The following is a 57,671-nucleotide window of genomic DNA, read 5'->3' as shown; positions in this document are numbered from 1 at the left end:
ATAATACCACCGCGGAATATCTTTTTCCCGGCGTGGTAAAGCATACCCTTGATTTGATCGGTGGGGACATGAACGCCAACGCATTTGTAAATTATGCCCATTATTCCGGTGGAATGATGGGAGATTTTCCAACCTTTTTCTTTGTCAGTACCACCACCGACAACTGGTGGTCAAGATGGTATGTGAATGTCCTGAAGAATATTGATGAGATCAAAAAGATTCACAAAGACGACCCAACGCACGTCAACCGTGTGGCGATTGCCAATGTGTGGGAGGCCTATGTGTACTCAATCATGGTTTCGACTTATGGCCACCTTCCTTATTCTGATGCGCTTAATGTGCCGGACGATGTGAAGGACGGCATCTATAATACCTTCGACTCTGAGGAAAAGGTGTATACCAATATTTTGTCTTCACTGGATCATAATATTAGAGTAATGGAGGAGAATATCGGAGGGGATAAATTAAACAATGATCCGATGTATGGTGGTGATAACACCAAATGGATCAAGTTTGCGCAAAGCCTGCGGTTGAAGATTGCCATGAGGATTGTTGAGGCATTTCCTGAATTGGCAAGGGAGCATATTGAGGCCAGCTTGATGAATGAGCAGCTACTGATCGGCGACAACTCAGAGAATGCCGTGCTTCATTTTGGGGTGATAGAGGAAAACTGGTCGCCGATGTACAAGAAGGCGGTTTTTGAGAATAATATTTTCCAACAGCCTCGCATCAATCATCACTTCATGTTGTTCATGAAATCGTATAACGACCCACGATTGCAGGCATTCGCCAAACCAGCAGAAGTAGGTTTTGAATTTGTTGATACCCTTTATTCTCAAGCATTGGGTGAGGACGTTCCTGTAAAATACACCCTTGATTATGTAGGGGAGCCTTTGGCACGTCAGTATGTATTGCCGGAGTGGGATTTGAATCCTAACCTCAATCCACTTCAAGGTATGGATCGTGACAATTATGCTGAATTCAATGACGAATTCATGAAAATGGACATGGCTTTTCCTTTGGTTACAGCGGCTCAGGTAGCCTTCTTAAAAGCAGAGGCTGTCGTTCGAGGATTTAATGCTACGCTCTCTGCACGTGAGTATTACACTCAGGGAATTGAGTTTTCTTTCAGTCAACACAATGTTGGTGGTGTAGAAGCGTATTTGCTGCAAGACGGAATTGCTTGGAATACAGATGGCACAGGAGATCATCACTTCTCTGGCATTGTCAATAGTGATATTTCGAAAGATCCTTTGGAAAAAATCATTACCCAGCGATGGATTGCTGACTTCAACCAAGGGCATGATGCTTGGTGTCTGCAAAAAAGGACACGCGTAATGACGCTCTCACCACACCTTCAACCTCATAAGAATTTGGGTGTTTTTCACCTGGATTACCCTGATCGATTGGTGTATGGTTCAAGCGAGCGTCAATTGAACGGGCGAGCATATCAAGAAATGATTGCTGCGCAGGGTGAAGATGGAATGCTTACACCATTGAAGATTAACAAAAGCAAGGAGAATGTACCCGACTGGTCTGCATTCCCGGCATCTTGGAGTTGGGAGTTTGCCCATGCTTTCTATGGTTCAGATGTGGAGGACCTTGAGGCTGCAGGGGTTGAATATGAGATTTTAAATTGATCTGATTATGAAATATATCAATAGTATTTTTATAGCTTTTTTGTCATTCCTGTTGTTTTCTTGTGTGCAGGATGTACCGACAGCGGATGACCATTTTTTGAATTACGAAATCCCGAATACCCCACCGGAATTTGATTATGTGGTAGGGGCGCATTATCAACAGTTTTCATGGGCCTCGGGTGTGAAGGAAGTGCCTTCCTTAGGTTACTATAATTCAGTAGATCCGGCCGTATTTAAGCAGCATGTCAGTTGGGCGAATGATGGTGGGATTGATTATTTCTTACTGAATCTCCGTTCGGCGGCCATTCCATCCGCCTTTAAGGCCGACAGTACCACTATCGAACGATTGATGGAAGCTGAAAATTCGATGGAGATTAATTTTGCACTCAACTATAATTTCAGTGGATTGGGGCTTTCTGATGCCAACCGCATTGAGGATGTGGACATGGCAGTGGAAACCTTTATCAAAGATTTTGAAAAGATGACCTACTTTTTTGATAAGGAAAATTATCAGAAATTGGATGGTAAAGTGGTAGTATATGTCAGTGGTGCACATGAGCTTTTTGCCCACGATAATATTACCCTGATCCAGCAACTTCGTGAAACACTGGCCAATTTTGGTGAAGGGTATGAATTGTATCTGATTGGTGAGCAATGGCAATGGACACCGCCTTTGCGTTATCATTTCCGTTTCCAAGATGCTTTTGATGCAGTAACGCATACTTCTTATGTGTTGGTGGACCAGGCTTCTTATGATCGCTATGTGATGTTTCATCAATACACCGATCAGGCTTTGATTTATTCACAGCAGGCTTTGAATGAGATTAACCTGGATTATATCCCGCAGTTCTCTCCTTCTTTTACGGGTAAAATATTAAACCCTACCTCTAAGACTTATGATTTCCCAAAAGATGAGCAATGGTTCATTACCAATTGTAACATCGCCAAAAGAAGTGCACCAGGCAATCGAATGGTTATTTTGGATAGCTTCAACAACTGGAACTCCGATAAGCAGATCGAGCCTGCACAAAGTTATGGGGATAAATATCTTAAGATTCTTAGAGAACAGTTTAAAGTAAACTAATATGAAAAAGTTAATCATTGCATTAGGTTTATTTTCAATGTTCTCATGCCAGGAACAGTTTGATAATAACCGTTTAATATATAATAATAGCTCAACATCTACATCAGCGAGTGTAGCGGAGCTGAAAGCAATGCTTGATATGTCATTCTATATAGATGCGGTAGGACCGAGAAATACACTGAATGACAGAGCAATGACTTTGTATAATAATTCAATTACGCCCGAAGGGGAAAGCATTGGCGAGGACATCAGCAAGGTGGTTACCCATGCTGGTATGTTGGTTGAATACCTTCGCGTACCAGATAATGTGGAATTAATGTATAATGCGGATAGCTCTGAAGTAAATTTTTCTTATTCACTTTCCAATTTTAATTTGGAGGATGCTTCCTTAAAGGATACTTACCTCGCAAGAAAAATCATGTTGGGAGACAGTGTGCATACACATTATATCAGCATGAAGGAAAGCGAAAATGGTAGTGGAAAGGATATCATACGTTTGGTGCAAACAGCCGATGGAAATCAAGGGACAATGGATTATTTGGATCAGTCCATAGATTTCGAAACACCTGATATGACCGTTACTTTTGACAAAACCGCTGATTTGAAAATTGGCGTGCAAAACACCAAGTTTGATCTTGAGCACACTTTCAAAGATAAAGGCGAAGGTATTATTTTGAATAGGAGAGAGGACAACATGCTCGGAGCCTCCTATTCTGCTTCCTACGATGAGAATTTAAGTGGAGGGGCTTTGCTGTTGGGCGAGGCTGAAAATCCAATGGATTGGAATGCGAATTTATTACCCTTCAGGGTGTTGGAGGCCTATGGTCAGATGAAGTCGGTCAAACTAACGATTGATCAAACCTCAGCAGGAAAGACCTTTGCTCCAGAGATCGTTCCTATGATCGGAATTTATAACAACTATCAGCCTTATTTCACACCAACGGATAAGAATGTGGTTACTTTCAAAAAGGTAGATGGAAACAAAGCGGCCTCTAACGCTTATGAAGTAAAAGGCAAGAAAGTAATTTACGACGTGATTGTTCAATCTGATAAAGTGCTGCATAAGGTTTATGTTGAAAAAGATGGTGATTTTGAGTTGTACTTGGATGGTTATCAGGAGAAAGGCGATACGGGCTATGCTGAGTTGATGGAGCCTAAAGCAAATCATCATCGACATGATTATGTCAATAAGCTGATGTTGAACTTTTCACCATCAGAGGATAAAATGACGGTATATCAGCCTAAACCAATTAATGTCAATCAGGATGGTGATGAAGATATTCGCCGACAAGAATATTTCTTCAACTTAAGTGGCGATAGCGGTGATGTTCACAAGGCATTCAAAGTAACGGCTTTCCCTATTGCGGAAGAAGATGAAATTCATGGTGGCGGCATTAACCACGTGAAGTTCGTGGCTTCTTGGAACGGTGGAGGAACCAATGGAGAGTATAGCCAATACAAGGCTTGGTGGAACGATCCAGATGGCTTTGAGCAAGGGGTAACTTGGTAGATTAATCAATAGGAAAGAGTGTTATTTTAACACTCTTTCTTTAATTTAAGGATATGCAGAAAGCAATATATTTTTTACTATTTTTTATCATATATTTTCAAGCCCACGCCAATCCCTTCGACCAATTCATCAGTAGTGGGGACGCAGAGCTTGATTCGTTGCGTTTGGAGGTCATTCATCAACCGACCGATCGGGAAAACTTCAAGTTCAGGGCAATCAAAATGAAACTGTGGGCGGCAATGTTGCAACAGCAGGGCGTTCCCTTACCGGAATATGTGGCCGTGGACAATGCGCTGAATAAGGTTACCCGATGGAATAATTTAAGGTTTGGCGGGGAGCCGCAGCAGTTCAGTGCTTCACAGGTTGTAGAGCTAAGTGATATCATTGGCCGTGGGTATCAGGTGTTGGAAAAATACCAAAAGCAGGCATCGACTCAACCGTCCTTGGCATTCACTTCAGCTCAGCAGCCGATTGATGCTGCCACCCAAAAAGAGATCCCTTGGACTTCCTATAAAGGTAACAAAAACCTAAGCGGATACACCGGCGCTATGGGACCAACAAAGGGCGAGATGGCGTGGAAATTCCCTGTCGGGTTGGCTTGGGAAGTACAGCCACAAATCGAAGGAGACAGAGTTTATTTGTCATCTCCAGGCGTGCGAACCAATATGTTTTGTGTGGATCTGAAGACAGGTAAAGAACATTGGAAAACACAGCAAATTATTGAGATCATGGGCGATCAGCTCTACCATGCTCCTAATAATCAGAGTACGCCGGTAGTGTTGAAGGATAAAGTATTGTTTAGAGAGTTGGGCGCTAGAGGCAACTCCGGCCCAACGAAGGAAATCGTTGTTGTGGATAAAAATACAGGTAAAATTAAGCGTGAAATCTTGGCCGGACATGTGGATTACCGTGCAGGAAATGCACCTTTTGATGCCGATGAAGATATGGTGGTTTACACCTTCGGGATTCAGGATATTCATGATACGCCACCCAAAACTCAGGCAGCCAATCGGGTGATTGGGAAAAATATCAAAACCGGCAAAGTGATGTGGGATTATATGGTCGGGTATACCTTCGCTGAACCTGTTTTGCACCAAAAAAGAGTGTATATCGGTACGCAAGAAGGATATATGTATTCTTGGGATGCAACCAAACGGCAGTTTTACAGACCAAAACCACAGTGGCAGTTCCGTGCTGGCGGAGCGATCAACAAACAACCTTTGGTATTGAATGACCGACTGATTTTCGGTGCCAATGATGGTAAGGTTTACTGTTTGAATAATATGACAGGTGAGTTGATCTGGTCCTTCGAAGTAAAAGACAAAGAAGCACATGCCTTCAGTCATTTCACGACAGCATTTGTAGCGAATGATAAGGTATTTATTGGTGGTGCGAATGGACGTTTGTACGGTTTGGACTTGGAAAGCGGGAAAGAAATTATGGATTTCAAAGCGGATGATTGGATCAAGTCTGCGCCCGTAGCCAAAGGAAATCAAGTGTTCTTTGCCACGCTTAAAGGAACGCTTTATGGCTTGGAAATCAAGAAAGGAAAAGTAAAAACCCTTTTCGAAAAGCATATCGCTCACCATCCGATTTTGGCGGATTTAGCAATTAAGGATGATATTATTTTGGTCAATGATACCGACTTGTATGCGCATGCTATTTCTACCAAGGGAAAAACGATTTGGAAGAAGAGTTTGATTGAATCTTTTGAGAAAGACGGTAACCGTATTTTGACCGATCAGATTGCCGGTGGTGCCTATTATCAGTCTAAACCAACGGCTTCGAATAATACCATTTATTTCGGTACGCCGATGCGCTTTGTTTATGCTGTTGATAGCGAAACAGGTAAAGAAAAATGGAAGTTTGAACTCGGGGCATCCATCTCCGGTGCGCCGACCATCTATAAGGGTAAAATTTATGTTGGTCAGCAAGGAGGAGAGGATGAATTTTATTGCCTCGATGCCAAAACGGGTGATTTGATTTGGTCGCAAAAAGTGGACTGGGTTTGGGGATCGGCAACGGTTTCCGATGGGATGGTTTACGTGCCGGGCATCGATGGTTACGCCTGGGCTTTGGATGCTGAAACGGGTCACATTGTTTGGCGTCAGCCATTCAGCAAGTCAGTTTGTAGTGAGCCTGCCGTAGATGATGAACGTGTATATTTCGGTTGTTGGGATGATTACCTCAAGGCTTTCGACAAAAAGACGGGTGAGATCATTTGGCAGTTCAATGGAGCAGGAACAGATTCGGGAGTGGCGATTGTCAAGGATGGAAAAATCTTTGTTAAGAATAAATGCATTGATGCCAAAACCGGCGAATTGCTTTGGGAATTCAAGGACGGCAATAACATATTTAACATAACGCCTGCGGTGCATGATGGCAAGGTATATATGTCTTGCTGGCACGGTTTGGGACTTGGCGGCGTTTGTGTGGAGGCCGTGGTTTATTGCATAGATATTGACAGTGGCAATTTACTCTGGACGCAGAATGGCGCAGGCTTGAGCAGCCCGGTTATCGGAGGGGAGGGGGACGTCTATTTCCCAAGCATTGCCGATCCATATTTTTATTGTGTTGAAGCCAATGGCAATGGAGACGGAACGACCAAAGTCAAGTGGATGTATCAGATGGGTAACAAAGTGGAGGAATCAACCCCAGCACTATACAAAGGGAAAGCCTATATAATGTCATCTGATGGCTATATTCATGCAATTCAGTAATTAAAATAATGTACTGGTTGTAGGCTCCAGTCTACGACAATTTCCAAATATTCATACCTATGAAACTATTTTTTTATTTTACCCTTTTAGTCGCCTTTTTTAATACCTCTTGCCGTCGGGTGGAGGTTAAAGAAGCCACCACCGACGAGACCAAGAATTTCACCCAATGGGTCAATCCATTCGTCGGGACTGGCGGACATGGACACACCTTCCCGGGTGCCACCCTCCCTCACGGAATGGTACAATTAAGTCCAGATACCAAAACCGACGGATGGGATGCTTGTGGTGGTTACCATTATGACGATAATTCTATTATCGGATTCAGTCATACCCACTTGAGTGGTACAGGAATTGCCGACTATGGTGATGTCCTTTTTATGCCGATTGTTGGTGGAAAACCATTGGTTCGAGGCGAAGAGAATGATCCGGACAAGGGTTACCGTTCCCGTTTCAGTCATGATCAGGAGTCGTCAAAACCTGGCTATTACAGTGTTCAGCTGTTGGATGATCAGATTCATGCTGAATTGACCGCTACTTTAAGAACAGGTTTTCATCGTTATACTTATCCTAAAGGATCTACTCCAAAATTGATCATTGACCTTGCGCATGTATTGCAAGAAAGACACAATAAAAATCAGGTGAATGAATTTAAGGTGGTCAATAAACATACTTTACAGGGAAAGAAAAACACCAAAGGTTGGGCAAAAGATCAGACGATCTATTTCTATGCTGAGTTCAATCAAGATTTCGATATTCAATTTTTCAAAGATACCGTAGCAGTTGAAGCTAAAGAAGAATTAACCGCCAAGCGTGCTAAAGCGATCCTTACTTTCAAAAATGCGGATCAACCATTGTTGGCAAAAGTAGGTATCTCAGCGGTTGATGTTGAAGGAGCGAAGAACAACTTGATGACTGAAAATGCGCAGTGGGAATTTGACCAAGTTGTGGCTTCGGCAGAAAAAACTTGGAACGATGCCTTGGCTGTGATCGAGGTAGAAGATGAGCAAGTGGATCAAAAGAAAATTCTTTATACCTCTTTGTATCACACCCTTATTCAACCAAATATTTTCTCTGATGTGGATGGTCGATATTTGAAAATGGACAAGACGATTGGTCAGTTGGAAGAAGGCGAAAAGATGCACACGGTTTTCTCTCTTTGGGACACTTTCCGTGCTTATCACCCATTACAGACCATTATTGCTCCGGAAGAAAATGAACAGTACATCCGTAACCTTTTGAGCAAATACCAAGAAGGAGGCATCTTGCCTAAATGGGAATTGGCTGCCAACTACACCGGAACGATGATTGGTGCACATGCCATTTCAGTGATCACTGATGCTTACGCCAAGGGCCATCGCAACTTCGACGTGGAATTGGCAATGGAGGCGATGAAGCGCTCGTCGATGTACGATTCTTCAAATATTTTGGCACATAATAAAAAGGTGCTCAACAAAATGATGGCTCCTGGGAAATATTATAACGAAACTTTGGGCTATATTCCTGGCGATAAAGATATTGAATCTGTTGCCAAGGCGATGGAGTTTGCTTATAACGATTGGGCTTTGGGTGAATTCGCCAACAGCATTGGACAAAAAGAAGATGCGCAGTATTTTGCTGACCGTTCAAAGCACTACAAAAAATACTTCGATGCTTCGACTGGTTTTATGCGTGGAAAGATGAGTGATGGCAGTTGGAGAACACCTTTTGATCCACAGGCTTCCAAGCACCGAAAAGACGATTATTGCGAAGGAAATGCCTGGCAGTGGACGTGGTTTGTGCCGCATGATGTAGCAGGTTTGACAGCCCTAATGGGCGGTCAGGAGAAAACGATCGCTAAGTTGGATCAATTCTTCACGATGAGTTCAGAGATCACTGGTGGTCACCGTTCCAATGATATTTCCGGAATGATCGGTCAGTATGCCCACGGTAATGAGCCAGGGCACCATACGACTTTCTTCTATAACTACTTGGGTCAACCTTACAAAACTCAGGCTTTGGTGGATTCAGTGATGTACCATTATTATTTCAATGATCCGAATGGCGTTGCCGGTAATGAGGACTGTGGTCAGATGTCAGCTTGGTTTATTTTGAACGCTTCGGGTATTTACCAATTCTGTCCGGGCGAAACCACTTACACCATCGGACGCCCGATTTTCAAAAACTTCAAGTACAATTTGCCTAATGGTAAAACCTTCGAAGTGAAGACGGTAAACAATAGCCAAGCCAACAAATATGTTCAGAAAGTAAGCCTGAACGGTAAGGAATTGCCGACACCATTTATCGATTACCAGGACATTGCCAAAGGTGGTTTATTGGAATTTGAAATGGGTGATCAGCCGAATACAAATTGGGGGAAGAGTCCACAGATTTAATTTTATTATGGTAGGGTCAGGCCTGTGTGCCTGACCTTATTTCCAATTTTTTGTATTGGGCGGACGTTGCATGCAACGTCCTTACGATAAGATGCACAAACAAACATCAACCAAAACCAACATGAAAGCGAAAGTATTCCTATTTTTTCTACTTCTGCTGACAGTCAATTTACAGGCGCAGGATATAAAATTTCCATCTGGTGATCAAGAGCTTGATCGTATGCGTCAAGAAGTTCGTCAGCAGCCTACAGAATGGGAAGACTTCCGCTTGCGTTGCTTCAAAATGAAATTGTGGATGGTGCTTTTGCAACAGCAAGGCGCTGACCTAACGGGTTATTTGGATATTGATAAACGCCTCCGAAAGATCGTTTGGTGGAATACTATTTTCTGGAATGAAGGTAAACCTCAGCAGTTTACCGATGAGCAAAAAGTCAAGCTTTGCCAAATCGTGGATGATGGTTTTGTGGCTTTGGAACAGTCCCAAGAACGATTGGCAGAACACCCGCCAGTAGTGAAAAAATCCGATCGTCCTGCTTATGTTTCTAATGAAAAATCACCCAATTGGACACACTACAAAGGAGACAACGGCCTAAGTGGTTTTACCGGAGCCATGGGGCCTCAGCAAGGGGAAATGGCATTTAAGTTTCCAGTGGGACTGCCGTGGGAATCTGCGCCTGTAGTGGAAGGTGAAGTAGTTTATCTTTCTTCCCCTGGTATGCGTGAAACGTTGTATGCGGTTGATATTCATACAGGAGATAAGATTTGGACTAACCGTCAGACGGCCGAAATCATGATGGATCAGATCTACAATACACCAAGCAATATGTCCACGCCGGTGGTATTGGAAGATGTGGTGATGTATCGTGAATGTGGTAGCCGTGGCAACAAAGGACCAAGCCGTGATTTGGTTTATGTAGATAAGAAAACGGGTGAAACCATTAAGCAGGTTGAAGCCGGTCATGTGGATTACCGCGTAGGATTGCCTGCTTTTGATGCCAATGAAAAGTATGCTATTTTCCCGCATGGCGTTCAGGATATTGAAGCTGTTCCTGCTATTGCTCAGTCATTTAATCGCATCATTTGCCGTGACCAAAAAACTGGTAATAAATTGTGGGATTTTAATATCGGTCATACCTTCTGCCCACCTGTTTTGGATGGTAATCAGGTCTATGTTGCCAATCAGATCGGGTACGTTTATGGTATGCGTGCGGACTTGAAATTATTCCCCGCTTCGAGTAAGCGATTGGCTTGGCAGTTTCGGTCAAAAGGATCTGTGAATGAAGAAATTGCCTATGATGAGCATAATGTTTACTTCGGTGATAATGCGGGTTTTGTTTATGCTTTGGATAAAAATACAGGCGTTGAACGTTGGTCGTTTCAGGTAAAAAATCCTAATCCAAGAGCTTTCCGACATTTCTCCAAACCACTTGTCCATCAAGGAAAATTAATCATAGGTGGGGCAAATCAAGAATTATATATTTTTAATAAAAAAAACGGAGAGCTTGAAGGGCAATTATGCATGGATGATTGGGTAAGGGCACAGCCCACAGCTCAAAATAACGACCTTTTTGTCGCTACCATGAAAGGCTCTCTTTACCACATAAGCCTAAAAAATAAAGCCAAGATTAAGGATAAAATTAAGATGGGAGATCATGCCGTTTTAGCAGATTTGGTTAGTACCGATCAGTATGTTTTGGTCAATGATACGGATTTGAAAACCCGCTGTTATGATTTGAAAGGTAAATTCAAGTGGGAGCTAAGTCAGATTGCCTGTTTTGAAAAAAATGGCAACAGAATTCTGATCGATCAGATTGCCGGTGGCGCAAGGTTCATGTCCAAGCCTACCGTGGTAGATGGTGTCCTTTACTTCGGAACACCGATGCGATTTGTCTATGCCGTCGATGCCAAAACGGGTGAGGAACTATGGAAATTCGAAGCAGGTGCTTCACAATGTGGTGCGCCGGTTTACGATCAAGGTAAATTGTACTTTGGCGTGCACAGTGGGGAGGATGAATTCTACTGCGTGGATGCCAAAACAGGCAAGCCCGAATGGACACAGGACATTGGTTGGGTCTTCGGCTCACCTAATGTTTCGGATGGAATGGTCTATGTCCCAAGTATCGATGGCAATGTCAATGCAATGGATGCCGAGACAGGCGTCTTGATTTGGCGACACCGATTGGATCGTTCGATTTGCAGTGAGCCGATGTTGGAAAAGGATCAGGTTTTCTGGGGAAGCTGGGATCATTATCTGTATGCCATGAACAAAAAGACCGGACACATCAACTGGAAATTCCCTTTGGATGGCGGAACGGATTCCGGCGTGCCGATTGTCAAGGATGATCGCATTTATCTACCAATCGGCGGACCAAAATTCCGCTGTTTGAATGCCTTGTCGGGTGAGGTACTTTGGGAATATTTCGAGCAGGGAGCGACCTTCAATGTAACGCCCGCTTATCACAATGGAAAAGTATTCGCCTCCACTTGGCGAGGTGTCGGGCTCGGCGGTATCTGTGTGCAATCGATCCTTTATGGAATGGATGCTGATACGGGCGATATCTTATGGGAGCACCCTGGTGGTGGATTGAGTGGGCCGGTAGTGGGAGCTGACGGAACGGTGTATTGCGCATCGGTTTCAGATCCTTTCTTCTATGCGATCAAACCCGAACCCACCGAGGACGGCAGTCCACAAACCCTTTGGATGTATGACTTGGGGAACAAAGTGGAAGAATCCACGCCGGCACTTTATGACGGCATGGCCTACGTGATGTCTTCGGATGGATATTTACATGCGATTAAATAATTCTTATACCTTCAACTGGTCGTAGTGTCCCGCTACGACCCCAAACTTAAAAGCATCCGCTTTTGATAGATTAAAAACAATTTTCAGATATCAACATAATCAATCCATATGAAACGCCTATCTATTTTTTTATGTATTATTCTTTTTCATAGCTTCAGCTATGCACAAGAATTCACCTCCAAATATGCCTCTGGAGATGAAGAATTGGATCAAGTAAGAAGTGAAATTCAAGTCCTTCCTACTGATAGAAGCAACTATGCTTCCCGTGCTATTTTGATGAAACTTTGGGCAGTTTCCCTTCAGCAGCAAGGCGTTCATATTTTCCCAAAATATGCAAGCATTGATACCCGACTTCGAGCGATTTCAAAATGGAACCCGATGTTTCATGGTGGCGATGCACAGGCATATACCGATAAAGATATTGCAGGAATAGGGGAGGTTTTGAAAGAAGGCTATCAGGTGCTTGAAAATTATCAGCATGCTTTGGTGGATGATCCGCAAGCGGTTTTATTTCCTTCGGGAAACCAACATGAAGATCCTGTAAAACCATCAAACTATTCGAATATCGACTGGGCGCAGTATCGTGGCAATTTGGGTAGAACAGGCTATACGGGAGCCAAAGGCCCAACCAAAGGAGCGACGAAGTGGCGTTTTCCGGTCGGTTTGGCCTGGGAAGCTGCTCCGGTAGTCAAAGAAGGCGTGGTCTATTTGACTTCACCGGGTATCCGAAATTTCTTGTGGCAGGTGGATTTGAAAACGGGTCAGCCGCTCAAGGTTTTTAAACAAACGCCTTCGTTAAAAGGGGATCAATTGTACAGCAGTCCGGCGATGGCGTCAACGCCGATCATCGATGGAGACCATGTAATTTTGCGTGAAATGGGTAGCCGTGGAAATCGTGGGGAGTCCAAGGACATTGCTTTTCTGAATTTAAAAACTGAAAAGATTGATAAGCAAATTGAGGCAGGACATGTGGATTACCGTGCGGGATATGCACCCGTTCAGGCTAATGAAAAAGTAGTGGTTTTCCCCTATGGTATTCATGATATTGAGGAGAAGCCTCCTGTTTGTCAGCCATTCAATCGCATTGTGGTCAAAGATAAAAAGACAGGTAAAAAGAAATGGGACTTCAACATTGGTCCGACCTTCTCTTCTCCGGTTTTGGATGATTCATTGATCTTTGCTACCAACCAATTTGGTAACTTGTATGCTTTAAAAACTTACCAATGGTTTCGTCCGGCTTCAAGTGATCGTATTGCCTGGGAATTTCAGGCTGGGGCTGGTATCAATAAGGCAGTAGCTGTAAATGATCGAAAGGTAATATTTGGTTCCAATGATGGTTTTGTTTATTGTTTGGATAAGAGGAGCGGTCAATTGATTTGGAAGAAATCTTTCGGGCAAAATCACCAACAGGCATTCCGTTATTTCACGACACCTTACCTCAATGGTGGAAAAGTATTTATTGGTTCTGCGGATAAACAGATGTTGATTTTGGACATTCAAAACGGGGAAACCTTATTCAAAGCCCAAGCCAATGATTGGATGCGTGCAACGCCAATAGCTGATAATCGAAATGCTTATTTCTCAAGCATGGATGGCCATATCTATCAAGTAAACCTTCACAAAAATAAGTTCAAGATCAATTGGGAGAAGCGTTTCGGCGAGCACTTTATTTATGCGGATTTGGCTTTGGCAGATGGTCACCTTTTGTTCAATGATTCGGATCTTTATACTTTCTGTATCAGCGAAAAAGGCAAAAAAGAGTGGCAATTCAGTACTTTGAAATCTTTTACGGATGAAGAAGGTTTCCGTATTTTTATGGATCAATTGGCCGGTGGTGCTTACTACCAATCCAAGCCAACCATTGCCGAAGGAAAACTATTCATCGGCACACCCTCCCGCTTTATTTATGCCTTGGATGCTGAGACGGGCGAGCAGCAGTGGAAGACTGAAATCGGTGCAGCCATTTCCGGTTCTCCGGTTTATGACAATGGAAAAATCTATGTCGGTCAGCAAGGTGGCGAAGATGAATTTTATTGTTTGGATGCCGAAGACGGAAAGATCCTTTGGACGCAAAAAGTAGGATGGGTTTGGGGATCATGCGCCGTGTCTGATGGTTTGGTTTTCCTGCCAGGCGTAGATGGCTTCGTGAATTGTATGGATGCTGAAAGTGGACACATTGTTTGGCGTCACCGTACCGAGCGTTCGACCTGTTCGGAGCCTTTGGTGGTGGGTGATGAAGTGTTCTTTGGTTCATGGGATCATTACTTGTACAAGTTCGATAAGGCAACAGGTAAATTGAAGTGGAAATATCAGGTCAATGGTGGTTTGGACTCAGGTTCACCGGTTGCTGGTGAAGGAAAAGTATTCTTGCCTGTAGGTGGAGGGACTTTCCGAGCGATCGACCCGAAAGATCACAAGATCCTATGGACACCGAAATTGGAGGCGAAGATGTTCAACGTAACGCCGGCTTGTCATGATGGGGTGGTTTATATTTCTACACTGAATGGTCAAGGCTTAGGTGGCGTTCCGGTAGGGGCGGAGATCTTTGCCGTTGATGCAAAAAACGGACAGTTACTTTGGACTTTCGAAGGTGGTGGTGGATTGAATGGCGCCATCATCGGATCGAATGATCGGGTGTATTTTGGCTCTACCGTTAATCCATATTTCTTCTGTGTTGATCCGAAAGGAAATGGCGATGGAACCACCAATCTGTTGTGGCGAGTGCGTATGGAGAACAAAACCGAAGAGTCGGTTCCGGCACTTTACAATGGTAAAGCCTATGTCCTAAACTCTGGCGGTTTCTTGCATTGTATTGAATAAAAGGTAACTGGTCGTAGCGTTTCGCTACGCCCCAAAAATACAAAAGCGTCCGTTTTTCAAATTAAATAAACCATGAAACCATTTCTTCCTCTCACCTTCATATTAAGCCTTCTGGTTTCTTTCTCCTGCACCCAACCCAAGGAGGAAACCTTTCAAGCACCCAAAGATTTCCTCCCTTCGGGCAATGCTGAATTGGATCAGTTGCGCTTGCAGTTTCGTTCGGTTCCCACAGATATATTCAATTATAATGAACGGGGTGTGATGATGAAGCTGTGGGCAACTTCCTTACAACAACAAGGAGCTGACCTTGGCAATACTTATGTTGTGGTGGATGACAGTCTGCGCGCCGTGGATAACTACAACCCTGTCTTTACCGGAGGAGCGGAAAAGGTGTTGTCTGATTATGATAAAAAGCGATATGCAGTTACAGTGCAAAAGGGATTGGGTATTTTGGACAGTATTCAAAACCATCTGACCGAAAAAGATGTAAGCCCAACCTTGGTTGCATTGGTGGGAGCAAACACATCATCAACAGATCAAACACCATGGCCAAACTACCGTGCCAATGCCCAACGAACGGGTTTTTCAGGTGCGCCTGGCCCTACTCAGGGTGTGGTGGATTGGAAATTCCCCGTGGGATTGCCTTGGGAGTCGTCTGCTTTGATTGATGAGGATAAAGTGTATTTGTGTTCTCCTGGGATGCGAAATATGCTTTTTACCCTCGACTTGAAAACGGGTAAAGTCATTCATGAAACCAAACAAAAAGCTAATCTGCGGGTGGATCAACTATATGGAACGCCGGCACTGAACAGTACGCCTGTATTAGTTAATGGAAAAATCCTGATGCGAGAGCTGGGAAGTCGTGGTAAAAAGGGAGATGCCAAGGATATTGTGGTGATTGATCAAAAATCGGGAAAGGTTATACAAGAAATTACCGTTGGACATATTGATTACCGTGCAGGATACGCTCCCTTTGATGCCAATGAAAAATATGTTTTATTCCCTTATGCACAACATGATATTGAGGAAAAACCACCTGTTGCGCAAGCCTTCAATCGCATCATCTGTAAGGATTACGACGGAAACACACATTGGGATTTCAACATCGGAACGACCTTTTGCAATCCGCACGTTGATAAAAAATTGGTGTATGTCGGCACTACTTCTGGAACTTTATATGCGCTGAATATCGAAGGAAATTATGTACCTGCTTCCTCCAAGCGTATTGCCTGGGAATTTCAGGCTAATGGTGCCGTTAATCAGGAAGTGAGTACGGATGGTGTAAACTTGTATTTTTCGGATAACGCAGGCTGGGTTTATGCCCTGAATAAATACAGTGGAGCATTGCTTTGGAAAAGGGAGATTGGTACAGCTGAGGTGGATGTTCACCGGTATTTCAGTAAAATTGAATTTGACGAAGACCAAATATATTTTGGAGGTGCAGATGAATATTTTTATATTCTAAATAAGAAAAATGGGAGCATTTTGTACTCCAATAAATTATCAGATTGGATACGTTCGAAGCCCGTTTTGGTCGCCGAAGAGGTCTTTGTGATGACCCTTGATGGTCATCTTTTTGAAATGACAAAAAAAGGCCAAATTCTAAAAAAAATTAAAGTAGGAGATCACCGATTTTTCGCTGATTTATCTTATGCCAATGGTGTTTTGGTGGCGAATGACGCCAACTTTACCGCCTTTGCTTTTAATCCGCAATTGGAAAAATTATGGCAGTTTGATTTCCTGAAAAGTTTTTATAATAAAGAAAAGGAACGCATTCATACCGATGAATTGGCTGCAGGTGCCTATTATCAGTCCAAACCGACAGCAGATTTGGGCATGGTGTTCGTTGGTACGCCTTCACGATTTGTCTATGGCATTGATGCACTGAGTGGTGAGGCCGTTTGGAAAACAGAACTCTCGGGAGCAGTTTCAGGTGCTCCGGTGATTGATCATGGAAAAATTTATATTGGTCAACAAGGAGGAAGTGATGAATTTTACTGCCTGGATGCCAAAAGTGGTAAGGTGCTTTGGAAACAGAATATCGGCTGGGTTTGGGGATCAGTAAATGTATCCGACGGAAAGATCTACGCCCCTGGTATTGATGGTTATGTCTATTGCCTCGATGCCGAAAATGGAAACATTGTCTGGCGATACCGCACCGACCGATCGACCTGCGGTGAACCATTGGTGATGGGCGATGCAGTTTACTTCGGAGGATGGGATCATTATTTGTACAAATTCAATAAAGAGAATGGCGACCTGCTGTGGAAATTTCAACTCAGTGGAGGCTCAGATTCAGGGGCTCCCATCGGTGAAAATGGTAAGATTTTCCTCCCTGTTGGTGGTGCTTCTTTCCGTTGCTTGGATGCTACGACCAAGGAAGTGCTTTGGAAACCTCAGCTCGATGGTGAGATTTTTAACGTTACTCCCGCCGTGCATGATGGACAAGTGTACATTTCCCAACTGATCGGCAAGGGCTTGGGAGGTGTGCCGGTGAAGAATAAGATCTATGCACTGAATAAAGAAAATGGACAGAAATTATGGGAATTCGATGGAGCGGGCGGCTTGACTGGTGCCGTGATCGGTTCCAATGATCGCATTTACAGTGGAGCGACGGCGAATCCTTATTTTTATTGTCTATCCAAAGAAGGAGAATTATTGTGGAAGGTCCGAATGGAGAACAAGGTGGAGGAATCGGTACCGGCGCTGTATATGAATCGTGCTTATGTACTGAGCAGTGGCGGATTTTTGTATGCTATTAAATAAAGGATAATAACTGGGGTTGTTGCACAATCATAAATTGATATTGTAGCATGAAGTTTTATTTGGTCGCTGTACGGGCTGACCTATGTGTCTGCCCAAATCATTAGAAATATTGAAAAGATTTGGATACACACGTAGATGCATCCTTACAGCTAATAAAATAATTTTTTGTGTTAGTATAACGAATCGAGTTGTGTGAAAATCCACAATGCCATAAAGAAATAAGTAAAACACACCATACTATGAAAAGAGTCAACCTCATCATTTTACTCTTCCTGTTACCAATAATGACCATGGCTCAGCGGTTCCAAGCCGACTGGCCAATGTATGTTTATAACTTCGGTGGGCTGAATAAGCTGCCCGTGAAGGAACAAAAAGCCCTGCTGAAAAAATACGGCTACCAAGGAGTGGCGCTGATGGCCAATAACCGCAAGCAGATGATTGACCTTTCGCCTTACTTTGATCAGGCGGATGCGGATTTCCCGATTCAGGCGGTGTTTTTTCGTTATAATCATCATGATCCGGAGTTGGTTCGTGAAGGTTGGAAGCAGGTCGTGGATCAGGTGTCAGGCACCTCGACTGCTTTTTGGTTTATCATCGGTCGGGATGTGATGATGCCTCATGAAGAAACCTTGGCTTTGTTGGAAAGAGTAGCGGATTACTGCCAAGAAAAAAATGTGGTGATGACAATCTATCCGCATTCGGATGACAATATCCCGACGGCAGAAGAGGCATTGACTTACATTGAAGAAATGGATCGTCCGAATGTGAATATGGTGATTCATTCCTGTCATGAGATTCGTTCAGGCAATGGTGAGCGTTTGCCGGAGATCATTAAAAAAGCGAAAGATCATTTGGCTTATGTTACGATTGCCGGCAGTGATCGACAGGTGGATCGTTCGACACCGATGACTTTGGAGAACAGTACGATCATGGCGTTGTATCGTGGAAATTTTGATTTGTACCCGATGCTGAAAGCGCTTAAAGAAATTGAATATAAGGGCGCGGTTGGTTTTATCAATCATCAAATCAAAGAAGCGCCCGATCAATATTTGGAAGGCTCGATGGTGCAATATCAGTCGTGGTTGAAGCAATTGAATGCGCCACCTGCTGAGGCATATGATGCACCTGATCAGGTGTTGTGGCATGCCAAAACGAAGCAGTGGTTTGTTTCCAATTTGGGTGGTGGAATCTCTTTGGATCGAGACGGTTATAGCTGGATTTCCCGCCTCGATGCTTCGGGTAAAGTGATTGATCCAGTTTGGATTGGTTTTGAGGAGGGCTTTGATGCTATCTCTGGTATGATCTCCGACGATCAATATTTGTATGCTGTCGATCGTGATGGCGTTCGTCAGATTGATATTGCCCAAAGAAAACAGGTAGCCTTTTATCCGATTCCCGAAGGCGAATTTTTAAATGATATTGTATTGGCAAAAAATGGGGATTTGTATGTGTCGGACTTCTTCGGCGATCAGATTTTCCGCATCATTCCAAAGAAAAAGAAAGTGAAGCTGTTTTTGAAAACCGAAAGATTGGAAGCACCGGACGGCCTTTATATGGAAGACGGTTATTTGGTGGTAGCATCATGGGGGAAACTGATACCAGGTAAAGGATTTGATACTTCGAAAAAAGGGGACTTACTGCGTGTGGACTTAAAGAAAAAGACCATTGAGCCACTGTCTGATAAATTGATAGAATTGGGTAATTTGGAAGGCATCACCAAAGGTAATGGAAATTACTACATTACGGATTGGGCTTCGGGAGAAGTGATTAAGGTGGACAAAGATTTTAATCCGAGCATTTTGATCAAGGGCTTGAGCCACCCAACCGATCCTGATTTTTCAACTGAGCAACAACGCCTCGCTTTCCCGCAACATGGCACGAATCAGGTGTTGTTCGTGGATGTGGAGGAGAAAAAGGCAGTTCGGCAGTAGGATATATTTTATTTAGTATTAAAAGAGGATTCTTATAGGTAGAGCTGTTTGTCTGCGCTAAAGTCAATTTTAATGAATACTTATTTTGAGGGACATTCTCATGAATAATTTTCAATAAAGCTCAACCAAATATTATTTTGTTATATATCCTCTACGGGTAAAATAACGGAGGATAATTTAACTGTACTTTTTGCTTTTAAACCCTATAGGGGGGTAATAGCCTATCAGCCGAATGAGCCTTTCCATTTCACGCTTTACTACTACGATCGTGCGGGTAACCTGATGCACACCGTAGCGCCGAAGGATGTGAATACTGATGCGGCACATAGGCTGTCGAAAATCTTTGATTTCCGTGAAACCCATTTAAGCTGCATTTTTACATAATTCCATAGCTTGTTCGACCGCATGCGAATTTTTAACATCAGCTACCCTTACCGTAGGAAAATCCGCAACTAATTTAGAAAATTGACCTTCTTTGCTAAAGAGTAGTGGTATGGTAAACATATGGTTTGTGCACATTTTTTGAGGATGACTACTTATCATAGTATTGTATTTTCCGAAGGCACTTTCATTAATAGCGCTACAACAAAATGGAATGTCACCATTCATTTTTCGCCGCATATCAATTAAGTATTGATGGATCTTATCGCCAAACTTTGATGGTAGGTCACCATTTAAAGTATTGAGTTGCTTAGTTGATTTGGAAATAAAGGCGGGGTAATTCCTTTCGCCCACGCAATAGATAAGGTCTCCTTTATCGCAGGACTCAATACTCTAAGATGCTCTATGAATGACGCATGTTCCTTAATATCTAACAGTTTCCTGGTAGCCCCTTTTGCATTTTGGGCTACATCTTCGCGTTCGTTCAATACTTTATCCACTCATTTTAAATATTCCCTAAAATGATGGAATCTGTCTTGGTGCCTTACCTTCGGGGTAGCCAAATGAGAAAAGTCTCCAAAAGCTAAATCTTTCCTGAGTACACTGACCCGTTTTATGAATTTTTTAGTGTTCCGGCTACTTTATGAGTTATGTCAAATACTTGTGGAATATTCAGTAATTCAGTCGCTTTTATTAGATTGGAATCCTGGTCGCTCAGAATATATTGAACATCCATTTTGGCCACAATAGGGGCTAATTCCTCATGAATAACATCCCCCGTCCAACTTTTTTTTGCTCCCAAATAAACCAAATGACAATCCTCGAAACATAGTGGTTTTTGTTTTTCTGAAATCGACGTTGGCACAGCTAAAACTAAAAATAGTTTCTTCCCATTAAAGGAAATACTTTCATCATAAATCAATACGCATGGCTCATTCTCACAAAAGGGCTTTATGGCTCTCATTCCTGCTTTTTTAATCCAATAATCAATGGTTGAATGGTCAGGAAATCTGCCTTCAATTTGCATATGAATAATAAAGGCTCGAAGAACCGATTCAATATCCCTCAGGCTCATGCTGGTTTCGCTATATAAAATGAGCACTAAAGTGATGATGGAGGTGCAATAGCTATGATACTTCAGTTTCTTCCCTCCAAAAGCAGGTCTGTTTTTGGACTTTTCCTCTTTTAGCTCTTGCTTTAAGTTAGTTACCTTTCTCTTAAGTCTCTTTATTCTCGCCCTATCCGATCTGCGTTTTTTGGAAGCACGTCTAATTGACTTTTTATTTTTTGCTATTTGTTTCTTATTTTTAGTCTTCAAGGCGATAACAGTCAGGTTGAATGTTGTTTTCAAAGCTCAAATTTAACCTTTTTTCTGGTATCGCTTTTTTTTTAGATTTTCGACAGCCTAGGTGTGAAGGACTATCCTGTAGAAGCGGGCATGCTGAAAGTGCCGGACTTTGATTGCGAGTGGTGATGTTACTGCACAAGGCAATACTTTCCTCACCCACGATTAAAATCATGGGTGAGGAAGGGTAGTTCAATTGGTGGATTTTTTTAGGTATAAGGCAAACGTGGATCGCCACTTTTAGGGGAATTTGAGGAGTGCCTATGGTAGATCTAAGGAAGTCTTCTGTTTTCTCGCTTAGCGATTCATGGAATGTCCATTGATGTGATTTGTGGTATTTTCCATTTTCTTTATAAATGCTCTATGGATGAATTAATACCAAAGTATCCTGTTCAGGAATATGTAAGTTAATTTTATAGATAACATCCGCCTTTAAATGGTTGTCGTCGTTATATTCTAGTATACGCATGTGTAGCGGGAAATGACCATCGTTAAAATAGTTTTTCGGCCATGTTATTTTTATTGAATTATTGTAATCATAATTTTGATATAATACGTCTTCTACTGATGGATCCATATAGTTATCGAACTCCATATCACGATAAATTAGTACGGCAAAATTATTTTCAATTTTGTCTATTATTTCAAAATTATACGTTACCGAATCCGTGGAATTAACTGCGTAGGATGGGATTACCTTTCTTTTCCCTAAAAGATCACCTTTAAAGTCACTTCTAATTAGATCTAAGTTATGGAATTCAAAGCCACCAAGCTCTACGCCGTATTTTGTAAAATACACCACACTACGTATACTATTATTTTTAATCGTTTTGGTTGTAAATATGAAGTCCTCCCTTTCCCTATAGTATTCATGTTTTTCAACTATCAAGGTGTCTTTACAGTGATATTGTTTCCAATAGGAAGAAAGGGTGCCATCAATGGTTAAAAAAACGATAGAATCATTGTCGTATTTGTAGGCCCGGCCAGGAATGGGTTACTCAAAATGGAACTTCGACTCGTAACCATTTATGATGATATTTTCTACATTTTTTAATTTAGGTTTACATCCAAATAGAATGAATAGGCATAAGTAAAAATACATTCTCATAGTTGGAATAAATCATTTAAGAGGATACCATTAGGCGGAGAATTTAAGGCCATTTTTAGATTATCTTTTCAAGGGACTGATTATTTATCAAAACTGAATGTGTTTTAACGAAATATACCATTAATTCATGGTATATGAAAGTTTTAGATCACAGGCTTGTTCAGGATTAGCCCATGGTTGCCTGCCTAATATGGTGTTAATAGTAGAGTAATCCATTCATGCATAATTACTTCCGTCAATAATGCTATGGTCTCGCGTTTACCCTTTGGTTAGTAGCGTGATTATCTATGAAGTTTTGTGTGGGAATGTTAATGAGGCTACCTATACTTTAATAGCTCCTTTCGTATAAATCATACCTTTGTTTAAACGAAACCTTAATTATTATTTGACCATACTCAATACCTGACTAAATCTTCGTAGAACTCTTTTTCGCTTAATTTTTTACCTTTTACACCCCATGAGTTTAGGTATAGGGAATGTTTAAAGGTAAATTCAAAACTGAGGTTAGAACCAACAGGAGTAAATTCTCCCTTCGTCATATAAACACTATAAAGAGGGTCGTCCTTCTTATATATGACCCAGAAACCATCTCTGGATCTACTAGATCTTATATCTCTCTCATAATATTTTTCGCCAATTTTATACCGCAAAGAACTAATTCTGGAGGAAGCATGGAAATATCCAGTTGTTGCTTCCCATTCTTTATTTCCTACCAAATGTAAGTTTAGTAAAACCATATTATAACCTTGGTCTAAAATAAATCCAATTACTATGATGTAGATGTATTTTTTCATAATGGGTTTATTTGTTGTTATCTTTTAATATCGGTCATCAACAGCATTGAATCTATTGTCTAAGTGGCAATAATGGTTTTAGCCATTAATCTACCTTATTTTCCAACCATAATATTTGTTCAGTATAATTTCCATACTTTCAATATCTCGACAAAGATTTTTATCCTGTAGTTTAGTATATGACTGCTAATATATAATAAAGCATTTATAAAAATAATGTGTGCCATCCTTTTACTTGGTCGATTAAATTATTCCTTATAAAGAAAGCTTCATAAATCGCGATCATTAATAAAAATACTGGCACATAATGCGGTTTGTAAGTAACTATTTTTCTTCCAAATAATATGGTTAGCAAATATATGCATGGGAAAATAAGGAGTGTCATGAAGATGGTGTCATGATATTTTTGTCCTGCGGTTGTTAAATTTTCTTCATAGGTTCCCCTTAGGAAGCTATAGAGTATAAACGCAATGCTAAATCGATTGCCTTGATATAAAAAATAATTGATAGTCATTAAGTTGAAAAGAATAAAATGGAACCTGCTCCTGTCCAAATGTACCATCAATCACCTAAATTCCCAAGGAACTGACTCCCTAAATAGCATGCCTCTTCTATACCCACGATTGAATTCATGGGTGAGGAAGGGGGCATTCTAATTATTGAGTAAGTGCGCGTTTCCATAGGCTTGGGTAAGTGTTGAGACCTATTCATGCTATTGATAGAAATTCGAAGTGATATTCCTAGTCAATTAAATGTGGTGGCCCTTCCCATGGTGCGGGTTTCTAGAAGCAATAATCAAATTTTCGTTACAAATTTTGGCTTTTATTCGCTTTTAGGATTAACGATGAATGTGGGAGGCCTAGAGGAAGGTTTCAGGAAAAGTTTATATCCATTTGAATTTTTCATTATGGTGGGGCCAAAATGTAGTTAAACTCCGTATTCTTTCCGGTATTTTGCCGGAGAGTAATTGGTTACTTGTTTAAATATTCTGGAAAAGTGATAACGATCCGAAAATCCGGTTTGAAGGGCGATTTCATCTATGGATAATCCGGAGTGATGTAGCAGGATACAGGCCTTGTCAATTCTTTTTGTTTTGATATATTTTTGTGGAGACTGCTCCATTTCATCCGTGAATAAACGGGTGAAGGAATTGGTGGCCATTTTGGCTGTTTCCGCCAGTACCGGATTTGTCAGTTCATCGCTTATATTGTTTTCTATATAATTGATCACCTCAAGGATACGTACATCTTTGGTTTTAGAATTCCATTTTTCTTCCGGAACCTCGGTGAGTAGTTCACTGATGAGAGATTGAATGGCGAGGCTGGCATTAAAACTAAAGCGCGTATGTTCATAATTGAGATGACGCTTGATGATTTGTAATTTTTCTTTCAGGGATGGGCTTAGTTTAAAATCATAAATCCCGGGAACAATATTGTCATACGGCATACCAATATTGAAGTGAATAAAAAGGTGAAGAATTTGTGATTCCGTACTGATTCCACCATTATTATACCTGCCTCCCTTCAGGGAGTAGCCGGTTTCCGGGATTTTGTGGTCATACAATCGGGTAGCATAAGCAGTATTCGGAGCAATCAGGATAACCCTGTCCGGGCTAAGTCTGAACTCTTCTCCTTTAAACATGACCACAGCGCCATGGTCACTATTATGGTAAACTCTCCAATAGGGGAAAGAAAGTTCCTTAAACTCCCAATTTTGAAGCCACCAATACCGGCAACAATGTAATTGTAAATTGTAGGTGGGGAATACCTGTTGAATATCCGATGGGTCGCCCTTATCAGGGATTTTTGTACTTGCCATAATAATTAAAAAAATAGAGCTAAATTAATCGGCTTTGTTTAATGTTCTCCAAAAAGATAGCCCTGGCTATTATATAAAAAAGTATTGATCTTATAATCAATGTTATTTGGTGCCTGGAATTGAAATTTGACGCTGGTTTTATGGTAAAGTTTAAATCCCAATCTTTCCATTACCCCAAATACGATTTTAATTAAAAAAATCAGCGGAAATTCTACAAGTAAAAATGCAGTTGATTTTTTGAATCGGTATTTAGAAAGGGAGTACTATTTCGTATTTTTTCATTCATGTTTCACAGATAAGGTCTTTAGAAAGTGCTTGAAAAACAATGATTTACTTTAGGGGTTTCCAGTTTTTTAGGGGGCGATAATTCTTAAGGGAAACGTGGATACTCTACCTGTCGTTCTCCAGCAAAAGGAAAAAGGGTTAAATATGGCCGAAAAATACGTCGCTCTTTATTTTAAAATGCATTCCGGGCTAAGTTTGAATAAGTATATTTAAAGCCATATGTTGCGTTTTACGGATTTGTTTCAGGCCGGGATTACTTATGAATTTGGCTTTACGGATCATAGTCATTTGGATAAGACTTTTTTGGTCTACAATGGTGTAACTGCGATTGCTTTCCGGATGAAATTTAAAAAAGCTTAATTAGGTCGGTAGGTAAATACCTATTGAAATAGGTTGTTATAGCGATAAAAGCCATACAATCATGAATATCTTCAAGGGACAGGATCTTATTGCCTTTATAGCGAAATTTCAATCAGACATAGAGTGCCAGGAATATTTAGCGGCACATAAATGGTACCATGGTTATACTTGTAGAAAATCTGGCCATGGGGCAAGTCAGGGTCGGAAGAATCACTCTCGTACCTTCAATAAATGTAGCCATACGGAATCACCAAGGGCAAATACACTTTTTCACAAAGTTAAATTTGGTATTAGAAAGACATTTTTTATTTGTTTCGAAATGTATACATCGACTAAGAGGTTTTCTGCCAGATATTTAGCTAAGAGGTATTCAATTGCCGAAAAAAAGCGAGAATGTTTATGCTCAAAGTGCGGGTGGCAATGGAATCAAGTGAACAACATCCGAAGCAGGGTACTGTCCACGTTGACGAATTTGTGATTGGAGGAAAGGGAAATGGAAAAATAGGTCGTAGCTATCATACAAAGAGGAAAAAGATTGTTTGTCACTTGAATTTAGTGAAGATTTTAAAGTAAAACGGATGTATTCAATGAGAATAAAAGACTATTCCAATAAAGAGTGGAGGCAAATTTTTGATCGTCATATAACACAAAATGCAAAGGGTACAGCAGATGTATAGAGAGGGTATAATCCAATTGCTGAAAATTATTCATTGACCCAGGTTAAAAGTAAAAAAGGAATGAATTTCAAAGCATTACACACGATGATTCATCAGCTAAAATCTTGGGTTTGAACCACCTTTTCATGGGTGAGTAAAAAGCAGGTAGATCGGTATTTAAGTGAATTCAATTATCGATTAACCCGAATTATTCACCGCTAAATTCTTTAACCAATTGTAATCGACTTAATTACAGTCTTTTAAAACTCATTTCTTTGAATTATAGGATCCCAAATTCGGGCAAGCTTGCTTTCTGCTCATTCATCTTTTTCGTAAGAAAAAACTTGAAATAGGAAACTATTCCTTCATTTTTTCCGCCTTACAGCTAAACAAGGATTTAAGTATGAATAATTCTGGTTAAATCGCTCACAAACAAAAGAAACGATGTTGCATAATCTGATTTCGAGAATGGTTAGATCAGAAAAAATCTATCAGACTTAAATTTTATGCACTGAACTACCGATCTCTATCGATTTTAAAGCGTTGTAAAAAACTACCTTGTTAGGACTTATTACAATAGGTGGTATATTATTCGGATTATGAAAGTTCATGCATTACCGTTTTTGGAGTGAGGGAATTATTTATGCGCAATAATCTTCCAGTTTTTTCACCCAATGTCTTCATGTGATCATTTCTGATGAGAGGAGCCTTCCGTTTAGTTGCGGAGGGAAACTACAGTGCCCAAGCATCTGGCGGTATAGATTATGGGAAATCAGTGGCGGATTAATCTTAGCTTGGTTTTCTTCCTTTACTTTGGTGGGTTCTGCTTTGTAGTATGGCGGCAGCAAGCTTACGGTTACATTTTCCCCTGTACAGGCTCGGATTTAATTTTTTTCTATTTTTTAGTTAACAGAATTCCCCTGTTCAGAGCCTTCAGGGCCATTTTTGTGCTTGATTCACCCCTTTATGTTTAAATCAGATACAAAAAAGAAAAAAACCGACATTTTATGAAATTTTAAAAAATAACACCTTTGTGTATAGTAATTTTTTTAAACTCATAATTTTTCATATATGGCTAACAGATTGATTGGAAGTTTACCTAAGGTTGGAATCAGACCGGTAATTGATGGGAGAGAAAACGGGGTCCGAGAATCTCTGGAAACTCAGGTGATGGATCTGGCAAAAGCAGCTGCAGCTTTAATTGAAGAAACATTACGTTTCCCAAGTGGTGAACAAGTGGAGTGTGTCATTGCAGATACTTGTATCGGAGGGGTCGCAGAGGCGGCAATGTGTGCCGAAAAGTTTAAAAAAGAAGGGGTGGGAATTTCACTCACCGTTACTCCATGCTGGTGTTATGGGACAGAGGTGATGGATACCGACCCTTTGATGCCGAAGGCGGTTTGGGGTTTTAATGGAACAGAACGTCCGGGGGCAGTGTATCTGGCAGCCGCGCTAGCAGGTTATTCGCAGAAAGGTCTTCCGACTTTTGGTATTTATGGAAGAGAAGTTCAGGATGCCGGCGATACAAATATCCCTAAAGATGTTCAGGAAAAGCTATTGCGTTTTGTGAAATCAGGTCTTGCGGTAGCTCAGATGAATGGTAAATCCTATTTGTCACTCGGCTATAGCTCCATGGGGATTGCAGGATCCATGGTGGATGCGAATTTTTTGCAGGACTATCTGGGAGTCAGAACGGAATTTGTGGAGTCGGTGGAAATTCTCAGGAGAATGGATGAGGGGATTTATGATGAGGAGGAATTTCAAAAAGCATTGGCATGGACCAAAGAAAATTGCAAGGAAGGAGAGGATAGAAATAAACCGGAAGATCAGGTAGATGCTGCCAGAAAAGCACTGGAGTGGGAGACGGTGGTGAAGATGACGTTGATTTGCCGTGATATGATGAACGGGAATCAGAAGTTGATTGACAGAGGTTACAGAGAAGAGGGTTTGGGTCGAAATGCCATCATGGGTGGATTTCAGGGGCAGCGCCAGTGGACCGATTATCAGCCTAATGCAGATTTCACCGAAGCCATTCTAAATTCTTCTTTTGACTGGAATGGAATTCGTCAGGCTTATGTGTTTGCAACAGAGAATGATAGCCTGAATGCAGTTTCCATGCTGTTCGGACATTTATTAACCAATACTTCTCAGATATTCTCTGATGTAAGAACTTATTGGAGTCCTGAGGCTGTTAAGCGTGTGACCGGTAAGGAATTGAGTGGTCTGGCTAAGGATGGCGTGATTCATTTAATTAATTCCGGATCTACGACCCTGGATGCTACCGCTCAGCAAAAAGACGGTGCCGGAAATCCAACGATGAAACCTTATTGGGAGATTTCAGAAAAGGAGGTGCAGGATTGTTTGGATGCAACCGAATGGCCACAGGCGATCAGAGATTATTTCCGAGGCGGAGGGTTTTCTTCTCAGTTTAAAACTCAGGGTGAAATGCCGGTGACCATGTGTCGTATAAATATGGTAAAAGGAATTGGTCCGGTATTGCAGATTGCGGAAGGTTGGACGGTGGAGTTGCCGGAGGATGTTCATTTCACTTTGGATGAAAGAACCAACCCAACATGGCCCACCACCTGGTTTGTGCCTAAGCTGAACGGAAAAGGCGCATTTAAAGATGTCTACTCTGTTATGGCGAATTGGGGAGCGAATCACGGGGCGATTAGTTATGGCCATATTGGTGCTGATTTGATCACACTGGCGGCCATGCTTAGAATTCCGGTTAATATGCACAATGTGGAGGAGGAGCAAGTGTTCCGTCCGAGTGCATGGTCTGCTTTCGGCGAAGATAAGGAAGGTGCGGACTATCGTGCCTGTACTACCTATGGTCCTTTGTACGGGATGACAAAATAAATATATTTTTTATAGCCACATAAGTGGAATTAGTATAATATATATACGTTTTATTGGTTTATCAGTAGGTTGCTTTTAGAGCATTACTCCTTATAGGAGATTGCTGCTGCGAAAGGAGCGGGGGCCCTTTCGCAGCAATTATTTTTTAGTGAATCAACGCATTGTTTATCCATGACTATATAAAAGACAACCTCTGAGAATAAGTTATTTGGTTTGTTTTTAAATGTGAGTACTTAACTTACTGGGATATTTTTTTGGAGATGTTTTGAAGAAAAGGTCCGGTTAAGATTTTAGCTATGAAGGAAAAAGATATTGCTATAGTTTTAGATTGCGGAGCAACTAATGTGAGGGTCATTGCCATTAATATAAAGGGTGAAATATTGTCTTCACACAGTATGCCTAATGAAACAGATGAAGATCCTGAACATGAGGGAGGACGGATTTGGGACCTGGATAAATTATGGGGAAAGCTATGTAAGGCGTCTACATTAGTCACCAATGAAATTGATACGGACCGAATTGTCGGTGTTACCGTTACTACTTTTGGAGTAGATGGTACTTTTGTTGACGAACATGGAGGTTTATTGTACCCTGTAATTTCCTGGCAATGCGGGCGTACTGCTCCAATAATGGATAATATTGATCAATATATTCCATTGGAGGAATTGTATGAAATATCAGGCGTATTTCCTTATGCTTTTAACACCATCAATAAAATGATCTGGTTTAAGGAAAACCGATCTGAGGTATTAGATAAGGCATATAGTTATCTGTTTATTCCTTCTCTGTTAATTAGTAAGTTAACAGGAGCGTTTAAAAATGAGGCGACCATGGTGGGAACCTCCATGATGGCCGACTTAAATACCCGAAATTTCTCGGAAGGACTACTGGATTCTTTAGGCTTGGATGAAAAGGTTTTCGGGGAGGTGGAAGAGCCCGGAAGTGCCGCTGGAAAGGTATTGCCTTTAGCATCAGTTCTCACAGGTATTCCTGAGGGGACTCCGGCTTTTTTAGCGGGGCATGATACCCAGTTTGCTATTTTTGGCTCCGGTGCGGAATTGAATCAACCGGTACTGAGCTCCGGTACCTGGGAAATATTAATGACCCGAAGTAAGTCTTTCTCAGCTACAGCAGCTGAGCTAAAGAAAAACCTGACCACGGAGTTAGATGCTCTTTCAGGAGTTTATAACATTGGTCAAAATTGGCTGGGTTCCGGGGTTTTAGAATGGTTTGCAAAATATTTTTACCCCGAATTGAAGGGGGACGAACGCTATACTGAAATGATTAAAGATGCAGAATTAGAGCTACCAGGGGCAGGGGGAGTTTCGGTGGATTCTGCTTTTTATGATGATGGAAGTAGTGTAAATGCCGGGACCATAAAAGGGTTGACCTTAGCTTCCAACAGGGGGCAGTTATATCGTGCTTTTTTGGAAAGTCTTGCTTTTAGATTGAGAGAAGGATTGGAAGCACTGGAGGCTGCGGGTAGTTTTGAGGCGGAACGAATTATCTGTGTGGGAGGTGGATCCAAAAATAAATTATGGAATCAATTAAGAGCGGATATTTGTAATACACCAATCCAACTTATTGATCAAAAAGAAACTACTGTTTTAGGGGCAGCCATGTTTGTTTTTTCCGGTGCAGGAGTATTTGATTCTCCTGAAGAGGCCAGAAATCATATCAGCTATAATCCGCAGTTGATCTATCCTTCCGGGAACAGAGCAGTATATGATCAATTATACCTCAATTATTTAGAATCTAAAAGAAATTAACGGTTAAGGTTAAAGATATGTTAAAAGGAATTTCTCCAAAATTAAGCCCCGAATTATTGTCTATTTTATATAGAATGGGGCATGGCGATGAAATCGTGCTGGCAGATGCACATTTTCCTTCTGAAACCTTTGGAAAAAGGGTCGTCCGGGCGGATGGTATTGAAGTGCCAGAACTTTTATCGGCTATTCTTCCCCTTTTTGAATTAGATCAATACGTGGAGGCTCCTTTGGTGATGACCAGTGCGGTTGAAGGGGATAGTTTGGACCCCAATGTGGAGCTTCGGTACCGCAGAAGTATTGCTTTGACTAATTCTTTTAATACCAAGATTGACTTTATTGACCGTTTTGCTTTTTACGAAAGAGCACAGAATGCTTTCGCTATTGTCCTAACAGGCGAATTAGCGAAATACGGAAATATTATTCTTAAAAAAGGGGTGACCCCGATTTCAACTTCAAATTCAATGTATTGTGGCTAGTCAGGCAAAAGTTGTAGAAAAGCAATATTTACTTCCCTTTGTGCTCATCACCAGTTTATTTGCACTATGGGGGTTTGCGAATGATATTACCAACCCAATGGTAGCAGCATTTAAAACGGTAATGGAAATTTCCAATGCAAAAGCATCCCTGGTGCAGTTTGCCTTTTATGGTGGATATGCTACCATGGCTATTCCTGCTGCTATATTTGTTCAAAAGTACAGTTATAAAAAAGGCATTCTTTTAGGCTTAACGCTCTATGCCATTGGAGCCTTGTTGTTTTGGCCCGCGGCTCAGTATCAGATCTTTGGATTTTTTCTGGTTTCCCTCTATATCCTGACCTTCGGTTTGGCTTTTTTAGAGACGACCTCCAATCCTTTTATCCTTTCCATGGGAAGTGAAGAGACCGCCACCAGACGATTAAATTTGGCGCAGGCGTTCAATCCCATGGGTTCTTTACTGGGAATGTTTGTGGCATCTCAGTTGGTATTATCCTCTTTGGAATCTGATAAACAGCGAAATGCTGCCGGAGAATTGATTTTCTCTTCTCTGGATGAATCCACAAAAGCGGTAATGCGAACCCATGATTTAATGGTCATCAGGAATCCTTATGTAGCACTCGGTATCGTGGTTATCGTGATGTTTGTCATTATCGCTATTGTGAAAATGCCTCAAACAGGGCACGCCAATAAAATAGATCCCGTGACTTCTTTTAAACGGTTATTGGCCAATAGTAATTATCGCGAAGGTGTAGTAGCGCAGGTGTTTTACGTCGCGGCTCAAATTATGTGCTGGACCTTCATTATCCAGTATGCGGATAATCTGGGGATTGACAAGGCGACAGCCCAGCGGTATAATATTGTGGCGATGGGGATATTCCTCGGGAGCAGGTTTTTCAGTACCTTCCTGATGAAATATGTCAATTCCAGAAGATTACTGATGATTTTTGCCATCGGAGCGATAGGTACCATGTCTGGCGTTATAATCTTTCAGGATTTAAAAGGCTTGTATTGCCTGGTTGCTACTTCTGCTTTTATGTCCCTGATGTTTCCGACCATTTACGGAATAGCGCTGGAGGGTATTGGGGAAGATGCCACTTTGGGCGCTGCCGGTTTAGTGATGGCCATCGTGGGTGGAGCCTTGATGCCTCCATTACAGGGAACCATAATTGATATGGGAACCGTGGGTGCCGCACCAGCTGTAAATGTTTCTTTTTTACTTCCTTTTATATGCTTTGTGATGATCGCCATTTATGGTTACCGAAGCTATAAAGCACATCAACAAGTTTGAAAATATCATACGATATAAATTTTAAAAAAATGAAAAATCTTCCAAATAAAGTAAAACAAGAAATTGCGAAAGTCTCTGAAATTGCCGGTTACCTTTGGCAAAGAGAGTGGGCGGAGAGAAATGCCGGGAATATTTCTATCAACCTAACGGAATTGTTCGGGGAGGAACGTCCTTATAATGAGGGACGTGTTTTTGATTTCAACTTTCCTGAGGCGGCAGCAAATATGATGATTTTTGTTTCCGGTACCGGTTGTCATTTACGCCATTTGGTCAATAGAATTGAAGAAGTAGGTTGTATTATTGCCATCAATGCGGATGCCAATGGATATTCTATCATTTGGGGGGGAGAAAAAGAAAATTTTAAGCCTACTTCTGAGTTAATATCCCATATTAAAATTCATTTGTTTAACGAAGTGAATAATCCTTCGCATAAAGCAGTGGTGCATACCCACCCTAATGAACTGATCGTTTTAAGTCACCATCCTATTTTTCAGGAGGAGGAAAAATTAAATCACAGTCTGTGGAAAATGTGTCCGGAAGTTCGGGTATTTGTTCCTAGAGGTGTGGATTGTACTCCATATGCATTATCCGGGACGGAAGCACTTGCGGATATTACCATTAAAGGGCTTGAAAAAAGAGATGTAATCTTATGGGAAAAGCATGGTGCCCTGGCTACAGGGGAGGATGTGGAAGCGGCTTTTGATTATCTGGATGTTGCGAATAAAGGCGCTAAACTTTTACTTTCCTGCTGGCAGGCCGGCTTCGAGCCTATTGGGCTTTCGGATCCTGAAATGGAAGAACTGGAAGGTCTGATGATGGAAATGGGATTAATATAATTGATCTATAAATAAATATGTATTTTTAAAAATTTGTCTTTATTTCTTAGGAAGGTAGAATGCCTGAGGGCTGAATACCTTCCCTTTTGGTGTTAAGGTATCTCCTTGGGTAATTCGCGTCACTATTTTAGGAAATGAAGTTTTCGAATTGTATATATTTCTCATTGGAATCAATATAAGCTCAATATTAATTGCAATCGATTGCATTTTTTAAAAAAAAATTGATTGATCTCTTGGTAATTTAGACTGATACTACGTATCTTTAATTAAGAAAAGGGAGATCGTCCTTTTTTTTAATTATGATAGCAATCGATTGTATTGGCTTGCTGTAGTAATTTTTTCTGTCACGTCCTGAATACGTTGACACCATTTCAACGTAATAATACTCCCCAGAGAATTATACTATTTGAATAATACAAGTAGGAGTGGAGCCTCCCGGCGGGTCATTTTGATAGCTCATCCATGCAGCAAATAGCATTTGCTATTTGCTTGGCATGAACTCCCCATCAAAACGTTTCTTCCTTCTTTTCTCAAGAGGTTTATTACTTTCCCTATTCTTGAGTTTTAATTGATAGTAATTCTTCCATAATTTTTTTATTGGCCCACTCATCTGATGGGCTTGATCCGGAGTTAACATGTTGATACTTAAGTGAGGCCTGTTGAAATTGTAAACCTCTATAGCATCGCTTGTCCAGGCAAATGCCTCTTCAAAACTCATAAATCGGGCACCCAAGTCCAATTCGTCCTTTAATATGCCATTCACGCGCTCGGCAGCAGCATTTTGATAAGGATCATAACTTTCCGTCATACTTATGCTGACACCGGCATTTCTTAAATCCTGTACGTATTTATTACTACAGTATTGAACCCCACGATCTGAATGATGAATAAGAGGTAAATTCTTGTTTTTTCGTTGTTTAAGCGCCATTTTCAAGGCTTTTCTGCTTTCTTTAGCGGCAAGAGATCGGGAAAGATGCCACCCAACAATTTTGTGAGAATACAAATCCGTAATCAAGTGCAGATAACAAAAATCCTCTGGGCCTAACAACTTTATGTAGGTGATATCTGCAGCGTATTGCTCATCAGGTCGGGTGGGTGTGGTTCCCTGAATTAGATTCTTATATTTTTTGAAACGATGATTTGAATTGGTGGTGATCGCCCGGTTCCTTTTCTTTTTTATCAATAAATTATTTTCTCTTAGAATGGTAAATAATTTATCTCGGCCTATATAAATGCCTAATTCCTTAAGCTCTTCATTGAGTACATGATAAAGTTTTCTTGTGCCTAACTTCCTCAATTTAAGTTTTTTTCTCTTTCTCTTGACCTGCTCAACAACAACTTTTTCCATTTCATAATGAGACATCAAGACATCTTCATGCTGGTACCAGGCTTGTCGGGTATATCCAAAACAAGCGGTAATTCGATTTAATCCGACAGCTGGATACCGCTGCTTCATTTTGTCGACCGCTTCCCACCAACTTTTTTTTTAAAGTTAATACCTGTTGATTCAGAGGCGATATCGACAATAATCTCCATAGCCTCAGCCTTTAACTCTGCATTTTCTTTTTCCCGCTGAATTTCCATAATCAGTTTTTTCAAAGCCTTAGGATCATCCGGTAATTCACTTTTTTTCATCTTAGGTCGAATTTTATACTTTTTTTGGATTAACTCTTCATACCACCAACACCAGCGTCGAAGGGTTCGCTCATTGATTCCGTAATCATCCAAAATTTCTTGTTTTGAAACAAGTTTGGCGTAATATTTTTGAACAAGTGTCCGTTTTTCTTTAACACTAATGGATTTTTTTTCTTTTTGTACTTTAGTCATAATTCTTGAAATCAATAAATTATATTATTGGTGTCAAGTAATTTTAGGACGCTACAAATTTTTATATAAATTTGCTTATGTTAAATAATAGATTAAAACAATCACACCAACAAGCGATTGGTGTGATCCTAAAACGGAAATAAATTATTGAAATTTGGCAGGTTCTAAATTAGGAATCATGAAGTGAATGATGGAAAGAATCACTAAATATGCCATGCCAGCGATGAGAAACATCCAGAAATAAGCACCGCTCCCCATCAAGTCCAAGTATCTTCCCATCAGGAAATCAATGGACATCCCGGTTAGTGCGCCGACCATTCCTCCAATCCCCACAACAGAGCCCACAGCATTTTTGGGCATTGTCTCAGAAGCCAGGGTGAATCCTCCGTTCGCATATTTTCCAGCCATTTGGTGCCCCAACTCACTACTGAACGCAAGTGATAGCGACCAGTGAGCAAACTTGCCCGTGTTGGAGCACATACCGGAGAAACATAAACTTTTCGAAAAGCGCGCTCTCCGATGCTACCTGATCAAAGTGCAGCGTTTTCAACCAGAGATTTCCATTGACGGAAAAATGCCCCCAGCCCTGATCATCGGATAAATCAAGACCATATTTGGTGGTTGGTCTTGCTTTAATGATTTAGTACAACTGATACATAAAAGCAACAAAAAAGGTTATGATAGCCACTTCATTTCAAAAAAAATCTTTAAGTCTACGCTTCAAAAAGTGAATATATAAGCGGAACACTGGTGGGGGTATTCTACCAAAATAAGGGTCTATTGCAATAATTTGGACATTTTAAACGATCCTCCCCTACTTTTTTATAATGATCAAAGCGATTACCATTCAAAAAACCGCCTCCTTTATTACACTTCCGCACTAATTCACTTTGTCCAAAACATTTCATCAACCATTATTTTAACCCGTCATATGAATTGCCTGATTCAACAAATAGGTTCAGGTGGTTTGTTGTCTGTAAAAATTGTCCTCCTGCCCCCATTCAGCATTATAACAAAAACTGGCTAATTGTTTTAAAGCCACTCCTGAGCGTAAAACATTCATTTTCGTGGGGAAACCTTCTCAAAAGGACTGATTATAACGAGGTTAAGAAGTTATTAAAATTCAAAGCTTCCAACCATTTACCAAACATAAAAATTTTTAATGTTGATCATAAAACCTATCAATAGTTATTATGCTAAATTATTCCCAATGGTTTCGGATTTTTGCCCGTAGTTCTAAAAATCCAATCGCATAATGATTCAAAAATCTACCAAATCTAATTTCATTTCTGGCTTCTTGGTTTTCCTCATTGCCCTACCCCTTTGTTTGGGGATTTCAAAAGCCAGTGGATTTCCCCCCATTGCCGGAATTTATACGGCTATCATCGGTGGACTCATCGTCACCTTTCTTTCGAAAGCTCCATTAGCCATCAAAGGCCCGGCAGCGGGCTTAATCGCCATCGCCATTGGTGCGGTGGAAGAACTTGGTGGAAATGACCCGTTTTTGGGCTACCAGCTTACCCTTGCCGTTATCGTGGTATCCGGCATACTACAAATTCTGATGGGTATAGCGAAATTTGGAAAAATGGGAGATATGTTTCCTATTTCTGTAATCCGGGGAATGCTGGCGGCTATCGGCGTGATCATTATCAGCAAACAGATTCACGTCATCATGGGCGTGGTTCCTCAGTCTAAATCTCCATGGGACTTATTAGCGGAGATTCCGCACAGCATCCTGCATCTTAATCCGAAAGTCACCGTGATTGGGCTACTGAGTCTCGCCTTGCTTTTCGGACATCCTTATATTAAAAACAGTACTATCAAGAAATTACCGGCACCGCTATTGATCTTGTTGATGGCGATTCCATTAGGTTTTGTCTTTAATCTCTCTCAGGCTCATAGCTATACTTTAGGCGCATTACAATACGAAATCAAGCCTGCTCAATTTTTGGTGGTTCTTCCGGATAGTTTTATGAGTGGTATCACCTTCCCTGATTTCTCCCAATTGCTCAGCTATACTTCGATCAAGTACATTCTCATGTTTACATTGGTGGGCAGCATTGAATCGGTTTTAAGTGCCAAGGCAGTGGACGCTCTGGATCCAAAGGGAAGGGAAACAAACCTGAATCAGGATTTGGTAGCCGTAGGGATTGGTAATACCATTGCCGGCCTCATAGGCGGATTACCCATGATATCGGAAATTGTGAGAAGCTCAGCGAATATTAATGCGGGTGCCAAAGGCCGAATGAGTAATTTTTACCACGGGCTATTTCTTTTCCTCTTCGTATTATTAGCAGCAGCCATAATCAAAATCATCCCCAATGCAGCACTTGCAGCGATGTTGGTCTATACAGGTTTTAAGCTGGCTTCTCCTACGGAATTTAAGAAGATCAACAGTGTTGGCCTGGATCAAATCTCTCAGTTTCTCACCACTTTAGTAGTAACCCTCCTGACGGATCTATTGGTAGGTGTTGCTGCAGGAATTGCACTAAAAATAGCGATAGAACTTGTTCAGGGCGTAAAGGTCAGAGAAATGTTTGACCTGAAAACACAGGTGGCTGCTGCGGAAGACGGCATGGTGATTAAATTTTCCGGCGTCGCTTCTTTTATCAACTATTTGAAATTCAAAACGCTTATCGATGCCCAGCCTAAGAATCAAAAAATTGTACTGGATTTTAGTGAGGCTTACTTCATTGATCACACCTTCCTGAATAATATTCACAATATTCAAAATAAATTTACCAAAGAAGGAGGAGAGTTAATAAAAGCTGGTTTTGAAAACCATCATTTCCAGTCCAAACATCATCTATCCACCAGAAGGTTGATTAATAATCCATATCGAAAAACTTCCATTCCTTCAGCCCTTTCGAAGCGGGCGACCATTATTCAAAAAATGGCCATGGCAAATGGATTGGACTTCGAAGCGCACCTGAGCCCCTCTTTTGTTCGGCCATATCTAAGTGCCTTTTCCATTTTGACGAGGCTGCGCAGAGCAAAAAACTTTGTCCTCGGAACCAGAGAACATTACAGTTTTATGATTTGTGATATTTCATATGTGAATGTGGGCGATTTTTCTACCGAAACCAATTCTGCCACTATCGCATTGATTTTCAATATTGCCAAAGGGGGAGTGCCCGACTTTTACACCCAGAAAAACAGTGATTTATTTCATCTGGCCAATCAATATGATTTTGAATTGATGCCTAAATCCAAAGACTTGCCTTTTGAGGTATATGGGAATAATGCATCGCTCACAGATAGCTTCTTTACTCCAAAAATGGCAACGCTCATCGCGGAACAGCCTTACCAAATTGAATGTAAACGCCGGGAGATGTTAATTCATAAAGATTGGCAACGAATTTCCGAAGGAGCATCAATGGAGGATTTTCTACATTATGTAGACCAATTGGCTTCAGAGGTGGTGCGTAAAAGGCTGGAGGAGGCTACTGTTAATAAAATGTAAATATGATAGCATACCAATAGTGGGTTTTGAGTCCACCAGGAATGGACTAACTGGCTATAGGGATATTTACAACTATTGTGTTTGTTGTGGAGTAGAACGGATCATTGAAAATTCGCCCTCTTATTTTATTCGAAACACAATAGCAAAAGAGAAAGCGAGCGCTCAAAAATTTAGAGCTCGCTTTCCTTCTTTCTTGACTTACTAAGCGCTAAGCTTATAAGAAAAAAGCGATTACCATTAAATTTATGCCCAAAACCAGGAAATAGCACCTGTTTGGGAACTTAGAAATCGATCGGAATCTTCCACTCATAAGCTACCGTTCTTCCTATTTCAAATTACTTACCGCTAGAGGAGGGTAATCACAATAATCTCCCTATTATCAACAAGTTTCGATCGGATTTACTGATTTTTAATAGCCCAAATTTGAGAAATCTGGTATTCTTTTTATTTATCTGATCTAAAAGGCAAAGTTCTAAATAAGTAAAATTCTCTCATTTTTCCCGCCTTTCTACCAAATGAGGTTTTGGTATGAATAATCCAGTATAATTCAAAATCGTATATAAAAAAAAGCGCATTTTCATGCGCTCTAATTCTTTATTAACTACAACGTATATCAAATAAGGAAACCGGGAAATTCGGATCCTTACGCTTACAAACCACCCTGATGGCAGATGTTCGTACCGGAGCAGCTAAAACAATATGGTTCCAGGAGTTACGATTATCAGATTTTTCAAATAATAAATTTTCCTGATCATCATAAACCTTAAAGGCCTCCACACAGAAAGGTACCACCTGCTCAGGATGGCCAAACTGAGAGGATTCCATCGGATGGTCAAAATCCGCATCAAATACCAGATCAATATGCTGAAAAGTAACCGCTTGGTTCCAGCTTACTGTCAATGTCGGCTCTTCCTCGGTTGGATCTGCTATCCATGCATTGGTTCCTAAAACTGGCCGGTTAATGCCATTTTTCAACTGTTCCACTCTACCCACCGGCAAGGCATTTTCAAAAGTCATGGCAATGTTTTTTCCTTTTGGGCGACGTTCCGGCGTCCAGAATTCAAATGCATCCACTCCAATATCTTCCGTTGGTTCCTGGGCTCCATAGTTGGATACTTCAATATTTTGTTTTCTGAATACAGACAAAATACCACTTACCCGAAGATCTGATTCTATTAGAGAAACGGCGGGATTCCTTTCGAAACTAATGAAATAATAGGCCGTGGCCGGAATCTTAGTCTCGAATTTCACCTCAATTTCTTGCCTTCCTTTCTTCAGTTTTATGGTTTTCGATTCCATTTCTCCCTCCGGCGTAAAATTGGTCTCCACTTTCGAGGCTCTCAAACGCACCAACAATTCCGTATCTTCAGAAGCCTCCACAGGCAAACTAAAGCTTACACTATCGCCTAAAGTATAAGGGATAATCTGTGCTGTAGGCATATTGAGTACCAATTTACCCGCACCTGCCGGTAACGCTCGCATTTCCCAGGCGGAAGAAACGGAAATGTTTCCTTGTTGAGTTAAATCCTGAGCAGATTCCAGTTTCAGGCCCGGAATGTAGGCATTCTGTGCCAATAAGGTTTCCTGAATGGACTGGATTGCTTTTCCTTTAATTGCTTTTGCTGGGTATAAATTATGTTTAATACAATAGGCAGCGGCAACGCCTACCGCTTCTGCCTGTACGGCACAAGTCGCCATTACACGAGTAGATCCAAACGCCACATGAGACGCACTAACGATTCGGCCTCCAAAGAACAGATTGTTCACATCTTTACTGATGCTAATGCTCAATGGAATCTGATAAACCCCTTTGCCATGCCACTGAGAACAACTGGATAAGGGAGAATATACCCCATCTGCGGGATGCAAATCCAGGGCCCATCCTCCAAAGGCAACCGCATCCGTATGTGTTCTCTGCTCGATAATATCCTGCTGTTTCAGCATCGTTAAACCTTCAAAACGACGGCTCTCGCGCTTCCCTGGTACGGTACCTACCCATTCCAGGGTCAGGTTTTCCGCTTCGGGGAATTTACCGGAATTCTTTATATAATCCCAGATACCATAAACGACTCTCCAGAGCTCGTACTTTATTTCTTCCGTCTGGTGAATGGTGTCCAACCGGCCACCATACTCTATCCACCAATAATTACATCCGGTATGCTCAGGACGGATTTTGGCGAATTTTGGTAATTTGGTAATATCCTTCAATGCGTGTGCCGGCGCCACGTATTTTGTAGGACGGCCGGTATCTTTGGTATAGAAATATATAGTATGCCCCAATAACTCCCCGTATTTCTCCACATCCGGCGCCATTTTCTCTCCAAACGCTTCCACACGCTCTGCTCCCATGCGAAAAGCCGCACCCGCCAAAAAGGAGACGATTCCATCCCCGGAAGCATCCATAAAGTACTTACCTTTTAATTTATAAGCCGTGGAATTCTGCGCATTGAAGGCCGATACCTCAGTAATCGTTTCGCCCGCTTTGTCTACCGCAAAGGCTGCGGTATTGAGCAACAAAGTAATATTTTCCTCTGCCTGAACTTTATCCAAGAGAATATGATCGAAAAAAATGGGATTTCCTTCCCGGTTACGATAAAGGTTCTCCTCCATGATCTCCCCGATCACTCCACCTTCACGAGCCCAGCGATTATTATTTCCCATATGAGAAGTAGCGCCCAGGCTCCACAAACGAACTTCACTGGAAGCGTTGCCACCCAACACCGGACGGTCCTGAACCAACACCACTTGCAAACCCTGTCGGGCTGCAGATATGGCCCCACATGTTCCGGCCAGCCCTCCTCCGACAATCACTAAATCAACATTAATATTAACTTCCTTCGTCGCTCTTGCCGACTCAAAATTTACTATTTCCATAATTTTAAAAAAATATATTCAGCAGTTAGGCAGTCTCCAACGCTTTAGTTTTTTGTTTAGCTTCTATTTTGCTTTTAGTCCAGACAAAATAGGATAGTCCGAAAATTAAAACCGAAAGTACCAACAGGTACATTGTTCCCGCAGAAGCCAGTAAAGCTATGCTCGCCAACAATACGCCCACTGCGGTTAAGGAATAACTCATTACTCGTAGGCTAAAGGCATTGGTCTGACCGGCTTCTTCCACTTCCGCTCTTCTAATGGCTATTTCCGGCACGCGAGTTTCAGCAATTGACTTCACCAAAGAATAATAAATTTCACTAGTGGTCAGTAAGACTAAAGGGATCAGTACTCCGAAAAGCATTTCCTCGGCACGGTTAAGACCACCCCAATTCATGAAGGCCGGTGCAAATTTCAGACTAATATTAATCAGCAAACTCACTGATGTAATCGAAATAAAGCCCTTTCCACTTAGGCGTTTAGAGAATAAGCTCCAAATTGGGGGGCCATAAAGAGATACCCCTGTAACAGCACTTATACTTAGAATCACATTTACAATTCCACCTGCTAATGGCACCAATAAAGCCACCCCTATCGCGCAGCAACCACACAGGATGGTCGCCAAACGAGCAACTTGAATGAGCTGCTTGCCCTTTAGTTGCGGTAAAATTCTTAAAACAATATCATTGGTAATAACGGCTGCCGAAATATTCAGTGCTCCATTTACCGAACTCGCCGTGGCGTACAACATTCCACCAATCATCAAGCCTAACATACCGGCAGGCAATACCTTTTGACATATCAAAAGATAGGCCCCTTCCATATCCAGACCAGAAAGATTAGGGTCTATCAATTTGTATAACATCGGAGGCAGCATCCACAAAACGGGCGAGAAGGTATACAAGCACCCAAATAAATAAACTACTTTTTTAGCTGCTTTCCTATTCCCTACTGAGGTGTATCGTTGTATATATGCCCAATTACCCCCCAGGAAAATAGCGTTATAAATGCCAAAGGAGAAGAGGAATAGCGGATTATACTTTTCATTGGTAATGGCAAAGAATCCTTCAGGTGCTTTCCCAAATAAAGCTTGCACCCCACCAATTTCTTCAAAGGAAAGAGGTAATACCACTAATATCGCACAGGTCAGAATGATAAATTGCAAAACATCGGTCACCATCACGGCCTTTAGGCCTCCCAAAGTGGTGTACAATATCATGAATAAGCCCAATACCACTATACACCGGTAAACAGAGACATCCATCGAGACACTTATAATTTTCGCTACCGGATATAAAAATGCTCCTGTATAGGCCAGCGACATAAAAAGAAATATGTATGTAAACAATTTCTGCGTGCTATCCCCAAAACGGTATCGTAAATATTCGGCGGCAGTCAGCGCTCCGGTTTGATGCCATTTTCCGGCAATAAATTTTCCCACCAGGAAGCCGGCCACACACATGGTCCATTGTATTCCAATGGCTACCGCACCATATTCATAAGCGATAGCTCCCCAAACCACGAAAGTCCCGGCACTAAAAAATCCCATGAATAGGGACAAACCACTCATCGCCCAGGGCACAGATCCCCCGCCCGCAAAAAAGCTTTTCATGTCCTTTTCCCGGGCAAACAACAAGCCCACCGCTAGTACGATGAGGGAAAAAAGTCCAATTACCAAGTAATCAAATGTATTCATATTAAAAAATTTAATTGCTAAAACCCTGTATTTGTGAGACAGGAAGCGCCATTATCAGGAAAATGAAGCTAATTTTTTCGCCACCAGCCCCAAATAAGCCCAAGGGGTTTATCTTCAGGCTATAGCGATCTTTTTCCCGGAATTATTAAATAGCCCAAAATGCGATATGCTTACTTTCCCCTCCTTACACTTATGCTTTGTAAAAAAACCGAAACGAGGAAATTCAACCATTTTGGCCGCCTTTCAGCGATAGGAAGATGGAAGCAGGCATCTTTCGGCTTAAAATTCATTTAAAAATAAACTCCTCTCTAACAAGTATTACAAATAAGGGGGAGCTCGGGAAAAGAAAGGGGGGACAAAAAACCAATAAATTAAGGTTCATTTATTTTATCCCTGTTGTTAATGGTTGCGACTAATCCTATATAGTAATAATAAAGTCAGCCTCAGCAGTCGCTACTGGGGGATACACTACATTTCTAGAGAAAAGACCTATTATGATGCTCATACCTCCGCCAAAGCACAATGCATTTTTAAATTTTAAAACATAGCGAGGAAATGATGAAACAAATGGAGCGGTTTCACTTGTTTTAAAAATACAAGGTCGTTATTTCAAATAATAATCAAGAAGTCTAAATCCGATCATTAACTGTTCTTTATTTTCCAATAAAATGAAAAGCCATGAGCAGTGAAAAATCACTTTATGAACGACTTGGTGGAATTGAGGGGATTACCACTATCGTTGATGACATTATTGATTTGCATTTCGCCAACCCCGGCATCAAGGCGCGATATATGCCTTTAAAAGAAAATCCTGAACATTTTGCAGAGGTAAGAAAACATCTCATTCATTTCTTAGCCGCAGGTAGCGGAGGGCCTCAGACTTACGAAGGCGGGGATATGGTCACTGTGCATACCGGCATGAATATCTCCAAAGCGGAATATATGGACGTAATGGATGATATCATGGCCGCCTTAGACAAAAATAACATTAGTGAAGATGCTAAGAAAGACGTTTTGGCGATCGCCTATTCTTTGAAAGGCCAAATGATTGGAGTTTAGTTAAATGGCATCACAAAAACACCAATAGCCTGCTATTGGCAAAGGGATGTACATTCCAGAAACATGATTTTCGGAAGTCTGACTTTAAATTCCTGATAAATTCTCCCATTTGGGGGAATTTTTTTCCCATTGTAATCTTTACCTGAATTATCTATCGATGTAACTTAAATGAATTATAATCAAATCACAACGAACGTTTTTTTGATTTTTAATACCCGCAATTTTGGGAAGCTAGATTTCTACTTATTCATCTTTTGGGTTGGGGAAAAATGAAACTGAGAAAATGCTTTAGAGCATGGTTTAATCTGAATTATTCATCAAAAGATCCACAATAAAACAACATTCCCCTCTACCTCAGGGTATTATGATTGCATTTACTGTTTTTTAGGCCAAATTTTGGGTAATGCATGTATAAAAGCATAAAATCCGGCTGCAAATTATTGAATCGATTTTGGCTAATTTCACAATAGGCTGCTGCTCACTCCAAATAATTGGAGATGATCACTGCTGAAAGATTCTTTCTTGACGAATTTGGCTGTAAAAAACGCTCTGAGCGAGGAATTAAGAATGCTTAGTTCCTCGGCCAGAGCGGTATGATCGGGATTTGCTCTTCCTCCTTAGGTTCATCCCATAAAAACTATAAAGGGGAAGGATATTCCTTTATTCAAAAGCAAACTCCACATGCTGACTTTCATCCGCAGAAGACTTGCCTATCCACAAATCGAATTTGCCGGCTTCACTTCCCCATTTTAAGTCACTGTTATAAAAACTGATAAGGGATTCATCAATGGTGAAAGTGACCGTCCGGCTTTCTCCCTTTTTCAAAAAGACTTTATCAAATCCTTTCAGTTCCTTTACCGGACGAGTGACGGAGGCGGCTTGATCATGCAAATAGAGTTGGACAATTTCCTCTCCGTCATGATTCCCCGTGTTTTTTATGGTGATAGAAGCCTCAATTTCCCCTCCAGCGCTGAAGGTTTTCCGGCTCAAAGAAAGACCACTATACTCAAAAGTAGTATAACTTAAACCATGTCCAAAAACATATAAAGGACTGTTCGGCACATCCAGGTAGGAAGATTTGTAATCTGCCCATTGATTGGGATCCAGTGGTCGACCCGTATTTTTCGCATTATAATAAATGGGGCACTGCCCCACATTTCTGGGAAAACTCATCGTCAGTTTGGCCGAAGGATTATAATCTCCGGAAATAATATCCGCAATGGCATGCCCGGCCATGGTACCCGGATACCAGGCCTCCACGATGGCCTGCAGATTTTCATCCTCCCATGATAAATTCAGGGGACGACCATTGAGCACTATCAAAATGATAGGCTTTCCGGTTTTTTTCAGCTCCATCAACAATTTTCGCTGTGGGACGGGTAACTGAATATTGGTACGGCTGGCCGCCTCTCCGGACCAGTTAAAGTCCTCTCCCATGGCGACAATGATTTTGTCGGCCTGCTTGGCAATATTAAGCGCCTCTTCAAAGCCTTGTTCTTTCTCCTCATTTAATAAATCACAGCCCTTGGCATACAAAAATTCCATCCCACTGTCCTGGTATTTCTCCTGAAGGCCTTCAAATATCGTTACGGATTCTTCCCGATTTCCCCGGATAGCCCATTCTCCATTCAGGCTATTTCTTTCCTTAATCATGGGCCCGATCAGTGCTATTTTTTCTCCGTCGGTCTTCTGAAGGGGTAAAATATCTCCCTCATTTTTAAGCAAGACAATAGACCTTTGGGCGCCTTTTCGGGCTTCTTCCAAATATTCCGGCTTTCCGATTGTTGCTTTCTCCCGCTCCGGATCCATATATCGAAAAGGGTCTTCAAAAAGTCCCAGCATTACCTTCATTTCCAATACCCGGGCAGCTGCAATATTAATCTGTTCCTCCGATATTTTTCCCTGATCATATAAGGTTTTTAAATGCTGCACAAAAGCGGCACCATTCATATCCATATCAATACCAGCCTGAGCAGATTTCAAGGCGGCCTCCTGCAAATCAGCCGCATAGCCATGGTCAATCATTTCATTGATGGCGGTATAATCCGTTACCACCATTCCCCGGAAATCCCATTGGTCTCTTAAAATATCGGTATATAAATATTTATTACCCGTAGCCGGAACACCCGCTATTTCATTAAAGGAAGTCATAAAAGTAGCGACCCCGGACACTATACAGGCTTCAAAGGGCGGGAAATAAGTTTCAAATAAGGTGTGTCGCGAAACATCTACCGTATTGTAATCACGACCTGCCTCGGCAGCTCCATAAGCCACAAAGTGCTTCGCACAGGCCAACATGGTATTGGGCTTGGCAAAATCCTGCCAGCTATTGATCCCCTGAAAACCTTTCACGCGGGCCTTGGCGATGGCTTCCCCCAGGAATACATCCTCTCCGGCGCCTTCCATTACCCTGCCCCAGCGGGCATCACGCCCCACATCCACCATGGGGGCGAAAGTCCAGGAAATACCCGCCGCAGTAGCTTCTTCCGCAGCGATGCGGGCACTTTTTTCCATCAAGTCCAGGTCCCAGGAGCAGGACTCGGCCAGCGGCATGGGAAAGGTGGTCTCATAGCCATGAATTACATCAGCGGCGAAGAGAATGGGAATTTTAAGTCTTGATTTGGACATCGCCTGCTCCTGTAGCTGTCGCAAACCTTCCGCTCCAAAGACATTGAACATGGAGCCCACCATTCCTTTTTCCAGATAAGTTTTGAACTCATCCCCAATTTCCGGACCGGTGACTGCTCCCTGACCGGCAAACTGCGTCATCTGCCCAATCTTCTCCTCCAGGGTCATTTGACGAATCAGATCATCTACCTTTTCTATAGTGGCCGGATCGTTGGTGTAACTTTTCCAGCCACTCTCTGTGGCGGATTTTTGGGCGCTGGCACAGAAGGCCAGCAGCACAAAAATGCCCATATTGAAAATAAACTTCATCTTCCTCATTTAATATTGTGGTTGTTGCTCCAACACACCATTGGTGCGTTCAATTTCTTGCTGAGGTACCGGCAAAATAAAGTGAACCGCCGGGTCAAAATTGGATTTCCCATGGATAGCCATCTGTTCAGACGCATAGCCGGGTTGCTTGGCATCCATTCGGATCAAATCAAAATACCGAATGCCTTCCATTCCAAACTCCACCTGTCTTTCTTTCCAGATGAGTTCTCTTAATGCCGCCTGAGCGGTTTCCGTTATTTCCGGAAGAATGTCCGCATTCTCCCCTCTTGCACGGGCTCTCACCTCTTCCAAATAAGTTAAAGCGACCGTGGAATTCCCCAACTCATTTGCACATTCAGCAGCCATCAACAGCACATCCGCATATCGAATATGGTACAGGTGACCTCCTCCATTGCCTACATCATTAACAATTTCACTTTCTGCACGATAAGCTTTCTGATTATAGGCTCCGATGCCATCCACATCCGGCACTTCAAAGCCATCACGGGTAATTTCACCGGCATACAAAAAAGTAGCTTCTCTTCTTGGGTCATCTGCCTCATAGGCACCTTCCAGTGCATCAGAAGGAATATTAAAACCCCAGCCCCTGTTCAAATCACCTCTCACTCCCTGAACCTGATTGTACTGGGAGCCTACTCCCCCTTCCGGGGTCGCGGTGGCGAACATTTCAAATATGATTTCTTTACTGGCATGGCCGGCAGGGGTAAATAAATCCGCATAGCTCTCAAATAAAGCATACTCATTGGAAGCAATGACTTCCTGAAATAAGTCAAAAGCACTTTGATAATCTTGTTGATAGAGATAAGCTTTGGCCAATAGCGCCTGGGCTGCACCTTTAGTTACACGTCCGAGGTCTTCCTCTCCCAGTTCACTTCTTAAGGGTAATTTTTCAATGGCATTGCTCAAATCCGTGGTGACCTGCTCATACACCTCCTCTTCAGTATTGCGCGGAATAGAATATTCATCAATATTCGGGACACTGGTCCGGATAGGGACTCCCCCAAAAGAACGCACGAGGTTGAAATGAAAGAAACCTCGGAGAAATTCCATCTCCCCGGTGAATCGATTACGGCTTTCTTCTGACATTTCCACGGCTCCAATATTATCTAACACCTGATTGGCACGATTGATCCCGAAATAATTACCGGACCACCAGCCAAAAATTTCCGGATTGGAGGGATTAAAAGTAAAATTATCCATTTCGATTTGGGAGGGACCATCCTCGGTGGTACTTCCTTTATCCGCATCATCGGAGATAATACTATTACACCCTAAATAGGGAAAGGCGGAGAGTTCCCAGCGCAATAATGTATTGTAGGTGGCAAATACGGCCCGTTCTACATTTTCTTCGGAGGTAAAGAAGGTATTCGGGGACTGCTGGCCCTGCGGATTCTTCTCCAAAAAGTCCTCGCAGGCACTGAATATCAATAGGAAAAACACCGGTATTCCGATTGACAATTTATTTTTTATCATGGAGTTCATAAGGCAAATGGATTAGAAGGTGACATCGATTCCCAGAGAATAAATAGAGGGCACCGGATAAGTACCCAAGTCAATCCCGTTGGCAATAGGACTGGTGGAGATAATCTCGGGATTAAAGCCACTATAATCCGTGATGGTCAACAGGTTGGTTCCGGAAACATAGACGCGCAATTTCTTAACATAAAAGCGCTCCGATACATCAGGATTGATGGTGTAACCAATACTCAAATTATTCAGTCGGAAGAAAGAACCATCCTCGATAAAACGATCTGAAACATTATAATTCACCCCGGAATTGGTCACCCTGGGTTCTGAATTAGAGGTATTGGGACCCGTCCAACGATTCAGGAAGCTGGTCTCATAATTGACAATATCCGGACGGACTTGCTTTTTACCATTGTAAATATCATTTCCGGCCTGCCCGGCCCAGTCCATTGCAAAATCGAAGCCCTTGAAGTCAAAGCTGAAGTTCAAACCAAAAACCATGGTAGGGGTAGGATTCCCGATAATGGTCCGGTCATCGTCATTAATGACATCATCTCCATTAATATCACGGAAACGTAAATCCCCAACTTCCGCATTGGGTACCTGGGCAAACTGTGTAAGATCATCAGTGGTTTGATTGACGCCAACTACCTCATATCCATAGAAAGAACCTATCGGCTCTCCTACACGCGTAAGAGAAACATTGTAACCACCAAAATTTAGGGAACCATCAATGATTTCATTTCCGATTTGGGTTACCTCATTGTTTACGGTAGAAAAATTAGCCCCAACATGGTAAGAAAAATCCCCTTTGGTATCATCCCAATTAATCGAAAGGTCAATACCATCATTGACTACCTCTCCGATGTTCACCGTTTGTCGCGCATCAAAACCGGTATTGGCCGGCACAGGAACACTTACCAATAAATCAGTGGACGTTCGGTTATAATAATCAAATTCTGCCGTCAGGCGCTGCTCCACAAATCCTATTTCAAAACCAATATTATATTGCTCAACCGTCTCCCATTTCAAATCCGGATTGGGCAAATCCACTGCCGTTGATCCGGGTCGACGGACTGCCGGTACTCCGGTGGTATAATCAAAGCCGGTCGAGATGGTGGCCTGAGAGGCATAATCCCCGATTTTATCGTTACCGATTTGTCCATAAGAACCCCGTAGTTTAAAATTGGAAACAGCGCCTATATTATCCTTAAAAAACGATTCCTCGGACATTCGCCAACCTAATGCGACGGAGGGGAAAGCGGCATAGCGATTATTCTCCCCAAAGCGGGAGCTCCCATCCACCCGGATGGAGGCGGTTAAGAGATATTTATCCATCAGGGTATAATTTACCCGTGCCAGATAGGACAGCAGGCTGGACTGATTGGCAATATTCCCATTGGTCTGCCCGGCCTGATCTCCGGCATCCAGATACCACAAATCCTCAGAACCTGGTGGTACATTTAGTCGGGTACCGGTCAGGGACTCATTATGAAAATCCTGTATGGTAATCCCGGCTACAGCACTGATCAGATGATCTTCGCCAATTTCCTTATAGTAACTAAGGGTATTTTCCCACAAATAACTGATGAATAAATTATTGGTGATGGTCAGCCTGGAATTGAGATTTTGCTGTGTGGGCGAGACCAGAAATTCCGGCACATAATTCCTGTTTTTACTTCCGTTGATTTCCCAACCCACATTGGTCTTGAATCTGAAATCTTTCAAAAAAGAAATTTCACCAAAGAGCGTTCCTACTGTCCACAATCTGCGGGTTTCATTATTGGTTTCATAAAACAACTGCGCCGCCGGATTGGCCACATTAGTGCTAGAGGCGGCAAAGCTGCCATCGGCATTTTTGGGAACGTCCGTGGGAGCCATCATATAAGCATTTTGCAATACATTTCCCGGGACAAGGTCTTCTGTAATAAAGCTGAACTGAAGGTTATGGCCTACTTTAAACCAGTCCGCCACCTGATAGGTATTATTGATCCTTAAGGCCAAACGATCATATTCCGACCCTTTCACTACCCCTTTTTGCTCAAAATAACTTAAGCTCACATTATAGGTGGTCTTTTCTGAACCCCCATTAAAGGAAAGCTGATGGTTTTGCATGGGCGCCACCTCTAAAACTTCATCAAACCAATCGGTATTGGCCAGTCCTTCCAAATCGGGAAAAGGTATTTCCGATCCGGTATTCACCGCTGATTCATTAGCCAGGGTGGCATATTGCTGGCCGTTTACCATATCGATCCTTTTCTGCACATTCTGAAAGCCTACATAGCCCGAATAATTAACATTACTCGTACCCTTCACCCCTTCTTTGGTGGTAATGATGATTACCCCATTGGCACCCCTCGAACCGTAAATGGCAGTGGCCGATGCATCCTTCAGCACCTGCATGGATTTGATATCGTTGGCCGAGAGATAAGAAATATCATCCAGCAACATACCATCCACCACGTAGAGCGGACTCGCATCCCCGGTAGTTCCTACCCCACGAATCCGAATTACCGGCGCTGCACCAGGTTGCCCTTGTTGCACCACCTGTACGCCGGAAACTTTTCCCTGAAGCGCATCAGTCGGATTGGCCGAGGGAACCGAGGTCAGTGCTTCGGCATCAATAGTGGAAACGGCTCCGGTGAGGTCCTTCTTTTTCTGCACCCCATAACCGACCACCACAATTTCATCGAGCTGTTCTACATTTTCCTGAAGAGAAATATCAAAAACCGTTTGGTTCCCAATCTCCACGGTTTGGTTTTTGAATCCGATATAGGATACTTCCAACATTAAATCACCCTCCTCTATTTCCATGGAAAAGGCGCCATTAATATCGGTTACCGTTCCTCGGCTGGTTCCTTTCACTACCACATTCGCACCAATAATCGGTTCCTGGTCCGTAGAAGAAATGACACTTCCACTGATGACTTGCTGTGCTTGAGCCAGGCCGGTTTGAAACTGAAAAATGAGCAGGCAAAGCAGCCAGGGGACATGCTTTCTCCACCCTCGAAATGTAAATTTTCTCATGGCATTAGTTTACTGGTTATTCAGTGGTTTAACTAACGACAGCGGATAAAGCTTTGAAAATCGAAAAATTGTGCAATTTTATTAAAAAAATTATACTATTTATTGTTTATGGAGCATTAAAGCCTGAAAATCAATTCAAATCTGCAGACATCTCCTCCCTTTTTTACTTATTGATGTTGGAAATAAAGATCAGGGAAAATCTTATACCTGAAAAAAGTTTTGTTTTAAAAGAGGCTTTGGTGAATGATAAAAAGAGCTTAATACCAATTGCCTAATGAATTTGCCGTATAGTGGAAAGGGTGCTGGCTTTTGCGGACAATCCAACTATTTTCCATTTACCGCAAAAACCTACAAACAATTGTGAAACGGCGATTTAAGCGCAAATTAAGAAGCGCTCCAAACGGCTTAAATTCGAATTGTTGGAAGCGATTTGGGCTTTTCACCACCCTCTAAGCTGAATTATTCAAGGCTATATTTGGTGGTTCATTTTAAGCTAAATTATTCAAGGCTAAACTCATTGACTAAGCACAGGCAATTTATTCTCAGGTATTTCCAATACGTCTTCTTTGATTTAGAAAAGCCCAATTTTAGACAAGATTGCTTTATGCTCAATCAACTGTTTTTTTAGAAAATTTTAAATAAGAAACTATTCCTTCATTTTCCCGCCCAGCAGCAAAACGAGGATAGAAAAATAAATAAATCCGGCTTAACACCTCTTTCCCGGATTGGAAATTCCTATTCACAATTCTCTATAAACCAAATAGAATGATCTTAATTTCCTTCAGAATCAAGGGAAAGCCATTATCCCATACCAACTCAACAAAGATAAGATAGTCCCATTATGAGTGATTATTAGCTTAACCCCTGCAGCGCATTATCCGTAACTTGTGACTACATTTTATGCATGAATAAACTTTTTAATTCTGACTATCAATAATTAATGATAAGCGAAATTTTGGTCGACCATCATTTATCAGGATTCATTTTTTACCAAAATTACTATGCAAAATTTTTCCCTCAAAACACTCCTTTTGGTACTGTTTTACCTTTGTGTACCATTAGGACTTATGGCGCAGAATGTGGTTTCCGGGGTGGTGACTGGCGATGATCAGGAGCCCATTCCCGGTGTCAACATCCAAATAAAAGGCACCGCTAAAGGAGTAATTACCGATTTTAATGGTAACTATCAGATTCAGGTAAGCCCGGAAGACATCCTGATGTTCTCCTTTGTAGGCTATCAGGATCAGGAAATTAAAGTAGGCAACCAAAGCCAAATCCATGTTCAGCTAAACTCCTCAGTCACCGAACTGGAAGAGCTGGTAGTGGTTGGTTATGGTGTACAAAAGAAAAGCGTGGTAACCGGAGCGATTGCCAGTGTGAAACCCGAAGAGATCGAGGCTACCCCAATTTCTGACGCCAGCCAGGCACTACAGGGCCGTACTTCCGGTGTCATGGTACAGATGAACTCCGGTGCACCCGGGGGTGGCGTCAACGTAAAGGTCCGGGGAATTGGTACCAACGGTAACTCGAACCCGCTTTACATTGTGGACGGACTACAATTAACCGACATCTCTTACCTTTCTCCAAATGACATCCAGTCCATGGAGGTGTTGAAAGATGCCGCTTCTGCAGCAATTTACGGTGCCAGAGGTGCAAATGGAGTGGTTTTAATCACGACCAAACAAGGAAGCAAAGGGAACCTGAAAGTAACTTACGATGGTTATTATGGACTTCAAAGTCCCTGGAAGCAGGTCGATATGATGAACGCCAACCAATACATGAATGCCATTAACACGGCTTCTATTTGGGATGGTAATGAGCCGAAATTCACCGATGCGCAGATTGCCGGAAATACGGTGGACACCAACTGGCAGGACGAACTGTTTGTTACCGCACCGATCACTAACCATGCGGTGGGATTCACCGGAGGAAACGATGTTTCTTCTTTTAGTGCGGCTTTGGCCTATTTTGGACAGGAAGGTATTGTGATGGGGGGAGACAAATCCTTTTATAATCGGTATAACTTCAGATTGAACTCTACCCACAAGCTGAGCAAGACGATTACTTTCGGTGAAAACATGACAGTTGTCTTTGATAATGGAAGTAATGTCAATGAAAAATCTGCGGGAGGGCCTTTATTCATGTCTTACCTCTATGATCCGATCACACCAGTAGTGGAGACTGATCCTGCCAAAATCGCGAGCTATCATCCCAATTCCGTATTGAATGATGCTGGCTATCCATACGGTCAGAGTGAGTACAACATCAACCAGGTAACGAATCCCATTGGAATGGCGGCGAGGACTTTTAATGAATATAATACCCGTATCATCCGCGGTAATGTCTACCTTGATTTCGATCTGAAAAATGCCTTACCGGGCTTGAAGTTCAAAACTGACCTGGGAATCAATTCCACCAATAGTTTCAGTCGTAACTTTAACCCTATTTATTATTTGACCAGTTTCCATACGGCCAACAAAAACTCCCTGATCAATAATACCCGTCAGAATTTACAGCTGCAGTGGGAGAATGTGTTGTCCTATCAAAAGACCATTGGTGCGCATGATTTTTCTATCATCGCGGGTAATACAGTTTTAAATTCAGATAATTATTACTCCCGCACCAATACCGCTGGTATTTACCCGAATGACTGGGACTTTGCCTGGGCCAGTAACGGCGATAAGGAAAATATGACGGTGGAATCCATGTTGAATCGAAACCGTATGTTATCCTTCTTTGGTAGGGTAAGTTACAACTATAACGAGCGCTATATGGCCACTGCTACCGTTCGTCGGGATGGTTCTACACGCTTTGGAGAAAATAATCGCTTCGGTACTTTCCCCTCAGTTTCTGTGGGTTGGAATATAAGCAATGAAGATTTCTTTGATTTCGATTATAATACATTCTCTCTAGCTAAAATTCGGGCTTCCTGGGGTCAGGTAGGTAATGACCGCATTGGTGACTGGGGTTATATTTCGGCCATTCAAAGATCAGAAGTGTATCAGATCAATGATCTAATGGTACAAGGATTTGCCCCTTTACAGGCGGCCAACCCAGACCTGAAATGGGAAACTTCTGAAACCCTGAACTTTGGTCTGGATTTAGGATTCTTCCGAAATAAACTGACCTTCACCGCAGAATACTACGACAAAATCACCCGTGACTTGTTGTTTAACATGCCGATTCCATCATTCGCTGGAGTTTCTTCCCCATTGGCCAACATCGGATCGGTATCCAATAAAGGGGTGGAACTGGATTTGAGATTTACGGAAGAAGTGGGAGATTTCAAATTCGACATCATTGCCAATGGATCTTACAATAAAAATGAAATGCTTTCTTTGGAAAATCAGGAAGGCTATTTCAATGATCCAACCAACAACCTTTATGGTACCATGCTGGGTAAAAACCGTGTGGAAGTGGGCTATCCGATGCCTTTCATGTTTGGCTATAAAACGAACGGTATTTTCCAAAATGAAAATGAGGTAAATGACCACCGAAATTCAGAAGGCGAACTGATTCAGCCCAATGCCAAGCCAGGTGATATCCGCTATGTGGACATTAATGGAGATGGAAAAATCGATGATGATGACCGAACGCAAATCTCCAATGCCGTACCAAAATGGAATTACGGCTTCACCCTGAATATGAATTATAAGCAATGGGATTTCAGTGCTTTCTTCCAGGGACAGGCGGGTTACGATATCGTGAACCTGATCAGAAACAACAATGAGGCTTATGCCAATATGTCTACCAGAGCGCTGGGGCACTGGACCGGCGAAGGTTCCACCAATGACTATCCGGCATTGAGTCTGGCAGACCCTAACGGTAACTTCTCCAAGATCAATGACATGGTGCATGTGGAAAACGGCTCCTACATGAGATTGAAAAACCTGCAGGTCGGATACAGCTTCAATAAGAATGTATTAGAAAAAATGCACCTTTCCCGCCTGCGTGTATATGTTTCCGGTCAGAACCTGTTGACTTTCACCAATTACACAGGGGCAGATCCGGAATTGGCGCATGATGATTTAATGCGGTTCGGAGTTGATAATGGCGGTTACCCGCAGGCCCGAACTATTTTGTTGGGTGTAAATGTTGGATTTTAATTTTTTGCCAAGATGAAAAAGCTTTTTTTATTTTTAATATTATTGGGGGGGTGTAACTTCCTCGACCTTGACCCTATCGATCGTATCTCCTCTGACACCTATTATTCTTCTGTAGAGGAGGCGCATCAGGCACTGATCTCTTGTTATGAGCCTATTCGCCGAACCAGAATCAGCCCGTCCAAGGGTTTCCCTTTATATTCCTTGTCACTTTTCTGTACCACCATGTCTGATGATGCCAATGGTGGCGCCATTACCATTCAGTCTGGTAACCCCTATCAGGAGGCCAATCTGCTGGATGTAAATCCGGCGCGTTCGGAGGCCTTTTGGGCAAGAAGTTACAGTGGTATTGCCCGCGTAAATAATTTACTGGACAACTGGAGTAACATTCAGGTGAAGCCGGGAGAAGAAAGTGCGGCCCAGTATATTCAGGCAGAGGCCTACTTCCTACGTGCACATTACTATTTTGAATTACTTCGCTTGTATGAAAATGTCATCCTGACCACTAGCGGCCAAATCGGGGCGAATAACTTCAGAGATTTTGAGCAGGAAGATCCGCATGTGGTTTATGCACAGGCTACAGAAGATTTTCTTAAGGCAATTCCGCTAATGGCCGAAAGCACGGAAGCCATCGAAAGAGGGCGCGTTCATAAGTATGGTGCCGCGGCGGAGCTGATCAAAATGTTCATGTTCTACACGGGCTTTTATCAGAAAGATGCCCTTCCATTGCCTGAAGGAGGACAATTTACCAGAACAGAAGCCATTGCTTTGGCGGAGGACATCATGACAAAGGGGCCAGCAACTTTGGCGACGAATTATGCCGATATTTTCCATCCGGTGGATGGGGATTATCACCCGGAAGTATTATTCGAAATACCTTTCATGGATGGAGAAGCATGGCCGGCCTTCACTAACGGACTGACCGGTAATCTGGAATGCCGTGCTTCCGGCCCTATCAGTGCCTTGGGCAATGCTTTTCCGGGATCCTTATTTGGTCCTGGCTGGGCAAACGGTACGGTAAGAAGATCTCTGGTGGACATTTTTGAACCCCAGGATGATCGCCTGCCGGCGACTATTATTGATGCGCAAACCATTATTGATTCACAGGGAGGAGCTCCTTTGGTGATTGGTTGGCAACACACTGGCCTTTATTCCAATAAATATTCGACGCATACGGAGATTCAGCCGGCGATTAGTCCAAACACGAATTACAGTCAGAATTACCACTATATTCGTTTGGCGGACATCTACCTTTTAGCCGCAGAAATGTATTATGATGCCGGAAATGTAGGTAAAGCCCTAAGCCTGGTCAATGATATCCGTGGCCGTGCCAATGCCAGTATCTGGAACAGCTTCGCTAATGGTAAAGAAAGCATACTGGAAGAAAGAAGAAGAGAATTGGCCCTGGAGGGACACCGTTACCATGACCTGTTGCGTCAGGGATTAAATTATGCAAAAAGCAAACTGGATGTGAAGGATTACCAGCTGGACGAAGATCCGGATAATCCGGTAAACGGTGACGTGGGTAAGGCTTCCGATTTTGAGGTAACTTTCAGAACAGAAAGAAGAGGATTCC

The 57,671-nt window shown here is 42.1% G+C and carries 33 protein-coding genes and 1 pseudogene (1 of these 34 running past the window's edge); 21 read left to right on the top strand and 13 right to left on the bottom strand.

Features of this window, described 5'->3' with window-relative positions; genetic code table 11:
• From AAA970_RS22595 to AAA970_RS22555, 9 genes are all read left to right on the top strand, one after another.
• Positions 1-1,640: the 3' portion of a SusD/RagB family nutrient-binding outer membrane lipoprotein gene (locus tag AAA970_RS22595; RefSeq protein ID WP_338239149.1), read on the top strand. It extends 106 nt beyond the left edge of the window; only the last 1,640 of its 1,746 coding nucleotides appear in the window; its start codon lies beyond the left edge, outside the window; the stop codon is at positions 1,638-1,640.
• 7 nt (positions 1,641-1,647) lie between these two features.
• On the top strand, positions 1,648-2,724 hold the full coding sequence (locus AAA970_RS22590; protein ID WP_338239148.1) for a glycoside hydrolase family 99-like domain-containing protein: 1,077 nt from the start codon (positions 1,648-1,650) through the stop codon (positions 2,722-2,724).
• Position 2,725: 1 nt separating this feature from the next.
• Complete coding sequence (locus tag AAA970_RS22585) at positions 2,726-4,234, top strand: hypothetical protein (protein WP_338239147.1); 1,509 nt, start codon at positions 2,726-2,728, stop codon at positions 4,232-4,234.
• A gap of 53 nt (positions 4,235-4,287) precedes the next feature.
• A complete protein-coding gene (locus AAA970_RS22580; RefSeq protein WP_338239146.1) occupies positions 4,288-6,954 on the top strand; it encodes an outer membrane protein assembly factor BamB family protein in 2,667 nt (888 codons plus the stop codon).
• Between the two features lie 59 nt (positions 6,955-7,013).
• Positions 7,014-9,326, top strand: a complete 2,313-nt coding sequence (locus AAA970_RS22575) for a GH92 family glycosyl hydrolase (RefSeq protein WP_338239145.1) — start codon at positions 7,014-7,016, stop codon at positions 9,324-9,326.
• Positions 9,327-9,447: 121 nt separating this feature from the next.
• Positions 9,448-12,129 carry an outer membrane protein assembly factor BamB family protein gene (locus tag AAA970_RS22570; RefSeq protein ID WP_338239144.1) on the top strand — a complete coding sequence of 894 codons (2,682 nt, stop codon included), beginning with the start codon at positions 9,448-9,450 and terminating at the stop codon, positions 12,127-12,129.
• Positions 12,130-12,237: 108 nt separating this feature from the next.
• Positions 12,238-14,949, top strand: coding sequence for an outer membrane protein assembly factor BamB family protein (locus AAA970_RS22565; protein ID WP_338239143.1), 2,712 nt, complete (start codon positions 12,238-12,240; stop codon positions 14,947-14,949).
• Positions 14,950-15,021: 72 nt separating this feature from the next.
• The gene (locus AAA970_RS22560) at positions 15,022-17,715 is read left to right on the top strand and encodes an outer membrane protein assembly factor BamB family protein (protein ID WP_338239142.1); all 2,694 of its coding nucleotides are present in this window, start codon (positions 15,022-15,024) and stop codon (positions 17,713-17,715) included.
• 239 nt (positions 17,716-17,954) lie between these two features.
• The gene (locus AAA970_RS22555; RefSeq protein ID WP_338239141.1) at positions 17,955-19,646 is read left to right on the top strand and encodes a TIM barrel protein; all 1,692 of its coding nucleotides are present in this window, start codon (positions 17,955-17,957) and stop codon (positions 19,644-19,646) included.
• A gap of 363 nt (positions 19,647-20,009) precedes the next feature.
• Here the strand turns inward: AAA970_RS22555 and AAA970_RS22550 are convergent, their stop codons facing one another.
• The 5 genes from AAA970_RS22550 to AAA970_RS22530 form a co-directional block, all read right to left on the bottom strand.
• Positions 20,010-20,381: a hypothetical protein gene (locus AAA970_RS22550; RefSeq protein ID WP_338239139.1), complete on the bottom strand. Its 372-nt coding sequence runs from the start codon at positions 20,379-20,381 to the stop codon at positions 20,010-20,012.
• Between the two features lie 259 nt (positions 20,382-20,640).
• Positions 20,641-21,378 carry a hypothetical protein gene (locus AAA970_RS22545; protein WP_338239138.1) on the bottom strand — a complete coding sequence of 246 codons (738 nt, stop codon included), beginning with the start codon at positions 21,376-21,378 and terminating at the stop codon, positions 20,641-20,643.
• Positions 21,379-21,733: 355 nt separating this feature from the next.
• Positions 21,734-22,261, bottom strand: a complete 528-nt coding sequence (locus AAA970_RS22540; RefSeq protein ID WP_338239137.1) for a hypothetical protein — start codon at positions 22,259-22,261, stop codon at positions 21,734-21,736.
• A gap of 614 nt (positions 22,262-22,875) precedes the next feature.
• The gene (locus AAA970_RS22535; RefSeq protein ID WP_338239136.1) at positions 22,876-23,274 is read right to left on the bottom strand and encodes a hypothetical protein; all 399 of its coding nucleotides are present in this window, start codon (positions 23,272-23,274) and stop codon (positions 22,876-22,878) included.
• Between the two features lie 927 nt (positions 23,275-24,201).
• Entirely contained in the window at positions 24,202-25,092 is an 891-nt protein-coding gene (locus tag AAA970_RS22530; protein WP_338239135.1) for an AraC family transcriptional regulator, read from the bottom strand.
• A gap of 504 nt (positions 25,093-25,596) precedes the next feature.
• Here AAA970_RS22530 and AAA970_RS22525 point away from each other — a divergent pair.
• The 7 genes and pseudogenes from AAA970_RS22525 to rhaD all read left to right on the top strand — a co-directional run bounded on the left by AAA970_RS22525 (position 25,597) and on the right by rhaD (position 33,624).
• Complete coding sequence (locus tag AAA970_RS22525) at positions 25,597-25,737, top strand: hypothetical protein (RefSeq protein ID WP_338239134.1); 141 nt, start codon at positions 25,597-25,599, stop codon at positions 25,735-25,737.
• Positions 25,738-25,798: 61 nt separating this feature from the next.
• Positions 25,799-26,615 (top strand): annotated as a pseudogene (locus AAA970_RS22520) (IS1595 family transposase).
• A gap of 849 nt (positions 26,616-27,464) precedes the next feature.
• Entirely contained in the window at positions 27,465-29,255 is a 1,791-nt protein-coding gene (locus AAA970_RS22515; RefSeq protein ID WP_338239133.1) for an L-fucose isomerase, read from the top strand.
• A gap of 296 nt (positions 29,256-29,551) precedes the next feature.
• Positions 29,552-31,024 (top strand): L-fuculokinase, encoded by a 1,473-nt coding sequence (fucK, locus tag AAA970_RS22510; protein WP_338239132.1) that lies wholly within the window; start codon positions 29,552-29,554, stop codon positions 31,022-31,024.
• 17 nt (positions 31,025-31,041) lie between these two features.
• On the top strand, positions 31,042-31,500 hold the full coding sequence (fucU, locus tag AAA970_RS22505; protein WP_338239131.1) for an L-fucose mutarotase: 459 nt from the start codon (positions 31,042-31,044) through the stop codon (positions 31,498-31,500).
• Positions 31,493-32,788, top strand: a complete 1,296-nt coding sequence (gene fucP, locus AAA970_RS22500) for an L-fucose:H+ symporter permease (protein ID WP_338239130.1) — start codon at positions 31,493-31,495, stop codon at positions 32,786-32,788. Before fucU ends, fucP begins: the two co-directional genes overlap by 8 nt.
• Before the next feature lie 29 nt (positions 32,789-32,817).
• Entirely contained in the window at positions 32,818-33,624 is an 807-nt protein-coding gene (gene rhaD, locus AAA970_RS22495) for a rhamnulose-1-phosphate aldolase (protein ID WP_338239129.1), read from the top strand.
• 481 nt (positions 33,625-34,105) lie between these two features.
• On the opposite strand, the gene AAA970_RS22490 is transcribed toward rhaD, so the two are convergent.
• The 3 genes from AAA970_RS22490 to AAA970_RS22480 form a co-directional block, all read right to left on the bottom strand.
• On the bottom strand, positions 34,106-35,080 hold the full coding sequence (locus AAA970_RS22490; RefSeq protein WP_338237972.1) for an IS3 family transposase: 975 nt from the start codon (positions 35,078-35,080) through the stop codon (positions 34,106-34,108).
• The gene (locus AAA970_RS22485) at positions 35,077-35,451 is read right to left on the bottom strand and encodes a hypothetical protein (RefSeq protein WP_338237973.1); all 375 of its coding nucleotides are present in this window, start codon (positions 35,449-35,451) and stop codon (positions 35,077-35,079) included. Before AAA970_RS22485 ends, AAA970_RS22490 begins: the two co-directional genes overlap by 4 nt.
• Positions 35,452-35,595: 144 nt before the next feature.
• Positions 35,596-35,931, bottom strand: a complete 336-nt coding sequence (locus AAA970_RS22480) for a hypothetical protein (RefSeq protein WP_338239128.1) — start codon at positions 35,929-35,931, stop codon at positions 35,596-35,598.
• Between the two features lie 775 nt (positions 35,932-36,706).
• Here AAA970_RS22480 and AAA970_RS22475 point away from each other — a divergent pair.
• Entirely contained in the window at positions 36,707-38,914 is a 2,208-nt protein-coding gene (locus AAA970_RS22475; protein WP_338239127.1) for a SulP family inorganic anion transporter, read from the top strand.
• A gap of 597 nt (positions 38,915-39,511) precedes the next feature.
• Here the strand turns inward: AAA970_RS22475 and AAA970_RS22470 are convergent.
• Entirely contained in the window at positions 39,512-41,788 is a 2,277-nt protein-coding gene (locus AAA970_RS22470; RefSeq protein ID WP_338239126.1) for an FAD-dependent oxidoreductase, read from the bottom strand.
• A gap of 25 nt (positions 41,789-41,813) precedes the next feature.
• On the bottom strand, positions 41,814-43,481 hold the full coding sequence (locus AAA970_RS22465; RefSeq protein ID WP_338239125.1) for a sodium:solute symporter family protein: 1,668 nt from the start codon (positions 43,479-43,481) through the stop codon (positions 41,814-41,816).
• A gap of 678 nt (positions 43,482-44,159) precedes the next feature.
• Here AAA970_RS22465 and AAA970_RS22460 point away from each other — a divergent pair.
• On the top strand, positions 44,160-44,540 hold the full coding sequence (locus AAA970_RS22460) for a truncated hemoglobin (RefSeq protein WP_338239124.1): 381 nt from the start codon (positions 44,160-44,162) through the stop codon (positions 44,538-44,540).
• A 660-nt stretch (positions 44,541-45,200) separates the two neighbouring features.
• On the opposite strand, the gene bglX is transcribed toward AAA970_RS22460, so the two are convergent.
• The 3 genes from bglX to AAA970_RS22445 are packed head-to-tail and all read right to left on the bottom strand — an operon-like array spanning position 45,201 to position 51,992.
• Positions 45,201-47,477, bottom strand: coding sequence for a beta-glucosidase BglX (gene bglX / locus AAA970_RS22455; RefSeq protein WP_338239123.1), 2,277 nt, complete (start codon positions 47,475-47,477; stop codon positions 45,201-45,203).
• Between the two features lie 9 nt (positions 47,478-47,486).
• On the bottom strand, positions 47,487-48,980 hold the full coding sequence (locus tag AAA970_RS22450) for a RagB/SusD family nutrient uptake outer membrane protein (protein WP_338239122.1): 1,494 nt from the start codon (positions 48,978-48,980) through the stop codon (positions 47,487-47,489).
• 12 nt (positions 48,981-48,992) lie between these two features.
• Positions 48,993-51,992 (bottom strand): SusC/RagA family TonB-linked outer membrane protein, encoded by a 3,000-nt coding sequence (locus tag AAA970_RS22445; RefSeq protein ID WP_338239121.1) that lies wholly within the window; start codon positions 51,990-51,992, stop codon positions 48,993-48,995.
• A 53-nt stretch (positions 51,993-52,045) separates the two neighbouring features.
• Between AAA970_RS22445 and AAA970_RS22440 the strand changes: the two genes are divergently transcribed.
• From AAA970_RS22440 to AAA970_RS22430, 3 genes are all read left to right on the top strand, one after another.
• The gene (locus AAA970_RS22440) at positions 52,046-52,267 is read left to right on the top strand and encodes a hypothetical protein (RefSeq protein ID WP_338239120.1); all 222 of its coding nucleotides are present in this window, start codon (positions 52,046-52,048) and stop codon (positions 52,265-52,267) included.
• A gap of 726 nt (positions 52,268-52,993) precedes the next feature.
• Positions 52,994-56,098: a SusC/RagA family TonB-linked outer membrane protein gene (locus AAA970_RS22435; protein ID WP_338239119.1), complete on the top strand. Its 3,105-nt coding sequence runs from the start codon at positions 52,994-52,996 to the stop codon at positions 56,096-56,098.
• A 12-nt stretch (positions 56,099-56,110) separates the two neighbouring features.
• A partial coding sequence (locus AAA970_RS22430) for a RagB/SusD family nutrient uptake outer membrane protein (protein ID WP_338239118.1) occupies positions 56,111-57,671 on the top strand: 1,561 nt, incomplete at its 3' end.

Origin of the sequence: Persicobacter diffluens (genome assembly GCF_036244895.1) — a bacterium.
GTDB lineage: Bacteria > Bacteroidota > Bacteroidia > Cytophagales > Cyclobacteriaceae > Persicobacter > Persicobacter diffluens.
This window is presented reverse-complemented; position numbering and strand designations above follow the sequence as displayed.

Bases quoted from the DNA above. Each gene is read 5' to 3' on its own strand.
- AAA970_RS22590 (WP_338239148.1), top strand. From the start codon at position 1,648: ATGAAATATATCAATAGTATTTTTATAGCTTTTTTGTCATTCCTGTTG.
- AAA970_RS22585 (WP_338239147.1), top strand. From the start codon at position 2,726: ATGAAAAAGTTAATCATTGCATTAGGTTTATTTTCAATGTTCTCATGC.
- AAA970_RS22580 (WP_338239146.1), top strand. From the start codon at position 4,288: ATGCAGAAAGCAATATATTTTTTACTATTTTTTATCATATATTTTCAA.
- AAA970_RS22575 (WP_338239145.1), top strand. From the start codon at position 7,014: ATGAAACTATTTTTTTATTTTACCCTTTTAGTCGCCTTTTTTAATACC.
- AAA970_RS22570 (WP_338239144.1), top strand. From the start codon at position 9,448: ATGAAAGCGAAAGTATTCCTATTTTTTCTACTTCTGCTGACAGTCAAT.
- AAA970_RS22565 (WP_338239143.1), top strand. From the start codon at position 12,238: ATGAAACGCCTATCTATTTTTTTATGTATTATTCTTTTTCATAGCTTC.
- AAA970_RS22560 (WP_338239142.1), top strand. From the start codon at position 15,022: ATGAAACCATTTCTTCCTCTCACCTTCATATTAAGCCTTCTGGTTTCT.
- AAA970_RS22555 (WP_338239141.1), top strand. From the start codon at position 17,955: ATGAAAAGAGTCAACCTCATCATTTTACTCTTCCTGTTACCAATAATG.
- AAA970_RS22535 (WP_338239136.1), bottom strand. From the start codon at position 23,274: ATGAAAAAATACATCTACATCATAGTAATTGGATTTATTTTAGACCAA.
- AAA970_RS22530 (WP_338239135.1), bottom strand. From the start codon at position 25,092: ATGGCAAGTACAAAAATCCCTGATAAGGGCGACCCATCGGATATTCAA.
- AAA970_RS22525 (WP_338239134.1), top strand. From the start codon at position 25,597: ATGTTGCGTTTTACGGATTTGTTTCAGGCCGGGATTACTTATGAATTT.
- AAA970_RS22515 (WP_338239133.1), top strand. From the start codon at position 27,465: ATGGCTAACAGATTGATTGGAAGTTTACCTAAGGTTGGAATCAGACCG.
- fucK (WP_338239132.1), top strand. From the start codon at position 29,552: ATGAAGGAAAAAGATATTGCTATAGTTTTAGATTGCGGAGCAACTAAT.
- fucU (WP_338239131.1), top strand. From the start codon at position 31,042: ATGTTAAAAGGAATTTCTCCAAAATTAAGCCCCGAATTATTGTCTATT.
- rhaD (WP_338239129.1), top strand. From the start codon at position 32,818: ATGAAAAATCTTCCAAATAAAGTAAAACAAGAAATTGCGAAAGTCTCT.
- AAA970_RS22490 (WP_338237972.1), bottom strand. From the start codon at position 35,080: ATGAAGCAGCGGTATCCAGCTGTCGGATTAAATCGAATTACCGCTTGT.
- AAA970_RS22485 (WP_338237973.1), bottom strand. From the start codon at position 35,451: ATGACTAAAGTACAAAAAGAAAAAAAATCCATTAGTGTTAAAGAAAAA.
- AAA970_RS22480 (WP_338239128.1), bottom strand. From the start codon at position 35,931: ATGTGCTCCAACACGGGCAAGTTTGCTCACTGGTCGCTATCACTTGCG.
- AAA970_RS22475 (WP_338239127.1), top strand. From the start codon at position 36,707: ATGATTCAAAAATCTACCAAATCTAATTTCATTTCTGGCTTCTTGGTT.
- AAA970_RS22470 (WP_338239126.1), bottom strand. From the start codon at position 41,788: ATGGAAATAGTAAATTTTGAGTCGGCAAGAGCGACGAAGGAAGTTAAT.
- AAA970_RS22465 (WP_338239125.1), bottom strand. From the start codon at position 43,481: ATGAATACATTTGATTACTTGGTAATTGGACTTTTTTCCCTCATCGTA.
- AAA970_RS22460 (WP_338239124.1), top strand. From the start codon at position 44,160: ATGAGCAGTGAAAAATCACTTTATGAACGACTTGGTGGAATTGAGGGG.
- bglX (WP_338239123.1), bottom strand. From the start codon at position 47,477: ATGAAGTTTATTTTCAATATGGGCATTTTTGTGCTGCTGGCCTTCTGT.
- AAA970_RS22450 (WP_338239122.1), bottom strand. From the start codon at position 48,980: ATGAACTCCATGATAAAAAATAAATTGTCAATCGGAATACCGGTGTTT.
- AAA970_RS22445 (WP_338239121.1), bottom strand. From the start codon at position 51,992: ATGAGAAAATTTACATTTCGAGGGTGGAGAAAGCATGTCCCCTGGCTG.
- AAA970_RS22435 (WP_338239119.1), top strand. From the start codon at position 52,994: ATGCAAAATTTTTCCCTCAAAACACTCCTTTTGGTACTGTTTTACCTT.